Origin of the sequence: Streptomyces narbonensis (genome assembly GCF_014649015.1) — a bacterium.
Lineage (GTDB): Bacteria > Actinomycetota > Actinomycetes > Streptomycetales > Streptomycetaceae > Streptomyces > Streptomyces narbonensis.
On record NZ_BMSF01000009.1, the window covers coordinates 285,006 to 342,336 of the forward strand.

44 protein-coding genes and 1 pseudogene (1 of these 45 running past the window's edge) are annotated in these 57,331 nt (G+C 73.7%); 22 read left to right on the plus strand and 23 right to left on the minus strand.

What is annotated here, in order from left to right:
- Positions 1–344: 344 nt before the first annotated feature.
- From IE124_RS35390 to IE124_RS19540, 5 genes are all read left to right on the plus strand, one after another.
- Entirely contained in the window at positions 345–2,045 is a 1,701-nt protein-coding gene (locus IE124_RS35390; RefSeq protein WP_189509093.1) for an FAD-dependent monooxygenase, read from the plus strand.
- A gap of 83 nt (positions 2,046–2,128) precedes the next feature.
- Positions 2,129–3,760, plus strand: coding sequence for a flavin monoamine oxidase family protein (locus IE124_RS19525; protein WP_229832599.1), 1,632 nt, complete (start codon positions 2,129–2,131; stop codon positions 3,758–3,760).
- Entirely contained in the window at positions 3,757–7,065 is a 3,309-nt protein-coding gene (locus IE124_RS19530) for a ferritin-like domain-containing protein (protein ID WP_189509094.1), read from the plus strand. Before IE124_RS19525 ends, IE124_RS19530 begins: the two co-directional genes overlap by 4 nt.
- Positions 7,066–7,069: 4 nt before the next feature.
- The gene (locus tag IE124_RS19535; RefSeq protein WP_268246742.1) at positions 7,070–8,830 is read left to right on the plus strand and encodes an FAD-dependent monooxygenase; all 1,761 of its coding nucleotides are present in this window, start codon (positions 7,070–7,072) and stop codon (positions 8,828–8,830) included.
- Positions 8,827–10,119 carry a cytochrome P450 gene (locus tag IE124_RS19540; RefSeq protein ID WP_189509095.1) on the plus strand — a complete coding sequence of 431 codons (1,293 nt, stop codon included), beginning with the start codon at positions 8,827–8,829 and terminating at the stop codon, positions 10,117–10,119. The genes IE124_RS19535 and IE124_RS19540 overlap by 4 nt, the downstream gene beginning before the upstream one ends.
- Before the next feature lie 13 nt (positions 10,120–10,132).
- Here the strand turns inward: IE124_RS19540 and IE124_RS19545 are convergent, their stop codons facing one another.
- The 8 genes from IE124_RS19545 to IE124_RS19580 form a co-directional block, all read right to left on the minus strand.
- On the minus strand, positions 10,133–10,570 hold the full coding sequence (locus tag IE124_RS19545) for an ArsR/SmtB family transcription factor (protein WP_189509096.1): 438 nt from the start codon (positions 10,568–10,570) through the stop codon (positions 10,133–10,135).
- Between the two features lie 121 nt (positions 10,571–10,691).
- The gene (locus tag IE124_RS19550; RefSeq protein ID WP_189509097.1) at positions 10,692–11,078 is read right to left on the minus strand and encodes an STAS domain-containing protein; all 387 of its coding nucleotides are present in this window, start codon (positions 11,076–11,078) and stop codon (positions 10,692–10,694) included.
- 107 nt (positions 11,079–11,185) lie between these two features.
- Positions 11,186–11,767, minus strand: coding sequence for an isochorismatase family protein (locus tag IE124_RS19555; RefSeq protein ID WP_189509098.1), 582 nt, complete (start codon positions 11,765–11,767; stop codon positions 11,186–11,188).
- 51 nt (positions 11,768–11,818) lie between these two features.
- Positions 11,819–12,742 (minus strand): hypothetical protein, encoded by a 924-nt coding sequence (locus IE124_RS19560; protein WP_189509099.1) that lies wholly within the window; start codon positions 12,740–12,742, stop codon positions 11,819–11,821.
- Positions 12,742–13,956, minus strand: a complete 1,215-nt coding sequence (locus tag IE124_RS19565) for a DUF2306 domain-containing protein (protein ID WP_189509100.1) — start codon at positions 13,954–13,956, stop codon at positions 12,742–12,744. The genes IE124_RS19560 and IE124_RS19565 overlap by 1 nt, the downstream gene beginning before the upstream one ends.
- Positions 13,957–14,095: 139 nt before the next feature.
- Positions 14,096–14,611, minus strand: coding sequence for a PadR family transcriptional regulator (locus IE124_RS19570; protein WP_189509101.1), 516 nt, complete (start codon positions 14,609–14,611; stop codon positions 14,096–14,098).
- Between the two features lie 50 nt (positions 14,612–14,661).
- Positions 14,662–17,028 (minus strand): ABC transporter permease, encoded by a 2,367-nt coding sequence (locus IE124_RS19575; RefSeq protein ID WP_189509102.1) that lies wholly within the window; start codon positions 17,026–17,028, stop codon positions 14,662–14,664.
- Positions 17,025–17,729, minus strand: a complete 705-nt coding sequence (locus IE124_RS19580; RefSeq protein WP_189509103.1) for an ABC transporter ATP-binding protein — start codon at positions 17,727–17,729, stop codon at positions 17,025–17,027. Before IE124_RS19580 ends, IE124_RS19575 begins: the two co-directional genes overlap by 4 nt.
- A gap of 259 nt (positions 17,730–17,988) precedes the next feature.
- On the opposite strand from IE124_RS19580, the gene IE124_RS19585 reads away from it, so the two are divergent.
- Entirely contained in the window at positions 17,989–19,536 is a 1,548-nt protein-coding gene (locus IE124_RS19585) for a sensor histidine kinase (protein ID WP_229832601.1), read from the plus strand.
- Complete coding sequence (locus IE124_RS19590; RefSeq protein ID WP_189509105.1) at positions 19,533–20,222, plus strand: response regulator; 690 nt, start codon at positions 19,533–19,535, stop codon at positions 20,220–20,222. Before IE124_RS19585 ends, IE124_RS19590 begins: the two co-directional genes overlap by 4 nt.
- Here the strand turns inward: IE124_RS19590 and IE124_RS19595 are convergent.
- A complete protein-coding gene (locus tag IE124_RS19595) occupies positions 20,171–20,560 on the minus strand; it encodes an STAS domain-containing protein (protein WP_189509106.1) in 390 nt (129 codons plus the stop codon). The genes IE124_RS19590 and IE124_RS19595 overlap by 52 nt on opposite strands.
- Positions 20,561–20,766: 206 nt before the next feature.
- Between IE124_RS19595 and IE124_RS19600 the strand changes: the two genes are divergently transcribed.
- The gene (locus IE124_RS19600) at positions 20,767–21,387 is read left to right on the plus strand and encodes a GNAT family N-acetyltransferase (protein ID WP_189509107.1); all 621 of its coding nucleotides are present in this window, start codon (positions 20,767–20,769) and stop codon (positions 21,385–21,387) included.
- Positions 21,384–22,322 (plus strand): PaaX family transcriptional regulator C-terminal domain-containing protein, encoded by a 939-nt coding sequence (locus tag IE124_RS19605; RefSeq protein ID WP_189509108.1) that lies wholly within the window; start codon positions 21,384–21,386, stop codon positions 22,320–22,322. Before IE124_RS19600 ends, IE124_RS19605 begins: the two co-directional genes overlap by 4 nt.
- Positions 22,323–22,400: 78 nt before the next feature.
- Here IE124_RS19605 and IE124_RS19610 read toward each other — a convergent pair whose 3' ends face one another.
- Entirely contained in the window at positions 22,401–23,816 is a 1,416-nt protein-coding gene (locus tag IE124_RS19610; protein WP_189509109.1) for an aminopeptidase P family protein, read from the minus strand.
- Between the two features lie 182 nt (positions 23,817–23,998).
- Here IE124_RS19610 and IE124_RS19615 point away from each other — a divergent pair, with 182 nt between their 5' ends.
- Positions 23,999–24,982: a helix-turn-helix domain-containing protein gene (locus tag IE124_RS19615; protein ID WP_189509110.1), complete on the plus strand. Its 984-nt coding sequence runs from the start codon at positions 23,999–24,001 to the stop codon at positions 24,980–24,982.
- Between the two features lie 36 nt (positions 24,983–25,018).
- Here the strand turns inward: IE124_RS19615 and IE124_RS19620 are convergent, their stop codons facing one another.
- The 5 genes from IE124_RS19620 to IE124_RS19640 all read right to left on the minus strand — a co-directional run bounded on the left by IE124_RS19620 (position 25,019) and on the right by IE124_RS19640 (position 31,613).
- Positions 25,019–27,052 carry a prolyl oligopeptidase family serine peptidase gene (locus tag IE124_RS19620; protein ID WP_189509111.1) on the minus strand — a complete coding sequence of 678 codons (2,034 nt, stop codon included), beginning with the start codon at positions 27,050–27,052 and terminating at the stop codon, positions 25,019–25,021.
- A gap of 4 nt (positions 27,053–27,056) precedes the next feature.
- On the minus strand, positions 27,057–27,605 hold the full coding sequence (locus tag IE124_RS19625; protein ID WP_189509112.1) for a nitrobindin family protein: 549 nt from the start codon (positions 27,603–27,605) through the stop codon (positions 27,057–27,059).
- Positions 27,606–27,707: 102 nt separating this feature from the next.
- Positions 27,708–29,774 carry an iron ABC transporter permease gene (locus IE124_RS19630; RefSeq protein WP_189509113.1) on the minus strand — a complete coding sequence of 689 codons (2,067 nt, stop codon included), beginning with the start codon at positions 29,772–29,774 and terminating at the stop codon, positions 27,708–27,710.
- A gap of 4 nt (positions 29,775–29,778) precedes the next feature.
- On the minus strand, positions 29,779–30,756 hold the full coding sequence (locus tag IE124_RS19635; RefSeq protein ID WP_189509114.1) for an ABC transporter substrate-binding protein: 978 nt from the start codon (positions 30,754–30,756) through the stop codon (positions 29,779–29,781).
- Positions 30,753–31,613: an ABC transporter ATP-binding protein gene (locus tag IE124_RS19640; RefSeq protein WP_370468784.1), complete on the minus strand. Its 861-nt coding sequence runs from the start codon at positions 31,611–31,613 to the stop codon at positions 30,753–30,755. Before IE124_RS19640 ends, IE124_RS19635 begins: the two co-directional genes overlap by 4 nt.
- Before the next feature lie 345 nt (positions 31,614–31,958).
- Between IE124_RS19640 and IE124_RS34970 the strand changes: the two are divergent.
- Positions 31,959–32,078 (plus strand): annotated as a pseudogene (locus IE124_RS34970) (LLM class flavin-dependent oxidoreductase); the annotation flags it as partial.
- 50 nt (positions 32,079–32,128) lie between these two features.
- Positions 32,129–33,331, plus strand: coding sequence for an NAD(P)-binding domain-containing protein (locus IE124_RS19645; protein WP_229832603.1), 1,203 nt, complete (start codon positions 32,129–32,131; stop codon positions 33,329–33,331).
- Between the two features lie 77 nt (positions 33,332–33,408).
- Here the strand turns inward: IE124_RS19645 and mltG are convergent, their stop codons facing one another.
- Positions 33,409–34,323 carry an endolytic transglycosylase MltG gene (gene mltG, locus IE124_RS19650; protein ID WP_189509115.1) on the minus strand — a complete coding sequence of 305 codons (915 nt, stop codon included), beginning with the start codon at positions 34,321–34,323 and terminating at the stop codon, positions 33,409–33,411.
- Between the two features lie 287 nt (positions 34,324–34,610).
- A complete protein-coding gene (locus IE124_RS19655; RefSeq protein ID WP_189509116.1) occupies positions 34,611–36,503 on the minus strand; it encodes an ABC transporter ATP-binding protein in 1,893 nt (630 codons plus the stop codon).
- A 107-nt stretch (positions 36,504–36,610) separates the two neighbouring features.
- Between IE124_RS19655 and IE124_RS19660 the strand changes: the two genes are divergently transcribed.
- The 3 genes from IE124_RS19660 (at position 36,611) to IE124_RS19670 (ending at position 41,731) form a co-directional block, all read left to right on the plus strand.
- Positions 36,611–37,108 carry a MarR family winged helix-turn-helix transcriptional regulator gene (locus tag IE124_RS19660; RefSeq protein ID WP_229832605.1) on the plus strand — a complete coding sequence of 166 codons (498 nt, stop codon included), beginning with the start codon at positions 36,611–36,613 and terminating at the stop codon, positions 37,106–37,108.
- 33 nt (positions 37,109–37,141) lie between these two features.
- Positions 37,142–40,066: an FAD-binding and (Fe-S)-binding domain-containing protein gene (locus tag IE124_RS19665; protein ID WP_189509117.1), complete on the plus strand. Its 2,925-nt coding sequence runs from the start codon at positions 37,142–37,144 to the stop codon at positions 40,064–40,066.
- A gap of 231 nt (positions 40,067–40,297) precedes the next feature.
- Entirely contained in the window at positions 40,298–41,731 is a 1,434-nt protein-coding gene (locus IE124_RS19670; protein ID WP_189509118.1) for a Gfo/Idh/MocA family protein, read from the plus strand.
- 63 nt (positions 41,732–41,794) lie between these two features.
- On the opposite strand, the gene IE124_RS19675 is transcribed toward IE124_RS19670, so the two are convergent.
- Positions 41,795–43,411, minus strand: a complete 1,617-nt coding sequence (locus IE124_RS19675; protein WP_189509119.1) for a peptide-N4-asparagine amidase — start codon at positions 43,409–43,411, stop codon at positions 41,795–41,797.
- 197 nt (positions 43,412–43,608) lie between these two features.
- Here IE124_RS19675 and IE124_RS19680 point away from each other — a divergent pair, with 197 nt between their 5' ends.
- Complete coding sequence (locus IE124_RS19680; RefSeq protein WP_189509120.1) at positions 43,609–45,432, plus strand: ABC transporter transmembrane domain-containing protein; 1,824 nt, start codon at positions 43,609–43,611, stop codon at positions 45,430–45,432.
- Entirely contained in the window at positions 45,429–47,210 is a 1,782-nt protein-coding gene (locus IE124_RS19685; protein WP_189509121.1) for an ABC transporter ATP-binding protein, read from the plus strand. Before IE124_RS19680 ends, IE124_RS19685 begins: the two co-directional genes overlap by 4 nt.
- A gap of 227 nt (positions 47,211–47,437) precedes the next feature.
- Here the strand turns inward: IE124_RS19685 and IE124_RS19690 are convergent, their stop codons facing one another.
- The gene (locus tag IE124_RS19690) at positions 47,438–48,145 is read right to left on the minus strand and encodes an NAD(P)-dependent oxidoreductase (RefSeq protein ID WP_189509122.1); all 708 of its coding nucleotides are present in this window, start codon (positions 48,143–48,145) and stop codon (positions 47,438–47,440) included.
- 121 nt (positions 48,146–48,266) lie between these two features.
- On the opposite strand from IE124_RS19690, the gene IE124_RS19695 reads away from it, so the two are divergent.
- The gene (locus IE124_RS19695) at positions 48,267–49,019 is read left to right on the plus strand and encodes a TetR/AcrR family transcriptional regulator (protein WP_189509123.1); all 753 of its coding nucleotides are present in this window, start codon (positions 48,267–48,269) and stop codon (positions 49,017–49,019) included.
- Positions 49,020–49,073: 54 nt separating this feature from the next.
- On the opposite strand, the gene IE124_RS19700 is transcribed toward IE124_RS19695, so the two are convergent.
- On the minus strand, positions 49,074–49,865 hold the full coding sequence (locus IE124_RS19700; protein ID WP_189509124.1) for a metal-dependent hydrolase: 792 nt from the start codon (positions 49,863–49,865) through the stop codon (positions 49,074–49,076).
- Positions 49,866–49,998: 133 nt separating this feature from the next.
- Between IE124_RS19700 and IE124_RS19705 the strand changes: the two genes are divergently transcribed.
- Together IE124_RS19705 and IE124_RS19710 are read left to right on the plus strand one after the other, a co-directional pair.
- On the plus strand, positions 49,999–52,512 hold the full coding sequence (locus IE124_RS19705) for a DEAD/DEAH box helicase (protein WP_189509125.1): 2,514 nt from the start codon (positions 49,999–50,001) through the stop codon (positions 52,510–52,512).
- Between the two features lie 12 nt (positions 52,513–52,524).
- A complete protein-coding gene (locus IE124_RS19710; RefSeq protein ID WP_189509126.1) occupies positions 52,525–53,388 on the plus strand; it encodes an acyl-CoA thioesterase in 864 nt (287 codons plus the stop codon).
- Positions 53,389–53,404: 16 nt separating this feature from the next.
- Here IE124_RS19710 and IE124_RS19715 read toward each other — a convergent pair whose 3' ends face one another.
- Entirely contained in the window at positions 53,405–54,475 is a 1,071-nt protein-coding gene (locus IE124_RS19715) for an RNA ligase (ATP) (RefSeq protein WP_189509127.1), read from the minus strand.
- A 123-nt stretch (positions 54,476–54,598) separates the two neighbouring features.
- Complete coding sequence (locus tag IE124_RS19720; protein WP_189509128.1) at positions 54,599–54,823, minus strand: DUF6011 domain-containing protein; 225 nt, start codon at positions 54,821–54,823, stop codon at positions 54,599–54,601.
- Between the two features lie 36 nt (positions 54,824–54,859).
- Between IE124_RS19720 and IE124_RS19725 the strand changes: the two genes are divergently transcribed.
- Entirely contained in the window at positions 54,860–55,342 is a 483-nt protein-coding gene (locus IE124_RS19725; RefSeq protein WP_189509129.1) for a glutathione peroxidase, read from the plus strand.
- Between the two features lie 100 nt (positions 55,343–55,442).
- On the opposite strand, the gene IE124_RS19730 is transcribed toward IE124_RS19725, so the two are convergent.
- Positions 55,443–56,816, minus strand: a complete 1,374-nt coding sequence (locus IE124_RS19730) for a cytochrome P450 (RefSeq protein WP_189509130.1) — start codon at positions 56,814–56,816, stop codon at positions 55,443–55,445.
- A 144-nt stretch (positions 56,817–56,960) separates the two neighbouring features.
- On the opposite strand from IE124_RS19730, the gene IE124_RS19735 reads away from it, so the two are divergent.
- Positions 56,961–57,331, plus strand: partial view of a VOC family protein gene (locus IE124_RS19735; RefSeq protein ID WP_189509131.1) — the 5' portion only. 97 nt of this gene lie beyond the right edge of the window; only the first 371 of its 468 coding nucleotides appear in the window; its start codon is at positions 56,961–56,963; the stop codon falls past the right edge of the window.

Below are 57,331 nucleotides of genomic sequence, written 5' to 3' on the forward strand. Positions count from 1 at the left end.
CGGGCTGTCCAGAACTTGCCAGGCGTCTGCGCCGAGGAGCGCGGGTCGCGCGCCCGGTTCCCGTTCGACGTGGCGTTCCTCTGTCAACTCGGTAGCGGAGGAAGGGAGTCCGAAGGGCACGATCCGGCCAGGGGCCGACGCTTCGCGCAGGCGGGCCACGGCGGTGGATCTTCGCGTGCGGCTTGATTCCACTCTTCGTCCCTCAAACGGACCAGGCGATGCACAGGTCGTCATCCTCCCTGGTGGCAGTGATCCCCGCGCCCCTGTGCACGCCCTGTTGACGGTGATCTTCCGCAAGCACGCTGAACACCGGGAACGGCGAGCGGAGAGCGGGGGTGGCCCGGTTGGACACAGGCGACGGAGGCGTGGCGCCGACGGACGGCGGAGACGTGGACGTGGACGTGTGCGTGGACGTGTGCGTGGTCGGGGCGGGCCCGGTCGGGCTCACCCTCGCCATCGGCCTGCGCCGCCTCGGGATCCGCGTCCGGATCGTCGACAAGGCGCCCTCGACCAAGCGCGAGGCGCGGGCCCTGGTGCTGTGGGCGCGGGCCAGGGAGGCGCTCGACGCCCTGGGCGTCGGCGAGACGCTCCGGCGCCACGGGGTGGAGCTGGAGTCGGTGACCGTCCACGCCCGCGACCGGGCCCTCGGCGAACTCACCACCGGCTGGGCGCGATCGGCGCACGCCCGGCCGCTCAACATCGAGCAGCACGACATCGAGCGCCTCCTCTCGGAGGAGCTGGCCCGGCTCGGCACCCGGGTGGAGTGGAACACGGAGCTGACGGACGTCAAGGTCCACGACGACCGGGCCGAGTTCACCCTGCGCCACGAGGACGGCACGGTGGAGTCCGCGGTCGCCCCGTGGATCGTCGGCTGCGAGGGCACCGCCGGCGTGGTCAGGGACCGGCTGGGCATCCCCTTCGAGGGGCGCCGCCGCACGGGCCTCCAGGTCGTCCAGGGCAACGCCCGTCCGGCCTGGCGGCTGGGCCAGGATCCGGGCCGGGGCCACATCTTCCTGGCCCCGCACCGCTCCCTGCTCGTCTTCCCGCTGCCCGGCGGGGGCTTCCGGTTCTTCTGCTTCCGCGACGACCCCGACCCCACACTGACCGCCGCGCCCACCATCGGCGAACTCCGGGACCTGGTCGCGGAGACGGCCCTGATGCCCGAACTGCGCCTGGAGCCCACCGAGCACCTGTGGCTCAACCGGGCCCGCTTCAGTGACCGGGTCGCCGCCCGGCTCCGCTCGGGGCGCGGGCTGCTCGCCGGGGACGCGGCGCACGCCTGGGCGCCGGTCGGCGGGCACGGCATGAACGTCGGCATCCTCGGCGCCCACAACCTCGCCTGGAAGCTGGCCGCCGTGCACCACGGGCAGGCGGGCGAGCCGCTCCTCGACACCTACAGCGACGAGCAACGGCTCCTGGCCGTGCGGTACATCCGCGAGATGCGGTTCAACTTCATGGAGCTGCCGCTCCCGCCGCTCGGCTACCGGGCGTTCACGGCCACCGTGCCCGCGACCCTCGCCCGGCGCGGCGTCCAGCGCCGGCTGGACCTGCGGCTGAGCGACCTGGGCCGGAGCCACCGGGACAGCGCGCTGTCCCGGCACCGGCCCGGCCGCCGGCGCCCCGCCGGTCCGCGCGCGGGCGACCGGATGCCGGACGTCGCCCTCGCCGCCGGGGCCGACGCCCAAGGCGCCGCCGCCGTCCGGTTGCACACCCTTCTCGGGTACGAGCGGTGGACGCTGGTCCTGCACGCCGCCCGGGCCGGCGCCGGGGTCCTCGACGCCCTGCGGGAGGCCTGCGAGGGGTTCCCGGCCCCGGTCCGCGTCCTCCCGGTGACGCCCTGGGACGCCTCCGAGGCGAGACGGCTCGGGCACCCCGACGACCTGCGGCTCGTCCGGCCCGACGGATACGTCGGCCTGGTCGCCCCGCTGACCCGTACCGCCCTGCTCCGCTCCTATCTCGCGGCGCTCGCCGCAGGGGCACGGACACCGGTCCGGCCATCCCAGGAACACCACCCGCACGACTCACACCATCCGCACGACTCGTAGCAACCACACCACCCGCACTGATCCGCACTGATCCGCGTTGATCCGCGTTGATCCGCATCGATTCGAGGGGGAGTCGGACCGTCATGCAGACCGCAACCGTCACGCAGGCCACCGCCGTGACGCAGCCCGCCACCACGCCACAGACCGGCGCCGGCGCCGCGCCGGAACCCACCGCCGCCACCCGGCCCGGTCGCGTCCCGGCGCTCCTGCCCCGTGCCCGCCGCCGCACCCGCGCCAACAGCACGGTCAGCGTCGTGGGCGCGGGGATGGCCGGTCTGGTCGCCGCGTACGAGCTGGAGCGGCTCGGCTTCCGCGTCGAGATCATCGAGGGCAGTCGCAGACTGGGAGGCCGCGTCCACACGCACCGCTTCGGTCCGTCCGAGGGTGCCCCGTTCGTGGAGCTCGGCGCCATGCGCATCCCGACCGCGCACCACCGCACGATGCGGTACGTCGAGCGCCTCGGCCTCGCCGACCAGGTCCGCCCTTTCACGACCCTCCTGTCCGAGGAGAACGCCTTCCTCGCGACCAGCACCGGTCACGTCCGGCTGCGGGACGCGCCGGGCGCGCTGATCGCCGACGTCCGCGCCTCGCTGCCGGGCTCCGACTACCGCGAGGAGACCGTGGTGTTCGGTGCGTGGCTCGCGGCCGTGGTCGACGCGGTGGCCCCGCCGGCCCTGCGGGCGGGGCTGCGCGCCGATCTCGCCCGCAGGCTCCTCGACCTCGTCGAGGACGTCGACGTGACCCCGCACCTCCTCGGCAGCGCCAAGGACCGGGTCGACGTGCACGGCCTGTTCGCCGCTCACCCGGGGATCCGGGCCGGCTGCGGCACCCGGCTGAACGGCTTCCTCGACGACATCCTCACCGAGACCAGTCCCGAACTGGTGCGGCTGGCCTGCGGCATGGACCAGCTGGTGCAGCGGCTCGCCGCCCGTGTGCGCGGCCCCATCTGGTTCGGGCAGCGCGTGTCCGGCTTCGAGGTGGCCGCCGACCACGTCCTCGTACGGATCGGGCGCGGGCCGGGTGCGGGCGTACGGCGCTGCGACTACGTCCTGTGCACCGTGCCGTTCTCGGTGCTGCGGGGCCTCACGCTGACCGGCTTCGACGAGGACAAGCTCGCGGTCGTCGGGGAGGTCGACTACTGCCCGGCGACGAAGGTCGCGGTGCACTGCCGGGAGCCGTTCTGGGAGCGCGAGGGAATCCGGGGCGGCGCCTCCTTCAGCGGGGGCCGCATCCGGCAGACGTACTATCCGCCGGCCGCCGAGGAGGCCGGCGGGACCGTGGCGGCCGCGGCCACGGATTCGGCCCAGGGCGCGGCCCTCCTCGCCAGCTACACGATCGGCGAGGACGCCGACCACCTCGGCCGGATGCCGGCGCCTCTGCGGCACCGGACGGTCGTCGAGGAGCTGGGCCGGATGCATCCGCAGCTGCTGCGGCGCGGGATGGTGCGGGGCGTAGCGAGCGTCGCGTGGGGAGAGGATCCGTGGACGGAGGGCGGCTGCACCATCCGCTGGGGGCAGGACCCCGCCGCCTGTGAGGACCAGCGCAGGCGGGCTGTGCGGCCGCAGCGACGGATGTTCTTCGCCGGTGAGCACTGCGCGACCGAGCCCGCGTGGATCGAGGGGGCGGTCGAGTCGGCACTCGAGGCCGTGGACCTCATCGCGGACCACGCGCCGGGCCGGGGCGTGGTGCAGCGGGCCGGGCTGGAGGCGGCATGAGCGTGTTCGACCTGCCCCGGCTGTACTTCGGCGGCACCGCCGTGACCCGGCTGCCCACGGGGCCGCGCGGGGGACTCGTGGACCTGGCGCGCAACACCGCCCTCCGGGGTGCGGGTGCGGCGGGCAGGGGCGAACGGCCCTCGGCGGTGGGCCCGTTCGGGGAGGACGGGCCCGCCGAGGCCTACCACGCGCACCTGGCGGAGCACGGCGCGCGCGGCGGGCACTTCTCCGGGAACGGCCACCTGGTCCTTGACGCCCGCGTGACCGGGGTGGAGCGGGCGGACGGGACGGTCGGGACGGCCGATCCGGTCGTCGGGCGGTCCGTCGACCTGTGGGGCCACTACAACCCGTACCTGGGCACGACGGTGAACCGGTCGCGGGTCTTCGACGTCGATCCCGCCTCCGCCTGGACGACGACTCTGATGGGCGGTCGGTTCGCCTTCGGCCGGGAGGGTCGCTCGCACGACGCGGGCTACCTGTGCGTCGGAGACGTGACCGGGTTCATGCCGCCCCGGTGGCACGGCTTCGCGCCGGTGTGCCGGACGCTCCACCAGTTCGCGATCGCCGCCGGCGAGGGGCTCGACTGGCCGGCCGGGGCGGTGGACTCCCCCGCGGTCCGCGCGCTGCGGGCCGCCGTGGAGAAGTGCGAAGGCGGCGGGATCGTGGTCCAGTTCACCCTGGAACGCCCGGCCGCACCGGCCCCGTCTCCTGAGGGCGTACGGACGGACGGCCCTGGGTCCGGGGACGCACCCGGTGTGTGGCGGCTGCGGGGCACCGTCGCGCCCTGGCGGCCCGACGAGCCCCGCACGCACCCGGCGGGGCGCCTGCTCGTCCCGTCCGGGACGGATGGCCGCACCGGCGGAGGTCCGGGGCCGTGCACCGTGCGGGTCTCCCCGGACGCGGTGGCGTTCAACTGGCCCTTCGCACAAGGCCTCGACGCCACTGGCGCGGTAGGTCGGGGCGGGGGCCCGGCCCTTGAGCTGCGGACCGCCCGCTCGGACCTGCCGGTCGCCGTCCTGCCGGCCGGAGCGGCCGAGGGAGGCCGGGTGATGACCGTGCCGGCCGTGTCGGCGGAGGGGGTGCGACGGGCCGCGGAGGAAGGTCTCACCCTGGTGCGCGCCGCGACGGACGACGGGGACGGGGACGGGCTGGGCGAGTGGGACGGGCGCACGGTGCTGCTGAGGGAGCGCGAGGCCGTCGTCCTCACCGACGAGGCCTGCCTGATCCTGGAGCATCCCGATCCGGAGCGCGGCGACGAGTACGCGGTCGAGGTTCCGGTGCGGACCTTCCTGCGGGGTGTTCCGGCCGCGCTCGACGAGGTCGTCGTCCGGCAGTTCCCCAACCCCCGCGCGCTCCCGCTGGATCCGGTGGCCTCGGCCGCGACGGCCCGCTGTGGGGACGTCGAGATCGTCCGGCTCCGGGCCGGTCGCACCGCGGGCGAGAAGCCCGACGGCTCCGCGCCGGTCTCCTCGTGCGGCTTCGCCACCGACGCGCTCGGGCGGGGCTGGTTCACCGTCTCCGGCGCACGCGCCGGCACGGCACGGCTGCTGCTCGCGGCCGGTCCCGGGGAGCTGCCGCCGTACGACCCGGAGACCTCGGGCTCCGCCGAGGCCTGCTACGACCACGAGGACGCCCTCGACTTCTGGCCCTGGGCGGGCTCCGCCGCCGTGCGCGTCCTGCCCGACGACTGGCACCTGGACGCGGTCCTCCAGCAGGACGTGACCTTCGAGCTCCTGCACCGCGAGGTGTTCGCGTACTACGAGCAGCTGTTCCCGTTCATGCGCGACGAGGTGTTCAGCCTGGCCGACCGCTGCAAGGTGGAGACGTACGCGAAGCTCATCTGGCAGATGTGCGATCCCGCGAACAAGGACCGGACGTACTACATGCCGCCGACCCGCGACCTGTCCCTGCCCAAGGCGCGGCTGCTCCTGAAGTACCTGCGAGCGCAGAGCACGGCGGCCGCCGTGCCCCCGGCCGCCGTCCCGTCACCGGTCCGTTCCCATCCGCAGATCACCACCCGGGCCCAGCTGCGGTCGGCGCTCTGGCAGGCCGTCACGGTGGAGCTCGCCACCTCGCTCCAGTACCTCTACGCGGGGTACTCGGTGCCCACGCACGGCACCGGGTTCGAGTACGTCCGCAGCGGCGTGTGGACCCCGCGTCAGCTGCGGCTGGCCTGCGGGGACGGCGGGGAGACCCTGGCCAAGGGCGTCCGGGACAGCCTCTTCGACGTGGCCCGGGAGGAGATGATGCACTTCCTGGTCGTCAACAACATCCTGATGGCGATGGGCGAGCCGTTCCACGTGCCGGAGATCGACTTCGGCACTCCGGGCAGGCTTCCGCTGCCCCTGGACTTCGCGCTCGAACCGCTGCACCTGGGCAGCCTCCAGCGGTTCATCGCCATCGAGCGGCCCGAGCGGCTCGCGGGTGGCACCGGGGCGACGGACGGGGCCGGGGCCACGGACGGGGCCGGGGCGATCGGGGGAACCGGGGTGATCGGCGGGCCCGGGCCGTTCGGCTCGCCGAGCGAGCTGTACGCGGGCATCCGGGAGGGCCTGACCCGCGTCCCCGACCTGTTCCCGGTGGACCGGGGGCGCGGCGGGGGCGAGCACCACCTCTTCATCGGCGACACGGTCAACTCCGTCCATCCGGACTACCAGTTGGAGGTGGACGACCTGTCGAGCGCGCTCTTCGCCGTCGATTTCGTGACGGAGCAGGGCGAGGGCGGGGTCCTCGACACGGAGAAGGCCGGCTCCAAGTCCCATCACGAGACGTTCGTGCGCCTCGCCGAGCTGCTGATGACGGAGCGCGCCGACGGTCCGCAGGGCGAAGGAGCGCCGTGGCACCCGGCCTACCCGTCGCTGCGCAATCCGACGCTCGACCCCGGACACCCCGGGCGGGCGGCGGTGAGCGATCCGCACGCGCGGCAGGTGATGCGGCTCTTCAACCGCTGCTACTTCATGATGCTCCAGCTGATCGTGCAGCACTTCGGGGAGAGCCCGGACGCGAGCCTGCGCCGCTCGCACCTGATGAACGCCGCCATCGACGTGATGACGGGGATGATGCGCCCGCTGGCCGAGCAGCTGATGCCGCTGGAGTCGGGATGGCGGGGGCGGACGGCCGGCCCCTCCTTCGAGCTGGAGGAGCCGCCCGTGTGCATCGCGCGCCCCGACGTGGCCCGGCGCGGGTTCGCGATGCGCTTCCGGCATCTCGCGGCCATGGCCCGGGAGTGCGAGGGCGTGCCGGACAGGGTGCCGGAGCTGATGACCTGGTACGCGGAGCGCTTCGCGCGGGAAGGCAGGAGCTGACATCGTGGCGGAAAGCAGCGGCACGAGCAGGAGCGCGGGCGGCGGCGAGAGCACGCGCGGGAGTACGGGGGCGCCTCCGGCGGCGGGCCGGCCCGCGGTCGAGGAGACCGAGGTACTGATCGTGGGCGGCGGGCCCGTCGGACTCGCTCTCGCCCTCGACCTCACCCACCGGGGCGTGGACTTCGTCCTGGTGGAGGCCGGGGACGGGCCGGTCACCCATCCGAGGGTCTCCACCGTCGGCCCGCGCGCCATGGAGGCCTTCCGGCGCTGGGGCGTCGCGGACGCGATCCGGGGCGCGGGCTGGCCGTCGGACCACACCCTCGACATCGCGTGGGTCACCGCCGTCGGCGGGTACGAGCTGCACCGGCTGCGGCTCGGCACGGCCGGTGAGCGGCCCCCTCCCTCGTACACGCCGGAACCCGAGTCGATCTGCCCGCAGCACTGGCTGGCCCCCCTGCTCACCGCGCACCTGGGGGTCCGGCCGGCGGGACCGGTCCGGCTCGGCACGCGGCTGGTCGCGCTCGCCCCGAAGCCCGACCGGGTCAGCGCGGCGCTCGTGGACGGGGCGGGGATGCGGACGACGATGCACGCCCGGTACCTGGTGGGCTGCGACGGGGCCTCCTCCCCGGTGCGCAAGGCCTGCGGGATCGCCGCGCCCGAGCGGCACCGCACCCGCACCCTGCGCAACATCCTCTTCCGCAGCCCCGGACTCGGCGCCGCGCTCGGCCCGCGCGCGGCGCTCGTCCACTTCGTCACGGAGCCGGGCGGGCTGCGTTATCCGCTGCGTTCCATGGACGGAAGGGAGTTGTACCGCCTGACGTGTCCCGCCGGGCCCGCCGGGGCCGAGCGCGTCGTGCGGCGGGCGATCGCGCCGGACGTGCCGGTGGAGGTGCTCTCGGACACCACCTGGCACCTGACGCACCGGGTGGCGTCGGTGTACCGCGACGGACGGGTCTTCCTGGCCGGGGACGCGGCGCACACGCTGTCGCCGTCGGGCGGCTTCGGACTCGCGACGGGCGTGGGCGACGCGGCCGACCTCGGGTGGAAGCTGGCGGCTGAGCTGGCGGGCTGGGCAGGCTCCGGGCTGCTCGACACGTACGAGAGCGAAAGGCGGCCGGTCGCCGTCGGCAGCCTGGAGGAGAGCCACCGCAATCTGCGGCGGACCGTCGACCGACGGCTCTCCGCCGCGCTGTGCGACGCGACGGAGGACGGGGAGCGGGCACGCGCCGAACTGGCCCGGGAGATCGCGGAGTCGGATCCGCTCAGGGAGTTCCACGCACCGGACCTGCACTTCGCGCACCGGTACGCGTCGACGGCGATCGTGGTCGAGGAGGAGGGAACCGGATCCGCGGCGGACGAGGACGACGGGGCGAGCGGGAGGGACGGGGCGGACGGGCCGGTCTGGAACCGCACGACGCTGCCCGGGGTCCGGGCACCCCACGCGTGGCTCGGGCCCGGCCGGTCGACGCTCGACCTGTACGGCGGGGAGTTCGTCCTGCTCCGCTTCGACGCGGGAGGCGGAATCGGAGCGGGGACGAGCGGCCGCACCGGTGCCGCGGAGGTCTCTCCCGACGGTCTCGTCCGCGCCTTCGCCGACCGCCGGGTCCCGCTCCGCGTACGGCACTGTCACGACCCCCGGGTGGCGCGGCGGTACGAGCGGCCCCTCGTGCTGGTGCGGCCGGACGGACACGTGGCGTGGCGCGGGGTCGTCCCGCCGGCCGATCCGCTGCGGATCGCCGATCTGGTGCGCGGGGCCGGCGGATGAGCGGGCCCGGGCCGGCGGCGGGGAACGCCCCGGAGCCCTTCGACCCGGCTCGGCTCGACCTCGCCGACCCCTACCCCGTCTACCGGCGCTACCGCGAGACGGACCCGGTGCACGCCGTGCGGGGCGGGCGGGACGCGCATGGCCGCGCGGCGCCCACGACCTGGTACCTCTTCGGTCACGCGGAGGTGGCGCACGTCCTGGCGGGCCGGGGCTTCGGCCGGTCCTCCCCGCTGACGGCGCGGGCGGCGCCGGTCCCGGACGGGTACGTCACGCTGCGGCGGGTCGTCGAGAACTGGCTCGTCTTCCTCGACCCGCCCCGGCACACGCGGTTGCGCGCCCGGGTGACGCCGCCACTCGGGGCCGCCGCCGTGGCGGCGCTGCGTCCGCGCGTACGGGAGATCGCGGAGGAGCTCGTCGCGCCGCTCGCGCGGCGGCCGGTGGTGGAGCTCGTCGAGGGGTTCGCGGCCCCCTATCCGCTGCTGGTCATCGGCGGGCTGCTCGGGGTGGAGGCCGAGCGGTGGCCGTGGTTCCGTGCGCAGGCGCTGGCGCTCCAGCAGGCGGGCGGGACGCGGGGCGACCGGACGCAGACCGCGCTGGACGGGGCCGAGCGGGCGGCGGCGGAGCTGGACGGGTACTTCCACCGGGAGCTGGGGGCGCGGCGCACCGAGGATCGCGGGGACCTGCTCTCGGCGCTGGCCCGGGCCGGGGCGGAGGATCCGTCGCTGAGCGGCTCGGAGCTGGCGGCGACGTGCACGCATCTGCTGACCGCCGGGCACGAGACGACGACGGGGCTGATCGGCAAGGCGGTGCTCGCGCTGCTCGCGCGTCCGGACGTGGGAGCCGAACTCCGTGCCGATCCCGGGTTGTTGCCGAACGCCGTGGACGAGTTCCTGCGACACGACCCGCCCGTGCAGATGGTGACGAGGTGGGCTCAGCGGGACGTGGAGCTGGCGGGCCGGACCGTACGTCGCGGCGACCGCCTGCAGTTGGTCCTGGGCTCGGCGCACCGGGACCCGGACCGCTTCCCCGACCCCGACGTCCTCGACATCCACCGGGGCAGCGGCCGCCACTGCGCGTTCGGCCTGGGCATCCACTACTGCGCGGGGGCGGCGCTCGCGCGGGCGGAGGCGGAGATCGGGATCGGCGTCCTGCTCGACCGCCTGCCCGCGCTCGCCTCGGGCGCCCGGCCGGGGATCGAGGCGGAGTACGCCCCCGACTGGGTGTTCCACGGCCCGTCCCGCCTGACGCTGACCCTGGCTCGTCCCACGGGGACCCCGGAGGCGCCCTGACGCACCGGAGGCTTCACTCTCCTCGCGTAAATCCAGCCGGAGCCCGGTCCGAGGCGGCCCGGTCCGAGGTCCGGTCCGAGGTCCGGTCCGAGGTCCGGTCCGGGGCCCGGTCCGAGGCGGCCCGGTCCGAGGTCCGGTCCGGGGGCGTGACTGCCTGCCCCGCGACCGCGTCGCCGGTCAGGATCGAGCGGGCCACCAGGAGGAGCTCCGTGACCCGCGGGCCGGTCAGCGCGTAGTAGACGGCCACGCCCTCGCGCCGGGCGACCACGAGGTTCGCACGGCGCAGCACGGCCAACTGCTGGGAGAGGTACGCCGCTTCGACTCCGGTGTCGCGCAGCATCTCGGCGACCGCGTGCTCACGCTCGCCCAGCAGCTCCAGGACGCGGATCCGGACGGGGTGTCCCAGTGTCTTGAAGAACTCCGCCTTCGACTGGTAGAGAGGCGCGCTCATCGCACCCACTCCGCGCCTCGCGTCGAACCAGCACCGTGCACCATGCCCCCATCCTCGCGTCTTCCGGGGTGCGCGGCCTACCGGTCTCCGAAGTCGGGCCGTGCGGAACGCCGGGCCCGGCTCACTCGCTCGGCCACGCGTCGCTGCGCCAGGCACGCTGTTCGGCACCCGCGCCGCGGTGGGCGGCGAACGCCGCGTCGAGGTCGCAGTGGACGGGGATCGCCGGGCCGTCGCCCGCGGGGGCGAGGGAGCCGTCGGAGGGGATCGCGGCGAGTTCGAGGCTCCGGCCCGCGGCCCGGAGCCGGTGGGCCGCCTCGGTGACGGCGTGCTGTCCGCCCGTGGACCAGCCGCGCAGCCGGCTGAGGTCGAGGACGACGGGCCCCGTGCCGCGCGCGACCGCCCAGCCGACGGCTCCGGTGAACCGCCCGAGCGCGTCGGCGCCGAGGAACCCGGCCAGGGACAGCACGCCCAGCTCCTGCTGGACCGTGTAACGCCATTCGATCGTCATGCGCGTCGTCTTCCCTGTCGTTCGGCGGTGGCGCCGGGTGCGGCGGCGGGAGGGCGTGGGGGCCGGACCAGGATGGAACGAATTGCAGGATTGTGCAATATCCCATCTCACGGAGCGGATGGAGCCGCCGCGAAGGTGACCTCGGCGGCTGGAACGGTGACCTCCGCATCGCTCCCGAGGGCGTAGGCCGCGACGCGGGAGACCGTCGCGGCCGGGACGGCCTCGCAGACGCCCGGTACCGCCGGGCAGTCCTGGGTGGCATGGGCGTCGTACGGCACGACGACGCGGTAGCCGCGGTCCAGGGCCGTACGGGCCGTCGCCTGCACGCACATCTCGGACATCACACCGCATACGGCGACCGATCGGACCTCGGCGCCGGTGAGCACCTCGCCCAGCGGGGTCGCGTGGAAGCCGTCGTCCCGGGGCTTGCGGATCACCAGCTCCCGGGGGCCGGGCAGGACGGGGTGGTGGAGTTCCCAGCCCGGCGTGTGGGGCTCGTCCTCCGCTCCGGGCGGCCCGTCGTTCTGGAGGTGGACGACGAGCGCCCCGTCCCGCCGCGCCCGGGCGATCAGGTCCGTCGTCCGCTCGACGATCAGGTCGGCCGCGGGCACGGCCCCGTCACCGACGACGAAGGCGGACTGCACGTCCACGACGATCAGGGCGTCCACGGGCTGCGTGTGCTGGGTCATCCCGTCATCATCACTCCCGAGGACCCCGCGGCTCCACGGCATTTCGGCCGATCATCCGCTGTTCACGGCCTGACCGCGGGCATCGGCCCGGGTCAGGAGGAAGCGGCCCGCGACCCCGGTCGCGAGCAGGCCGGCGACGAGGGCGAGGAGCGAGACGCCCGGGCCGGACGTCCAGTCGACGGACCGGGCGTGGACGGCGAGCAGGACGGCGACGGCCAGTGCCACCGCCGGGACGGCCGTGAGGGCCGGGCGGATACGGGTCAGGTCGTCCTCGACGAGTGAGCCGAGGACGCCGGCGCCGAGCGCGAGCGCCCACACTCCGAGGCCCTGCGCGTCGGCGCGGTTCACCGTCCACGGCACGAGCGGGCCCCAGAAGGCGGGGAAGGTGAGGAGACCCGCGCCGATGCCGAGCCAGCCGGAGCCGAGGACCGCGAGGAGCGGTTTCGACCAGCCTGGCAGCGGGGCGGCGCGCGGGCGCTCGGCCGCCGGGGGCGGCGGGGCCGGCCTGCGGTACTGCGCGACGAGGCACACGACGGCGGCGAGCGCGAGCAGCCCGAGCGTGACGACCCAGCCGAGGCTGAAGAGGGCGAGGAACAGCGGGCCGCCGTGGACGGCCTGGAGGGCTCCGCCGTTCAGCAGGCTCACCGCGAAGAGGCCGACGAGGACGATCGCGAGCGGCAGGACGAGGCTGCGCGCCTCCTCCCAGACGCGGACCCGGCCGAGGGTGAACAGCGCGGGCGCGACCCCTGCCATCGCCGCCCCCAGAAGCCCGGGGCTGAGGGGCTCCGGTGACACCCAGGCACCCGCCGTGTATCCGGCGAGGCTCGTGACGGCGAGCAGCGCCCCGACGGTGAGACTGATGCCGCCCACCACGCCGCTCAGGATCACCACGGCGGGCGAGAGTTCCCTCCCGTCGACCGTGCCCGTGCCCGCGCCCGCACCCGTGCCGGCACCCGTACCTGCACCCGCACCCATCAGTGGTCGCCTTCCCGCGAGGCAGCCGCGGCGGGCACCCCGGCAGGGGCGGTCACCACCGCCTCCCGTCCGGCGGCCGACGCCCCCTGTCGCTTGAGGAGTTCGCGACCGTAGAGCACCCGCAGGCTCACCACGGTGACGGCCGCGTAGGCGAGCACGCCGCAGCCGATGCCCACGCCGGCGATCAGGGCCGTGAGCCGGTCGAGGCCCATGGTCCGCTCCAGTACGGGCGCGGCCACCGCCGAGAACGCGGGCGCCAGGCAGAGGGCCGCCAGGTGCAGTCGCCACTCCTCGCGCGCCCAGTCGGCGCCCCGCGCACGCGCGCGTGCCGCCCGCACCGCGATGACCCCGTACGTCACGGCGTACGGGACGACATAGGCGAGGAGCAGCCGGCGTCCGCCCGTCCCCTGGCCGAGGAAGGCGGCCGTGATCCAGGCCAGTCCGGCGGCTCCGGCGAGGTGGGCGGCCACCAGGACCGGTCCCGGGCACCAGCTGCCGGCCAGGCCGGGGACGGTGGTGCGCCGGTCGAGCGCGCGGGTGGCGAGCAGGGCGCCGAAGGAGACGAGGGAACCGAGGTGCATGATCGCGACGCGGTTGATGTCCTGGATCGAGAGCCCGGGGTAGAGCGAGGGCAGGAAGCCCCATTCGAGGCGGAGCAGCGGAGCGGTCATCAGGAAGCCGTAGCAGAGCAGCATCCAGCGCTGGTGCAGGTCCGGGAGGCCGCGGATGGCGGCCAGGACGCCGAGGGTCACGCTGCCCACGGTTCCGACCAGGATCGTGGCGAGGACGATCCAGAACGCGGCCCCGCTGAAGGCCTGCTCCGGCGGGGTGCGGACGAGGTAGAGGGCGGCGCCGGCCATCGACACGTAGACGGCGACGGCGAAGACGGTCCCGGCGATCCGGTGCAGCCGGATGCGCCGCCGTACGGCCGAGAGCAGCTGCACGGGGCCGAGCAGCATCAGCAGGCCGCCGAGGACGGAGTGCACGATGAGCGGGGCCAGGCTCCGGCTGTACGGGCCGATCCGGTCGCGCACGGCCTCGGCCACGAACTCCGGGGAGACGGACCGGCCGAGGAGCCACTCGCCGATGGCGGGTGCCCCGGGGCTCGCGTACGGCCAGAGTTCGGTCACCGCGATCGGCGCGTACGTCAGGCAGACCACCGTGACCGCGAGGGCGGCCGCCCTTCCTGCTCTCGTGCTTGTCGGACGCCCCACGGCGGATCCCCCTCCGAACGCGAACACGCGATAGTCCTTTCTGGACTATGGAGGAAGGTAGGGCGGGAGACGGCCGGGGTCAACCGGTCGGTAACAAAGTCGGTGACGGAGCCGCCGGCGGGGCCGGGCCGGTGGCCGCTCAGGGCTCGCGGGTCTCCACCCACTGCCAGAAGTCGACCATCATCCGCTCGTACCGGATGCCGAACTCCAGCGCCTCGCGCTGCCCGCGCGTCAGCAACTCGCCGACGCCCTCCGCCAGTTCCTCGTACTCTCCGAGGGTCCGCCGGTGCTCCTCGACCTGGACCGGGGCGTGGACGCGCGGACTGGCGCCGAACCACAGTTTGAGGATGCCGCGCTCGCGGGCCTCGACGGGGACGAAGGAGGAGTCGGCGAGCCAGCTCCGCAGGGCCGCCGCCCCCTCCTCCGTCAGCTTCATCAGGCGCCGATTCCGGCCACCGGACTGCCGCACCTCCGACAGGAGCCCCGCTTCCAGGAGCCGGTCGCACTGGGCGTAGACCTGCGCGTGGGGCATCGACCAGAAGGGGGCCACGGTTCGCGCGGCCTCGACCTTCACGTCGTACGGACTCGCCTCGCCCAGGTGGTCGATGATGCCGAGCACGAGGAAGGAAGGCGTGGTCAACCGGACTTCAGACATGCCGCGACGGTATCGCGGGGGCCGGACCGCCCCCGCGAGCCGCCGTCCGGTCACTCCGCCCGCAGGGCGCTCACCGTGCTCGTGCGGGCCGCCCGGCCCGCGGGGAGCAGCGCGCCCGCCGTCGCGATCACCACGCCCGCGACGGCGAGGAGCGCGAGCAGCGGCGCCCCGTACACGTCGATGTCGGCCGGCGGGATCGTGGTGCCGACCGCGCGGCCCATCGCGGGCATCACCCAGCGGTGCAGGGCCACGCCCAGCGGGACGCCGACCACGCCCGCCACGAGGCCGATGCCGGCGACCGAGGTGAGGACCTGGGCGACCGCCTGGCGCGGGGTCATGCCCAGGGCCTTGCAGACGCCGAGGTCACGGACCCGGTCGCGGGTGTCGAGGATTACCGTGTTGAACACCCCCAGGCAGGCCACCACGACCAGCATCACCGTGAGCATGACGATCAGCGCCTGCATGGCCCGGATGACGCTCGACCGGCCCGCCTCGGTCACGGCGGCCCGAGCGCCGAGCGGCGACACGGCGGCGTTCAGGCGCTCCGCGTACTCGCCGGGATCCGTGCCGGGGGCGACGGTGACGGAGAAGACGGCGGGCATGTAGCGGGGGTCGAGCGGGGCGACGGAGGCGGCGGCCGTCCGCAGGACCATGCCGTTGCCGCCCAGGTCGAAGACCTCGCCGACGAGCCGGACGCGGACCGTGCGCCCCTGTTCGGACAGGGTGACCGACTCCCCCACCCGCAGGTTCGTGGCGCGCAGGAACCGCGTCGGGGCGACCGCCTCCCCCGGGGCCTCGAACCATCGGCCGTCGACCATCGTGTGCCGGCTGCCCGCGGTGTCGCCCTCGTACGCGACGAGCGGTGCGCCGCCCTTGAGCCCTGCCACGCCGATGTGCATGCGGGAGGTGCGGTACACGGACCCGGTCCCGGGGAGCGCGGCGGTCGCCGCCGCCACGGCCGCCGGGTCGGCGGGCTTCCCGGGCATCTGCTCGCCCGGGCCCGGCGGCGCCACGGTCCGGACGGTCACGTCGCCCCCGCGGTTGGGATCCCCGTCGGTCTTCACGGCGACGAGGGTGCTGCCGAGTCCCACCGCGAAGGTCACGGCGAGGGCTCCGAACGTCACGGCCGCGGCGGTGGTCACCGAGCGGGCGGGCCGGGCGAAGGGCGCGGCGAGCCCCAGGGTGACCGGGCGGGGCAGCGGGAGCCGTCCGAGGAGGCCGCGGATCCGGCGGCCCCGGGCACCGCCGGCGGCCGGGCCGACGCGGAGGGCCGTCGCGGTCGGCAGCCGGGCCGCCCTCAGCGCGGGGCCGAAGGCGGTGACGGCCACCACGGCCAGCGCGGCGGCCGGCACCGCGAGGTCCACCCAGAGGGGGATCGGCTCGACGCCGGTCCCGTAGGCCGCGGCCACCTCCGCCATGAGGGGCACGGAGAGGGCGTTGCCGAGGCCGACTCCGAGGAGCGCCCCCACCGAGCCCGGCAGCAGCGCCTGGGCGACGTAGGCCCGGCCGATCTGCAGCGGGGTGAAGCCGACGGACTTCAGGATGCCGATCCGGCGGGTCGCGGCGCTCACGGCGCCGCTCACCACGACGGAGATGACGAGGACGGACATCGCGAGGCCGAGGACGGCGAAGGCGCCGACGAAGGGGACGAAGGCCCCCGTGTTCTCCTGCGCGGCCTCGCGGACGTCGAGGTACGACTGGGTACCGGCGACCGCGCCCGCCGGGACGGCGGCGGCGACGGCCCGCCTCCCCGCCTCGACCTCGGCGCGGGTGCCGGCCGCGGTCAGCCGGTAGAGCATCTGGAGCGCGGGCTGCCGCGCTCCGGGGAGGGCCGTGAGCCCGTCGGGTACGACCCAGGCGTCGGCGCTCGCGCCCGCGGTCGAGGCGATGCCGACCACGGTGAGTCCGGCCGTGCCGGCCGTCACCCGGTCGCCGAGCACGAGGCCCGGCGGCAGGGCCCCCGCCTCCAGGACGATCTCCCCGGCCGAGCGGGCCCACCGGCCCTCGTCCAGGCTCACCGCGTCCACCGGTCCGTCGGCGGGAGACCGGCCGGCCACGGTCAGGGGCGGCGGTTCGAAGCCGGGCGGCACGGGCCCCTCACCCCGCAGGCGTACGGAGACGAGGGCGAAGGGACCGGACGCCGAGGCCACGCCGGGTGCCCGCGCCGTGGCGGCCAGCCGGTCCCTGGTGACGGCGGAGGCATCGAACTCCACGGTCAGATGGGCCCCGTGCTGCCGGGCGAAGGCCCGGTCGAAGGGTGCGGCGGAGGCCACGAGGAGTCCGCCGGCCAGGACGGCCGCGGCGACCGAGAGCAGGGTCGTCAGGACCATCACGGCGGTCTGCGTCCGGCGCCGCCCGACCCCGGCCCGGACGACCCGGCCGAGGGCCCCGCCGCCGCGCCGCCGGTCCGCGCTCATCGGATCACCGCCGCCGTGACGTCCCGGGCGATCCGGCCGTCGACCAGCTCGATCGTGCGGGTGGCGCACGCCTCGGCGAGGGCCAGGTCGTGGGTGACGAGGACGATGGTCTGCCCTTCGGCGTTGAGCTCGCGCAGCAGCTCGCGGACGTCCGCGCCGGACGCGCTGTCCAGGGCGCCGGTCGGCTCGTCGGCGAGGAGCAGCGGCGGACGGTTCATCAGTGCCCGGGCGACGGCCACCCGTTGCCGTTCGCCTCCGGAGAGGCGGCCGGGGTGGGCGCGGGCGTGGCGGGCGATGCCCAGCCGGTCGAGGAGTTCGCCGGCCCGGGCCGCCGCCCCCGCCCGCTCGGTCCCGGCCAGTTGGGCAGGCAGCAGCACGTTGTCGAGGACGGTGAGGTCGTCGAGGAGGTTGAAGAACTGGAAGACCATGCCGACGTGGCTCCGCCGGTACTTGGCGCACGCGGCCTCGCTCAGCAGGTCGACGCGCAGCCCGTCCACGGTCACCTGGCCGGTACTGGGACGGTCGAGCCCGGCGAGGAGGTTGAGCAGGGTCGACTTGCCGCTGCCGGAGGGCCCGAGGACGGCGAGCGCCTCGCCGCGCCGCACCCGCAGGTTCAGTCCGCTCAGGGCGGCCGGGCCGTCGTCGTACGTCCTGCCGACGTCGCTCAGGTCGATCAGGTGGGCGGGGTCGGGCTCGTGCATGAGCGCTCCAGGGTTCGGTCGGGGACGGGATGCGGTGTACGGGGACGGGTTCGGCCGCCGGGGTCCGTACGGCCCGTCCGGCGGCGCGGCTCCGACGCTAGGAGCGGCCGCCCCGCCCGCGCGTCGGCCGCTGTGCGGAAGCTCCGTACCGTGTGCGGCGGAGGCCGGAGCGCGTCATCCCGGCGATGTACGCCTCCGGAGCGCGGTCCTGGGCCCACGGGCTGATTCGCCCTCCCGCCGCTGTTGCCACACTGTCCCGGTGATCAGGTACGAGACGTTGACCGCCCGGATACGCGGGCCGTGGGCCCCGGGAGCGCCGCCCCCGCTGTCCCGCTGGGCGTGGGCGGGCGACGCACTGCTCGCCGTGTCGCTCGCGATCGCGACGGCCATCGGCGACCTCAACCGCACGTACGTGGAGGTGCTGCCGAACCCGGCCGACCCCACGGCGCCTTTCCCTGCCCCGGATTCGTCGACCGGCGAGCCGTTCACGCCGGCGCCACCGGTGGCACCGGAAGCTCCGGTGCCACCGGTACCGCCCGAACCACCGGTACCGCCCGAACCACCGGTACCGCCCGAACCACCGGTACCGCCCGTACCGCCGGAAGCTCCGGTACCGCCCGTACCGCCGGTGGAGCCCGTATCGCCCGTGGAGCCCGTGCCGCCGGCATCTCCGGTACCGCCGGTGGAGTCCCTTCCGCCGTCCCCACCGACGCCCCCGGTCTCCGGGGAGACGCCGCCGCATCCCGTGTCCGCCGTCGAGCACGTCCTGCCGCCCGTCGACACCTGGGAGGTGCTGGCGGCCCTGCTCACGGCGCTGCCGCTGGTGCTCCGGCGCCGGTTCCCCCTCGGCGTCTACTGGGTGGTGACGGGAGCCGCCGTCCTGCTGCACCTCGGCGACGTCTCGCCCGACGCGACGAAGATCACCTTCGTGTCCGGGCTCGTGGCGGCGTACAGCGCGGCGATGTACAGCCCGCACCGGAAGGCCGTCCTGGCCTCCCTCGCGGTCGGGGCCGTCCTGTACGCGGTCGTACCCCTGGTCCCCGACGTGGACAACGGCCTCGTGCTGATCCTCGTCCTGCTTCCCCTGGCCCTGGCCACGAACGGCGTCCATCTGTGGCGGCAGAGGGCTAGCGCCCAGCGGGCGGAGCAGGAGGCGGCGCTGCGGCAGGCGGTGGAGGCCGAGCGGGCCCGGATCGCCCGGGAGCTGCACGACGTGGTCACCCACAACGTGAGCATGATGACCATCCAGGCCGGTGCCGCGCGCATGGTCCTCGACGGCTCTCCCGACCAGGCCCGGGAGGCGATCCGGGCGGTGGAGGAGGCCGGGCGGGCGGCGATGGCGGAACTGCGGCACGTGATGGGGCTGCTGACGATGGCCGCGGACGGTCCCGACCCGGCGATCGACGTGGACCTCGCCCCGCAGCCGGGTCTCGACCGGCTGACGGAGCTGACGGACCGGATGCGTTCCTCGGGGGTGCCGGTGGAGGTGGAGGTGCGGGGCGCGCCGGTCGCGCTGCCGGCGGGCGTGGACCTCGCGGCGTACCGCGTGGTGCAGGAGGCGCTGACGAACGTGGTCCGGCACGCGGTCGGCGCCCGGGTCTCCGTCCTCGTGGAGTACGGCTCCGGCCGGCTGGAGGTGGAGGTCACCGACACCGGCGGGCGGCCCGGGAAGTCGGATCCGGGCGGCGGCCACGGCCTGCTCGGCCTTCGCGAGCGGCTCGCGCTCTACGGCGGTAGCCTGCACGCGGGCGAACGCCCGGGCGGGGGCTACCGGGTCCGCGCGGTGATCCCTCTGGAGGCCCCGTGACCGCGACCGACGCACCGCGCGTCGTGATCGTCGACGACCAGGCCCTGGTGCGGACCGGCTTCCGGATGATCCTCGCCGCCGACGGCATCGAGGTGGTCGCGGAGGCCGCCGACGGCGACGAGGCGGTCTCCGCGGTCCGCAGGACCCGGCCCGACGTCGTCCTCATGGACATCCGGATGCCCGGCACCGACGGCCTGGAGGCCACCCGCCGCATCCTCGCGGAGCAGGCGGCGCCGCCGAGGATCGTCGTCCTCACCACGTACGACCTCGACCGGTACGTGTACGCGGCGCTCGCCGCCGGCGCGAGCGGCTTCCTGCTGAAGGACGTCACTCCCGAGCACCTCACCGCCGCCGTCCGCCTCGTCCGCTCCGGGGACGCCCTGCTGGCGCCGGCGATCACGCGCCGGCTCGTGGAGCGCTTCGCCGGGGCCGGAGAGCGCACGGCTCCCCTGCACCGCGACCTCGCCACGCTCACGCCGCGCGAGCTGGAGGTCCTCGAAGCCCTGGCGCGCGGCCACACGAACGCCGAACTGGCCGCGCGGTTCAGGCTGAGCGAGGCGACGGTGAAGACGCACGTCGCCCGCATCCTGTCGAAGCTCCGCCTTCGCGACCGGGCCCAGGCGGTCATCGCCGCCTACGAGACCGGGCTCGTCACCCCGGGCTCGGAGGGCCGGACGGCCGGCTGATCCCCCGCCGCCGCTGCCTCGGGGCTGAGCAGCTCGCCCAGCGCCGTCAGGCGGATGAGCCGGAGGATCCACGGTTGGTCGCAGATCAGCCGCCAGCGCGCGCCCCGCGTCCGGACGCGCCCGGCACAGTGGGCGAGCAGGCCGAGACCGGTGGCGTCGCAGAAGGTGAGACGGCGGATGTCTACGGTCAGGGCGTCGGACTCCCTGACGAGGGCGTCGAGCTCGGGCCTCAGATGCCGCACCAGGACGAGATCGAGCTCGCCGTGGAGCACGGCGACGGTGAGTCCGCCGGTCGAGCGGACGACGAGGTGCGGGTCGTGACGGGGAATCAACTGCATCGGACGCTCCACAGGGTGGGTCCATGTGTCCCGTCGAGCGTGGCCGCGTTCGTGCCGGGAGGGACGTTTCGCCTCGACCCCTGTCACCTGAACCGGTGAATTCGCGGGCCGCTAGGGGCCGTCCGGACGCCTTGATCCGTACGCACGATCGAATGCGATAATCTATCGCTTGACAAACGATCGTACCGAGAGCGAACGTTACTAGGGTGACGACTACTGTGGTGAGACGGGGCGCACCTGAGGGCAGCGCGGCGCGCGTCGCCGCGCTCTACTGGGAGGCCTTCGGACGGAAGCTCGGCGCCGCGCTCGACCCGCCCGACAAGGCCCGCGCCTTCCTCGCCGCTCATCTCCACCACGACCGCGCCGTCACCGCCCTCGTCGGCGGCGAGGTGGCCGGCGTGGCCGGCTACCGGCTCGACGGACGAGGCCTGTTGGGCGGCGGGGCGGGGGACGTCCTGTCGGCGTACGGCATGCTGCGCGGGCTCCACCGGGTGGCCCTGCTGGCGCTCCTCGAACGGAGGCCCGCCCGCGGCGAGCTGGTGATGGACGGTATCGCCGTCGACCCCGGACACCGCGGCGCGGGCATCGGCACGCTGCTGCTGCGCGAGATCGCGGCCGTGGCCGCGGAGTCCGGCTGCCGCCGGATCCGGCTCGACGTCATCGACGTGAACCCCCGGGCCCGTGCCCTCTACGAGCGGCACGGCTTCATCGCCGTCCACACCGAGCGGACGCCGTACCTGCGCGGGCTCATGGGCTTCGCCGCCGTCACCACCATGCACCGGCCCGTCACGGCGGCCGACGCGTCCCCCGGCCAGGAGACCCGATGACCGAGACCCACACCCACACCCACACCCACACCCACACCGGTACCGGCACCCACACCCGCACCGGCACCACCGGCGATGCCGGCGCCGTCAACGTCCCGACCCGCACCCTCGTCCACGCCCTCGTCCGCGAGGACGGCACCGTGGACGCCGGTGAGCTCTACACGGTGGCCGGCCTCCTCGGCATGACCGACCAGCAGGTGCGGCTCTGCGTGAAGCGGCTCGTCGCGGAGGGACGGTTCACCCACGAGGGCCGTGGCCGCAAGGCGGTCCTCCGCGCCGTCGCCGACTTCACCGGCGCGCTCGCCCCGGACGCCGCGCACGTCCGCCTCGCCTACCGGCAGGACCACGGGCTCGCCCCCTGGGACGGCGTGTGGCACCTCTTCGCCTTCGCGGTCCCCGAGGCCGAGCGGGCCGCCCGCGACGCGCTCCGCGACACCCTGCTGCACCTGGGCGCCGCGCCGCTCCAGGGCGGTCTGTACGTGTGCGCCCACGCGATCGGGCCGCTCATCGAGGCGCGGGCCGAACACCTCGGCATCGCCGCCTCGCTGACCTGTCTGACCAGCACCGACCTCCGCGTCGGCGGGGTCGCCGGAGCGCCGGCCCTCGCCGCCTCGCTCTGGCCCCTGGACGAGATCGCCGCCCGTCACGACGTCCTCGCCGCCTTCGCCCGGTCCTGTCTCGACCGCCTCGACCGCGCGGAACCCCTCGCGTCCGCCGAGCGGCTGAGCCTCGCGGTCCGGCTGGCCGCGGCCTTCTCGTACGCGATGACACCGGACCCGCTGCTGCCCGCCGAGCTCCTCCCCCGCGCCTGGCCGGGCACACGGGCCCGGCACCTCATGGCGACGTGCTGGACCGCGCTCGCGAACCACCCCGCACCGGAGGGCAGCACCCCCCTCCCGCGGCTCTTCGCCCTCTACGAGGACCCGGAGTCATAGCGGGAAGGGGGCGGGCGTCCGCCGACCGGGCCCGTCAGGCCTGTCAGCCCGTCAGGCCCGTCGGGCTTGCCAGGCCTGTCAGCCCGCGAACTCGGCCATCCACGCCTCGACCTCGTCCGAGGAGCGCGGCAGGCCGGCGGACAGGTTCTCGTTGCCGTTCTCGGTGACGACGAGGTCGTCCTCGATCCGGACGCCGATGCCGCGCCACTCCTCGGGCACGGTCAGGTCGTCCGGCTGGAAGTACAGGCCCGGCTCGACGGTGAGGACCATGCCCGGCTCCAGGAGGCCGTCGACGTACTCCTCGTTCCGCGCGTGGGCGCAGTCGTGGACGTCGAGGCCCAGCATGTGACCGGTGCCGGCCATCGTGAAGCGGCGCTGGAGGCCGAGCTCGTACGCCCGGTCGACGGGGCCCTCGATGAAGCCCCACTCGACCAGCTTCGCCGTCATGCTGCGCTGGGACGCCTCGTGGAAGTCGCGGTACCGGGCGCCCGGCTTGACGGCGGCGATGCCGGCCTCCTGGGCCTCGTAGACCGCGTCGTACACCTTGCGCTGCACGTCGTTGAAGGTGCCGCTGATCGGGAGGGTGCGGGTGACGTCGGCGGTGTAGAGGGAGTTGGTCTCCACGCCCGCGTCGAGCAGGAGCAGCTCGCCGGGGCGGACGGGTCCGTCGTTGTCCGTCCAGTGCATGATCGTCGCGTGCTCGCCTGCGGCGCAGATCGAGCCGTAGCCGAGGGCGTTTCCCTCCAGGCGCGCGCGGCGGAAGAACGTGCCCTCGATCCACCGCTCGGAGGTCGCGATCGCCCGGGACAGCTCGGAGACGCAGTCGGTGAATCCGCGCACGGTGGAGTCCACCGCCTTGCGCATCTCGCCGATCTCCCAGTCGTCCTTGACGAGCCGGAGGTCGCTGAGGGCCTCCTCCAGCTCGTAGTCGCGCTCCTCCTCGGTGGTGACGGCGGCCTCCAGGGCCGGGTCGTGACCGCGCACGATCCGGGTGGGGACCTCGGAGGAGGCGGCGGCCAGGTCCGCGGCGATCGTGCGGACGTCGCGACAGGGCAGCCCGAGGACGCTCTCGGCCTCGGCGAGGGAGCGACGGCGGCCCATCCACAGCTCGGCCGAGTAACCGATCCAGAACTCGTCGTTGTCGCGGCTGTCCCGGGGCAGCTGGTAGCAGTAGGCGTCGTGGCCGCCGTCCGCGCGGGGTTCGAGCACGAGGGCGCCGTCGCGGGCCTGGTCGCCGGTCATGTGCACGTAGCCGGTGTACGGGCGGAAGGGGTAGGTGTCGTCGTTCGAGCGGGTCTTGAGGTTGCCCGACGGGATCACCAGGCGCTCGCCCGGGAAGAGCGCCGAGAGGGCCGCGCGCCGGGCGGCCGCGTACGGAGCCTGCTCGTCGGCTTCCAGGCCGTGGCGCTCGGTGTCCGCCCAGCCCGTCCGCATCAGGGCGGAGAGCTCCGCGGAGACGCCGTCGTAGAGCCCGTTCTTTCGACGCTTCGCCATGCGATGCACCTTCTTCTCGGTTCTTTTCGGAGGGGGTCTCCGGCCACCGGTCACCGGCGGCTCACGGACAGTACTGCGCGCGGAGCCCGCTGGGTGCCCAGGACCGCCAGTGGCACAGATCGGCCATCAGGCGCCTGTCCCATGGGTGCGGGCGGGCGGGCGGGCCGTCGATAATGCGGCCCATGGCGAATGCGAAGCTCGGAGAGGCCCTGCGGCTCCTCGGGATCGGTGACGAAGCGGTCCGGGTCTATCTGGAGCTCCTGGAGCTGGCGCCCGCGCCGCTGAGCGCGGTCGGCTCGGCGGCCGGTGTGGAGGGCGCCGCGCTCTCGGAGGCGTACGGCGCCCTCGTCGACGCCGGTCTCGCGAGCGCCGCCGCGGAGGGCGGGGCCGTCGTGGCGCCCGTGCCGCCCGCCGCGGGTCTGGAGATCCTCGGCCGGCACCGGGCCGCCGAGCTCGACGAGTCCCGGATCACCGTCGGGAGCGCCTTCGAGTCGTTCCGGAGGCAGCGGCTCGCCGGTGACACCGACCATCTCGTGGAGGTCGTCACGGGCGACGCCATCGGCCTGCGGATGCGGCAGGCCTGGGCCAGTGCCCGCCGGCAGATCCGCCAGCTCGACTCCCCGCCGTACTTCCCGCTGCCCGAGGCCACCGAGGACGCGCTGGCGACCCTCGCCCGCGGGGTGACGCAGCGTGTCGTGTACTCGCGGGAGTCACTGGAGCTGCCGGGCAATCTGGAGTCGGCCATCGAGCCGTGCGTGGAGGCGGGCGAGCAGGCGCGGGTGCTGCCGTCGGTCCCGGTCAAGCTGGTCGTCATCGACGACGCGTACGCGCTGGTCTCCCTGTCGATCAGGGAGGCGGACGTCCACAACACGATGCTGGTCGTCCAGCCCTGCGGGCTGCTCTCCGCACTCGTGGCGCTCTTCGAGCAGGCCTGGCAGAACGCCCTGCCCTTTCACGGCCACACGGCCCGCCCGGGCGGGCTGCCGCCCGCCGACCGGCGTCTGCTGTGGCTGCTCGCGGGTGGTGCGAGCGACGAGGTGATCGCCCGCGAGCTCGGCGTCAGCCGCCGCACGCTGTTCCGCCGGATCCAGATCCTGATGGCCCGGCTCGGGGCCTCCAGCCGGTTCCAGATGGCCCTCCAGGCCCAGCGTCACGGCTGGCTGTGACGCCGGGCCCGGTGGGCCGTCCGGAAGAGGCGTCGGTCAGTCTGCGGCCGGGCCGGCCAGCCGCTGCCACAGGAAGGTGTGCACGAGGGCGCTGTTGTGCGCGGCCTGCTCGTTGTCCCCGGCGCCCGCGTGTCCGCCGCCGGTGTTCTCGTGGAACAGCACCCGGTGGCCGAGTTCCCGCAGCCGCGCCGCCGTCTTGCGGGCGTGGCCGGGGTGGACGCGGTCGTCGCGGGTCGAGGTCATCAGGAGCACCGGCGGGTAGGCCGCGTCCGCCGTGAGGCGGTGGTACGGGGAGATGTCGAGGAGGTGCGGCAGATCGGCCTCGTCGTCGGGGTCGCCGTACTCGGCGATCCAGGAGGCGCCCGCGAGGAGCTTGTGGAAGCGGGTCATGTCGAGCAGCGGCACCTGGGCGACGATCGCGCCGAAGAGCTCGGGGTGGCGGGTGAGCATCGCGCCCATGAGCAGGCCGCCGTTGCTGCCCCCGGAGGCGCCGAGCATGGCCGGGGTGGTGACGCCCCGCGTGACGAGGTCCCCGGCGACGGCCGCGAAGTCCTCGAAGGCGCGCGGCCGGTCGGCGCCCAGGGCGGCCTGGTGCCAGTCCGGTCCGTACTCGCCGCCGCCCCGGATGTTCGCGATGACGTACGTGCCGCCGCGCTCCAGCCACGCCCGGCCGGTCACGGAGGCGTAGGAGGGCGTGAGGGAGACCTCGAAGCCGCCGTAGCCGTAGAGCAGGGTGGGGCCGGGGCCGGTGGCGGCGTGGTCGGGGCCGATGACGAAGTACGGCACGCTCGTCCCGTCCGGGGAGGGCGCGAAGTGCTGCCGCACCGTGAGGCCCGACGCGTCGAAGCGTTCCGGGGCCTGCTTGAGGATCTCCGTGTCGCCGCCGATCACCCCGCGGTGGAGGGTCGAGGGCTGGAGGAAGCCCGAGACGTCGAGGAAGTACTCGTCGGAGACGTCGGGGTCGGTGTCGACGACGCTGACGGCGGACAGCTCTGGTACGCCGACGAGCGGTTCGCGGGTCCAGCCGCCCTCGGGGGTGGCGGTGAGCACCTCGATGCGGGTGCTCACGTCGCGCATCGTCTCCAGGATCAGGTGGTGGCGGGTCCACGCGTGCCCGGCCAGGGCCGTCCGCTCGTCCGGGGTGAACAGCACCTCGGGGGTGCGGTCGCCCGCGAGGAAGGCGTCGAAGTCGAAGGCGAGGAGGGAGCCGGTGGGCTGCCCGAGCCAGTCGGACTTCAGGGTGACGATCAGGTGCCGACGGTGGGCGTACGCGACGGCGTCCTCGGGGACGTCGATCCTGACGAGGGTGGAGTCGGTCCGCAGGAGGTACGTCTCGCTGCGGAAAAAGTCGAGGGCACGGCCGACGAAGTCGCGTTCGAAGCCGGGGGTGTCGTCCCGGTAGCCCCAGGCCGACACGTCGCCCTGCCCGGCCTCGAAGACGAGCTCGGCGTCCTCCACCGGTGTGCCCCGCCGCCACCTGCGGACCTGGCGCGGATAGCCGGAGTCGGTGAGCGAACCGGGCCCCGTGTCCGTACCGACGAAGACGGTGTCGCCGTCGATCCAGCCGGTCCGGGTCTTCGCCTCCGCGACCCGGAAGCCGTCGTCGACGAAGCGCCGGGTGCCGAGGTCGAACTCCCGGACCACCACGGCGTCCCCGCCGTCGCGCGAGAGCCGGACCAGCGCCCGGTCGTGCTCGGGGCGGCGGACGCGGGCCCCGTCCCAGACCCACTTCTCGCCCTCGGCCTCGGCGAGCGCGTCGACGTCGAGGAGGACCTCCCAATCGGGGGCGTCCTTGCGGTACTGCTCCAGGGTGGTGCGGCGCCACACGCCGCGCAGGTGCTCGGCGTCGCGCCAGAAGTTGTAGAGGTGGGCGCCGCGCCGGACGGTGTACGGGATGCGGTCGGCCGCGTCCATGACGTCGCGCACCCGCTCCTTGAGCGGCGCGAATCCGGGGTCGGCGGCCAGGGTGTCGGCCGTCTCGGCGTTCCGCTCGGCGACCCAGGCGAGCGCGCGCTCGCCGGACACCTCCTCCAGCCACAGGTACGGGTCGTCCTCGATCGCACGCCGCATGGATTCAGTTCCCGTTCTCGCGTCGGAGCTGTGCCGAAAGGTGGTACTGGAGAGGCTGTCCGACGGCCGCGAGGTCATGGCGGAAGTCGAGGGTGTCCCCGTCGGTGAGGGTGTAGCGGCGCCGGGTGGCGGTGACCTCCTTGGCCGCGGGGGTGAGCGCCACCTGGTGGGTGGTGAGGTCGATCCCTCCGTCGGCCGCGCCGCCGACGAGGATCTCCGCGATGCCGGTGGGCTGGGTGATCAGCGCCTCGACGCGCCCGTCGGGCTGCATGCGCCACCAGCCGCTCTCACGGGCGGCGGGCCGCAGCGGGGCGCCGTCGGCGTCGACGATCCAGGCGCGGGCCTCGTAGCGGAGGAAGGGGCGCCCGTCGTGGCTGAAGGTGACCTCCTGCTCGTACGCGAACTCCTCGGCGAGCGTCGGGTACGAGCCGCGGCCCCGGCCGGTCCAGGTGCCCAGGAGACCGGTGACCGGCGCGAGGAGCGCGTGCGGCGCGGGCGCCGCGTCCGCGCGCAGGGCGTCGGGGTAGGGGTGCTTCCGGTCGCGGTCGAACATGAGGTGCGCTCCTGGGTCGGGACCTGTGCCGGATGGCAGCTTAGGTCTTCGGCCCACCGCCGGTCGCGGTTCCTCAGCCGCGACCGGTGGAGTTCCCTGCCGCTATCCCCGGTTGCGTACCAGCAGGTAGAGGAAGTACGGGGTGCCGATCACGGCCGTCATGAGGCCGGCGCCGAGCTGGGCCGGGGCGATGACGGTGCGGCCCACCAGGTCCGCGGTGCAGACGAGGACGGCGCCGAGGAGGACGGCGACCGGGACGACGCGGGCGTGCTGCCGGCCGACGAGGGCGCGGGCCGCGTGCGGGGCCACGAGTCCCACGAAGCCGATCGTGCCCGCGGCGGCCACGGCGGTGGCGGTGAGCAGGACGGCGAGGGCCAGGAAGCCGAGGCGGGCGCGGCCCAGGCCGAGGCCGAGGAGGCGCGGGGTGTCCTCGTCGAGCGAGACGAGGTCGAGCTCGGTGCGCCGGGCGACCGCGACGGCCGTACCCACGGCAAGGACGGCGACGAGGGGGACCACGTCGGGCATGGACCGCCCGTAGGTGGAGCCCGAGAGCCAGGTGAGGGCCTTCGTCGCGTTGAAGGGGTCCGTGAGGATGATCATGAGGCTGATCAGGGCGGCCGCGGCCGTGGCGACGCCGAAGCCGACGAGGACGAGCCGGTTCTGCTGGAACCCGCCCCGGGCGGCGAGCCCGAAGACGAGGACCGAGCTCACGACGGCGCCCGCGAACGCGGCGCCGGCCATGCCCCACGAGCCTGCCAGGGGCACGGTCGTGACGAGGAGTACGGCGCCGAGCGCGGCGCCGCCGGAGATGCCCAGGATGCTCGGCTCGGCAAGGGGGTTGCGGGTGACGGCCTGGACGACGGTGCCGGCCAGGGCGAGCGCGGCGCCCGCGAAGAGGGCGGCGAGGACGCGGGGCACCCGGGTGTCGAGGACGAAGGTGACGGTCCGGCCGGCCTGGCCCTGGAGCCAGTTCACGACGTCACCCAGGAGCAGCTTGCTGTCGCCGAGGAGGACGCCCGCGACGGCGACGCCGATCGCGACGGCCACCAGGACGGCGGTGACGGTGAGGAAGCGGGCCCGGCTCCTGATGCGGAGTCGTTCGGAGGCGGTGGCTCCGGCGGTGTCCCGTACGCGGGTGGCCATGACGATCAGGAAGACGGCGCCGACGAGGCTGGTGACGACACCGGTCGGTACGGAGACCACGACGTCCGACGGTACGAGGACACGCAGCAGGACGTCGGAGCCGAGCACGAGGGCGGCGCCGGTGAGTCCGGCGGCGGGCAGGAAGCCGCGCGACTTGGTGAACCCGCGGAATCTGCGGGTGAGGGGCCGGACGAGCGCGGGGGCGCAGAGACCGACGTAACCGACGGGTCCGGCGAGGGTGACGGCCGCCGTGGAGAGCAGGGCGGCGAGGACGACGGCGGTGATCCGGGTGGCCCGGACGGGCACGCCGAGACCGCGGGCGGCGTCGTCGCCGAGGGCGAGGGCGTCGACCCGCCGCGCGAGGAGCAGCAGGCCGACGAGGCCGGCGACGGCGATCGGGGCCATCTGCAGGACGCCGTCGAAGCCGCTCTGGCTGATGCTGCCCTGGTTCCACTGGTAGAGGCCCTCGGTCTGCCGGGGGAACAGCAGGAGCAGGCCCTCGGTGACGGCGGTGAGGCCGAGGGTGAGGGCGCTTCCCGCGAGGACCAGGCGGACCGTTCCGGCGCCCAGGCCCGAGAGGACGAGGACGACGGCCGCCGCCGCGAGACCGCCGGCGAAGGCGAAGGCCGAGGAGGCGAAGAGCGGCAGCGAGAGGCCGAAGGCGGCGGTGAGACCGAGCGCGAAGTAGGAGCCCGCGTTGACGGCGAGGGTGTCGGGCGAGGCGAGGACGTTGCGGCTGACGGCCTGGAGGGCTGCGCCCGCCATGCCGAGGACGGCGCCGACCAGGAGGCCGGCGGTCATCCTCGGCAGACGGGAGGCGATGACGACGGACGCGTCGGCCGGATCGGCCTGGCCCGTGAACGCCTTCCACACCTCGGGCGCGCCGACCTCGGCTGTGCCCTGGGTGATGTCGACGAGCGCGAGGACGGCGACGAGGAGGACCAGGGCGGCCGTCACCGGGGCCGCGCCCGTCCGGGACGTGGCCGTCGGCGGACGGGTGGCGGGGGTGGTTGCGGTGACGGCCATGGTGTTACTTCGTCAGGGCGGTGACGACGGAGTCGACGTACTTGCTCATCGACTGGGGGCCGCCGAACATCCAGATGCCGTCGGGCAGTCGGTGCACGTCGCCCTTCTTGACGAACGGCAGGGACGTCCACACCTTGTCCTTGGCGAGGACGCCGGTGAAGGGCGTGCTGGAGGCGTCGCCGTCGTTGGCGACGTAGGCGAACTGGACGTCACCGAGCTTGGTGAGACCCTCGACGTCGGTGGCGCCGAGACCGTAGGCCGGGTCGCCCTTCACGGTCCAGGCGTTCTTCAGACCGATCTTCTCGTTGACCGCGCCGATCAGCGAACCGCTGGTGTAGGGGCGGATCGAGACCTGGTTGGACATCACGTAGCCGTCGGCGAAGGCGTACTTCGTGCCGGCGAGACCGGCGTCGGCGAGCTTCTTCTTGCCCTCGTCGAGCTTCGCCTGGAACTGCTTCTTCAGCTCCTCGGACTTCTGCGTGGTGCCGGTGGCCTTGGCGATGGCGTCGAGGTCGGCGTTCATGCGGCCGATCGGGTCGGCGGCGTCGGCGGCCTTCAGCGTCAGGACCGGGGCGACCTTGCGCAGCTGCTTCACGGCGGCCGGCGGCAGGTCGGTGGTGGCGACGATGAGGTCGGGCTTGAGGGAGGCGACGGTCTCGACGCTCGGCTCGCCGCGGGTGCCGATGTCCTTGGGCTCGTTCTTGAGCGGGACGGCGGTGTCCCAGGTCTTGTAGCCCTTGACGTCGGCGACGCCCACCGGGTCGACGCCCAGGGTGATGAGGTGCTCGACGACGTTCCACTCGGTCCCGACGACCTTCTTGGCGGGGCCGTCGAGCTCGACCTTCTCGCCCGTGGAGTCGGTGAGGGTGATGGGCTCGGCGGACTTCTTGGCGTCGTCGGCGGCGGGCTCGGTGGTGCCGCAGGCGGTGAGAGCGAGGGCCGCGGTGGTCGCGATCGCCGTGGTGAGGAGGAGGCGCTTCATGAGGTGCTGCTGAGCCTTTCGCTTCGCGAGTGGTGCCGACCGACGGCGCGCGTGCGCAGCCGTCCGGTCAGGGGGTCGGTGTCTACGTCGATGCGGATGCCGTACGTGGCGGTCAGCCGCTCGGGAGTCAGTACGTCCTCGGGGTCGCCGTCCGCGATGATCCGTCCCGCTTCGAGCAGGACGATCCGGTCGCCGACGGCCGCGGCCTGGTCGAGGTCGTGGAGGACGGCGCCGACGGCGATGCCGTGGTCGTCCGCCAGATCGCGCATGAGGTCGAGGAGTTCGACCTGGTAGCGCAGGTCGAGGTAGGTCGTGGGTTCGTCGAGCAGCAGCACGCCCGTCTGCTGCGCGAGGCAGCCGGCGAGCCAGACGCGCTGGAGCTGGCCGCCGGAGAGGTGCTCGGCTCCGCGCTCCGCGAGTTCCGTGACGCCCGTCATGGCGAGCGCGCGGTCCACCGCCTCCCGGCCGCCGGGGTCGGCCTTGCCCCAGCGTCCCCGGTAGGGGTAGCGGCCGAACTCGACCACGTCGCGCACGGTCAGGCCGCTGGGGGTGGGACGGCCCTGGGTGAGCAGGGCCACGTGGCGCGAGAACTCACGGGGGCTCAGGGCGAGCGCGTCGGTGTCGCCGTCGAGGACGAGGGTGGCGGTACGCGGCTGCTGGAGGCGCGCGATGGTGCGCAGCAGCGTCGACTTGCCGCTGCCGTTCGGGCCGACGAGGACGGTCACTTCGCCGGGGCGAAGCGTCATCGCCGCGTCGTGGACGACGTCGACGCCGTCGTACGCCACGGTGACACCCATGGCCGAGAGTTCATGACCGTGGGGGCCCGGGGCCGCGGAGGTCTGTTCGCCTGCTTGCACGCCCCGAAGGTTAGCCTAACCTTAGCTGACCGCAAAAGGGGGTCCAGCGGCCGGACACAAGGCGAATTCCGGCCAAGCCGTCCGGCCCACGCCCCGGCACCAACCCCGTTGCCCCCGCTCCGCCGTCGCGGCTACGTTCGCGCCATGGTGCGTACAGCCCTGCTCACGACGCGCGGTCACATCGACCTGCTGTGAGTGGCCTCCGCCGCGTATCGCCGCGGTCGCTGACGCCTCCTCACCCCCTCCCCGCTTCCCCATCTCCTCGCCTCGCCCGTCGTGCGCGCGTGCCCACTCCGCGCCCACGACCGCCGAGGCGCACCTTCGCGCTGACGGAAAGGCCTCCTGATGACCGTCCACCTGCACTGGTTCCTGCCGCCCGGCGGCGACGGCCGCACCCTCGTCGACCGGCACGCCGGAGGCGTACTGGTTCGGCGAGGGCGTGACGCCCGAGCTGGTGGCGCGCGGACTCGTGGCCCGCCGGGAAGATCCGGGGCTTTCGCGGAGTTAGTGGAACCGTGAACGAAATTGGTGCAGCAGCGGTCGCGGGAGCCGGGGCGGCGGACGCCCGGACGGTGGATGTCGTCGTCATCGGCGCCGGACAGGCGGGCCTCTCGGCCGCCTTCCACCTGCGGCGGGCCGGCCTGGAACCGGACCGGGACTTCGTCGTGCTCGACCACGCCCCGCACGCGGGCGGCGCCTGGCAGTTCCGGTGGCCGTCCCTCACGTACGGCAAGGTGCACGGGATGTACGCGTTGCCCGGCATGGAGCTGACCGGCGCCGACCCCGCGCGCCCCTCCTCGGAGGTGATCGGCGCGTACTTCGACACGTACGAGCGGACCTTCGATCTGCGCGTCCACCGGCCCGTCGACGTCACCGCCGTCCGCGACGGAGACGACGGAGACGACGGAGACGACGGAGACGGTAACGGCAGCGGCGACGGACGGGGGCACGGAAGCGACGGGCGGCTGCTGGTCGAGACCTCGGAGGGCGTGTACGCGACGCGTGCCCTGATCAACGCCACCGGCACCTGGGACCGCCCCTTCTGGCCCCGCTACCAGGGCCAGGAGACCTTCCGGGGGCGCCAGCTGCACACCTCCGGCTACCCGGGCCCGGAGGCGTTCGCCGGGCAGCGGGTGATCGTCGTGGGTGGCGGGGCCTCCGGGACCCAGCACCTCATGGAGATCGCCGAGGTAGCCGCGGAGACGACCTGGGTGACCCGGCGCGAACCCGTCTTCCGCGAGGGCCCCTTCGGGGAGGCCGAGGGCCGCGCCGCGGTGGCGCTCGTCGAGGAGCGCGTCCGGCTCGGACTGCCGCCGCAGAGCGTCGTCTCGGTCACCGGCCTCCCGCTCAACGACGCGATCCGAAAGGCCCGCGCGAGCGGTGTGATGGACCGGCTTCCGATGTTCGACCGGATCACGCCGACCGGGGTGGCCTGGGACGACGGGCGGACCGTGGACGCGGACGTGATCCTCTGGGCGACCGGCTTCCGTGCCGCGATCGACCATCTGACGCCGCTGCGCCTGCGGGAACCGGGTGGCGGCATACGCGTCGAGGGGACGCGCGCCGTCCGGGACGAGCGTGTCCACCTCGTCGGCTACGGCCCCTCGGCCTCGACCATCGGCGCCAACCGGGCCGGCCGCGCGGCCGTCACCGACATCCGCCGCCTGCTCACCCGCGAGACCACCGCCGCACCTGCCGTCGCCGTGCCGACGAGCTGACCCGCGGACCGGCCGGCGCGGACTGGCCGGCGCGGACCGGCCGACGCAATCGGGCGCATGTGCATACGGCGCGGCCCTCAGCCGGCGGGTGCCGCGCGCCGGTTCGCGTTGAACTCCGCCACGTTCTCCTGGTGGAGGGCGTAGTCGGCCGTGAAGCGGGTGTCCCCCGGGGCCACGGTGACGAAGTACAGCCAGTCCCCGTCCGCCGGGCGGATCACCGCGTCCACCGCCTGCTCCCCCGGGTTCCCGATGGGCGTCGGCGGGAGGCCCTTGCGCTCGTACGTGTTGTACGGGCTCGTGATCCGCGTGTCCGCGACGGTCGTGTCGACGGTGCTGCGGCCCAGCGCGTAGTTCAGGGTCGAGTCCATCTGCAGGGCCATGCCCTTGGCGAGCCGGTTGTGCACGACCCTGGCGACCTTGGCCATGTCCTCGGGACTGTCGGCCTCCGCCTGCACGATGCTGGCCGCGGTCACCGCCTGGTAGACGCTCATCCCGTACGCCCTGGCACCCTCGGCGATCCGCTCGGTGCCGAACCGTTCACCCGCGGTCTGCGCCATGTAGCGGAGGAGACCCTCCGGGGTGGAGGCGGCCACGACCGGGTACGTGGCGGGGAAGAGATAGCCCTCCGGGTTGCCCCCGGCCGCGGAGGGGAGCGGGAGGGCGGCGCCGGGCGCGGTCGCGGCCTTACGTGCCGTCCCCTCGGGAAGACCGAGCGCCCGGTCGACGGCCGTGTAGACCTGCGCCGACCGCCAGCCCTCCGGGACGAGGAGCGTACGGGGCTGCTCGACCGCCGGTTCCTCGCCCGGGAGCAGCAGGAGTGGGACGGTGATCGCCGCGGCCACGGCGACGACCGCGCCGAGCAGCAGCGCCAGGCGGCCCCGGCGGGTGAGACGGGAGCGGCGGGGCGGCCGGGGGGACCGCGGTGAACGGGGAAGTGAGGGGCGGCGGGGGCGGCGGGGCTGTGCGTACGGTGACGCCTGCCGGTACGTCATGGGCGCACGCTAACCCGCGTCGCACAGGATTCCGGGGAGCCCCGCACGCGGCGGCGCCGCCGGTCCCCTGGGACGGGGAACCGACGGCGCCGGGCACTGCGATCGTCAGACGAGCCAACCCAGGAAGTGGAAGACGCCGGCGAGCAGATCGGTGATGACGTTCATGGTGGTGCTTCTCCTCGTACAGGTACATCAGTGGGACTGCGCGGTCGCGGTCTGCAGCCCGTCGCTCGCACTCCGTAATCTTCCGATGCCGTACGGGAGCTGGGCAACGAATCCCGAGACGATCACACGTTCTGGGGAACAACCGCTCCCACGTTCGCTTGTTCGCTTCGGGTGCGGCCTTCGTCACGGCCCTCGGCGGCGCCGGTCACGGCGGCCCGGGCGTCCCTGCGCACCAGCGCCGCGTACCGCCCGTCCCGGGCGAGCAGTTCCTCGTGCGTCCCGCGCTCCGCGATGTGGCCCGCCTCCAGGACGACGATCTGGTCGGCGTCGCGGACGGTGGAGAGCCGGTGGGCGATGGTGATGGTGGTGCGGCCGGCCGAGAGGGCGTCGATCGCCTGCTGCACGGCGTGCTCGGTACGCGTGTCGAGGGCGCTGGTCGCCTCGTCGAGGATGAGCACCGGCGGGTCGCGCAGGATCGTGCGCGCGATGGCCAGGCGCTGCTTCTCGCCGCCCGAGAAGCGGTAGCCGCGCTCGCCGACGAGGGTGTCGTACCCCTCGGGGAGGGAAGCGATGTGGTCGTGGATCTGCGCGGCGCGCGCGGCGGCCTCGATCTCCTCGTCGGCGGCGTCCGGCTTGGCGAAGCGGAGGTTGTCGGCGACGGAGGCGTGGAAGAGATACGTCTCCTGGGAGACGACGCCGACGGCACGGGCCAGGGTGTCGAAGTCGAGGTCGCGCACGTCGACGCCGTCGAGGGTGACCCGGCCGCCGGTGACGTCGTACAGCCGGGGCACGAGGTAGCTGAGGGTGGACTTCCCGGAACCGGTGGGACCGACGACGGCCAGGCTGCCGCCGGCGGGGACCGTGACGTCGATCCCGTCGAGGGTCGGGCGGGCCTGGCCCTCGGGGTCGTAGCGGAACTCGACCTTCTCGAAGCCCACCTCGCCGCGGACCTTCGCGAGCCGGACGGGCTCGTCGGGCTCGGTGATGTCGACGGGCAGGTCCAGGTATTCGAAGATCCGCTGGAAGAGGGCGAGCGAGGTCTGCATCTGCACGCCGGTGGAGAGCAGGCTCACGGCGGGCCGGAAGAGGCCCTGCTGGAGCGAGACGAAGGCGACGAGCGTGCCGAGCGATATCGCGGGGCCGCCCGACTGGAGCGCGATGCCGGCGGCCCAGTAGATCAGGGCGGGCATGGCGGCCATGACGATGCCGATGGTGGACATGCGCCACCGTCCGGCCATGGAGGAGCGCACTTCGAGGTGGACGAGGCGCTCGGACTCCTCGGCGAAGGACTTGGCCAGGGAGTCGGCGCGGCCCATGGTGCGGCCGAGCAGGATGCCGCTCACCGAGAGGGACTCGGTGACCGTCGCGGCCATGGCGGCCATCTGCTTCTGGCGCTGGGTGGTGATCGCCTTGCGCTCACGGCCGACGCGGCGGCTGATCCAGACGAAGACGGGCAGCAGGAGCAGGGAGACGACGGTGAGCCGCCAGTCGAGGGCGAGCATGGCGACGACGGTCGCCACGACGGCCGTGAGGTTGGAGACGAGCGAGGTGGCGGTGGACGTCACGGTCGCCTGCATGCCGCCGATGTCGTTGGCGATGCGGGACTGGACCTCGCCCGTGCGCGTGCGCGTGAAGAAGGCGAGCGGCATGCGCTGGAGCTGCTCGTAGACCCCGGTGCGCAGGTCGTGCATGACGCGCTGGCCGACCGTGGTGGAGATGAGGGTCTGGAGCACGCCGAAGACGCTGGTCAGGACCGCGGTGGCGATCATGCCGAGGGCGAGGAGGCTGAGCAGCCCCGTCCGGCCCTGCGGGATCGCGGTGTCGAGGATCTCCTTGAGCAGGAACGGCGAGGCGACCGAGACCAGCGAGGCGGCGCCGACCAGGAGGCCGACGAGCGCGAGGCGGGCGCGGTAGGGACGGAAGAGCCGCAGGATCCGCCGCAGCTGTGCGGGCTCCTTGGGCTGAGCGGAGTCGCGGGGCGGGGGCGTCCAGTCGGACTGGTCGTGGGGGCGCATGGGCTCCTTCGGGAGGTGGGCGTACGTCCGTCGACGTCGGCCGACAGATACCTTAGCTCATTGTTACCTATACTCACAATGAACATGGTCCTGATATTGTTCCCGGCATGAGCACCTCCGACCGCCTGAGCGGGACCGAACGGCCGAGCGGGAGCCCTCGGCCGAGCGGGACCGATGCCGACGGCCTCCTCGCCGAGCAGCTGCTGCGGCTCACCCGGCGCCTGCACCGCATCCAGAAGCACCATCTGGAGCCGGTCGGCATCACCCCCGCGCAGTCCCGGCTCCTGCGCACGGTCGCGCACTTCGGGGAGCCTCCCCGGATGGCCGATCTCGCGGCCCGGCTGGAGGTCGTCCCGAGGGCCGTGACCAGTCTCGTCGACGGCCTGGAGGCGGGCGGACGGGTGCGCCGGGTCCCGGATCCGAGCAACCGCCGCGTGGTCCGGATCGAGCTCACCGACGAGGGGCGCGCCACGCTGCGGGAGCTGCGCAGCGCGCGCAGGGCGGCCGCAGAGGACATCCTTGCTCCATTGACCGTCGATCAGCGCGATGTGCTCGGAGGTCTGCTGTCCGCTCTGGTCGACCGGGTCCCGGAGAGCGGCTGCTGATCCCCAGGGGTCGCGCCGAAGGGGAGCCGTGACATGCCGCTGCTTGAGCCGAACCCGCAGGCCCTCCGCAAGGGTACGAAGCGGAGTCCGGCCCCGGACCGGGTCCCCGAGCTCCAGTCGCGGGGCACGCCGCGGCGGCTGCGCGAGGAGCTGTCCGAGCTCCTCGGCGCGGAGAAGGTCCTGTCGGGCCTCTCCGACCTGGTCCGATACGCCTCCGACGCCAGCCCGTACCGCTTCGTCCCGCAGGTCGTCGTGGTGGCGGAGGACATCGACGACATCTCCGCCGTCCTGTCGTACGCGCACGGCAAGGGCCGCGAGGTCGTCTTCCGGGCCGCCGGGACCAGCCTCAACGGGCAGGCGCAGGGCGAGGACATCCTCGTCGACGTCCGCCGCCACTGGGCGGGCGTCGAGGTCCTCGACGACGGCGCCCGCGCGCGGATCCGGCCCGGCACCACGGTCGTCCGGGCCAATGCGGCACTCGCGCCGCACGGGCGGGTCCTGGGGCCCGATCCGGCCAGCGCGATCGCCTGCACGCTCGGCGGGGTCGTCGCCAACAACGCCTCGGGGATGACCGCCGGGACGACCCGGAACTCGTACCGGACGCTGGCCTCGCTCACCTTCGTCCTGCCGTCCGGGACGGTGGTCGACACGGCGGACCCAACGGCGGACGAGGAGCTCGCGCGCGCCGAGCCCCGGCTGTGCGCCGGGCTCCTGGCGATCAAGGCCGAGATCGAGGCGGACGCCGAGCTGACGGCCCGGATCCGGGCCAAGTACGCCATCAAGAACACCAACGGCTACCGGCTCGACGCCTTCCTGGACGGCGCCACCCCGGTCCGGATCCTGCGGGGTCTGATGGTCGGCTCCGAGGGCACCTTCGGCTTCATCGCCGAGACCGTCTTCGACACCCTCCCGCTGGACCGCGAGGTCTCCACGGCCCTGCTCTTCTTCCCCTCCCTGCCGGCCGCCGCGGCGGCGGTGCCGCTGTTCAACGAGGCCGGGGCGCTCGCCGTCGAGCTGATGGACGGCAACACCCTGCGGGCCTCGGTCAGCGTGGCGGGCGTCCCCGCCGACTGGGCGGAGCTGCCGAAGGCGACGGCGGCGCTCCTGGTCGAGTTCCGGGCCCCGGACGCGGCGGCGCGGGAGGCGTACGAGCGGGCGGCGGACGAGGTCCTGGCCGGGCTCGACCTGGTCGCCCCGGTGCCGTCCGTGGAGAACGCCTTCACCCGGGACCCGAAGCGGATCGGCGGCTACTGGAAGGCCCGCAAGGCCTTCGTGACGGCCGTCGGCGGCTCACGGCCCTCGGGGACGACCCTGATCACCGAGGACTTCGCGGTGCCGCCGGCTCGGCTCGCGGAGGCCTGCGCCGAGCTGCTGGAGCTCCAGTCCCGGCACGGCTTCGACGCGGCGGTCGCCGGCCACGCGGCTCACGGGAACCTCCACTTCCTCCTCGCCTTCGACGCCGGCGACCCGGCCGACGTCGAGCGGTACGCGACCTTCATGGACGAGTTCTGCAAGCTGACCGTGGAGCGGTTCGACGGCTCCCTGAAGGCCGAGCACGCCACCGGACGCAACATCGCGCCGTTCCTGGAGCTGGAGTGGGGAACGAAGGCGACCGAGCTGATGTGGCGGGTCAAGGAGCTCATCGACCCCGACGGGGTCCTCGCCCCCAGGATCGTCCTCGACCGTGACCCGCAGGCCCATCTGCGCGGCCTGAAGACGATCCCGTCCGTGGAGCGGATCGCGGACCCGTGCATCGAGTGCGGCTTCTGCGAACCGACCTGCCCCAGCCACGACCTGACGACCACTCCGCGCCAGCGGATCGTGCTGCGCCGGGAGATGATGCGCCAGCCGGACGGCTCCTCCGTGGAAGCCCGCCTCCTGGAGGCCTACGGCTACGACGCCGTCGACACCTGCGCCGGCGACTCCACCTGCAAGCTGGCGTGCCCGGTCGGGATCGACACGGGCGCGCTCATGAAGGAGTTCCGGCACGAGCGGCACTCGCCGCGCGAGGAGCGGATCGCCGCCCTGGCCGCGCGGAACTTCCGCGCGGTGGAGGCCTCGGCGCGGCTCGCGGTGGCGGCCGCCGACCGGATCGGCGACCGGGTCCTGGAGCGAGTGACCGGCCTCGCCCGCAAGGCCGTCCGGCCCGATCTCGTACCGGAGTGGCTGCCCGAGATCCCCGGCGCCGCCGCGCGCCGGCTGCCCCGCACCCACCGCCCGGCGGCCGTCGCCGTCTACTACCCGGCCTGCGTGAACCGGATCTTCGGCGCGCCCGAGGGCCACCGCGGCCCCTCGCTGCCGGAGGCCGTCGTCGCCGTGTCGGCGCGGGCCGGGAAGCCGGTGTGGATCCCCGACGACGTGGCCGGAACCTGCTGCGCCACGATCTGGCACTCCAAGGGGTACGAGCGGGGCAACGAGGTGATGGCCAACCGGATCGTCGAGGCCGCCTGGGGATGGACGGCCGGCGGGAAGCTGCCCCTCGTCGTCGACGCCTCCTCGTGCACGCTCGGCATCGCGCACGAGGTCGTCCCGTACCTCACCCCGGACAACCGCGAGCTGCACGCCGAGCTCACCGTCCTCGACTCCCTCGTCTGGGCGGCGGACGAGCTCCTCCCCCGGCTCGACGTGCGCCGCCGGGTCGCCTCCGCGGTGGTCCATCCGACCTGCTCCATGCGGCACCTGGGCGACGCGGAGCAGCTGACCCGGCTCGCCGAGGCGTGCGCCGAGGAGGTCGTCGTCCCCACCGACGCGGGCTGCTGCGCCTTCGCGGGCGACCGCGGGATGCTGCATCCGGAGCTGACGGCCTCGGCGACGGCGCGCGAGGCGGCCGAGGTCACGGCCCGCTCCTTCGACGCGCACCTGTCGGCCAACCGGATGTGCGAGATCGGGATGGACCGAGCCACCGGCCGCACGTACCAGTCGGTGCTGCTCGCCCTTGAGCGCGCGACCCGTCCCTGACCCTTCGTCAGTCCGTTCCCCCAGGACCCCTCACCCCGGCCGGTGAGGGGTCCTTCGTATGTTCGGGTGATCGCACGGTGTCGGGTACGAGTCCGTGCGATATCCGGAACAGTAAAGTCCAACTACCCGTCGCAAGAGTCCTATCCGCGCCCTTGCGCACCATCGGTCACCGGGGCCAGGGTCCTGTGCGGGATTCATGAAACAGCCGTGCACACAGCTCCTGGAGGTTCCATGAACGAGCAGGTACCGCCCAGCCCGAGCCGTCGCAAGGTCCTCAGGACCACCGCGGGCGCGGCCGGCGCAGGCCTCGGCATCGCCGCGGCCGGCGCCCCGGCAGCGCAGGCCGCCACCGAGTCCGCCGCCACCGCGACCACGGCGGCGGCGAAGACGGAGACCGCCGCCGAGGCCGCGCCCCGGCGTCGCGGACAGACCATGGCCGGGGTCCCCTTCGAGGGCCGTTCCACGGTCCGTGTCGGGATCGTCGGCCTCGGCAACCGGGGCAACGGCATGATCGGCCTCTTCCTCGCGCTCCCCTGGGTGCGGGTGGTGGCCGTCTGCGACCCGGTGCGGGAGAAGGCCGAGCGGGCCGCCGCCAAGGTGGTCGCCGCCGGTCAGCCCGCCCCCGCCGTCTACACCAAGGGCGAGGACGACTACGAGAACCTCTGCGCCCGCTCCGACCTCGACTTCGTGTACGTGGCCACCCCCTGGGACCAGCACTTCCCGATGGCCAAGGCGGCGATGCTGAACGGCAAGCACGTCGGCGTCGAGTGTCCGATCGCGATGACGATCGCCGAGCTCTGGGAGCTGGTCGACCTCTCGGAGAAGACCCGCCGCCACTGCATGCAGCTGGAGAACTGCTGCTACGGGCGGAACGAGATGCGGGTCCTGCGCATGGCGCACGCCGGCAAGTTCGGCCAACTCCTGCACGGCGCGGGGGCGTACAACCACGACCTGCGCGGCCTGATGTTCTCGCCGACCTACTACGAGGGGCCCTGGCGCCGGCTGTGGCACACACGGCTGCGCGGCGACCTCTACCCCAACCACGGCTTCGGGCCCGTCGCCAACTACATGGACGTCAACCGGGGCGACCGGGTGGTGAGCATCAGCAGCTTCGGCACCCCGGCGCTCGGTCTCGCCGAGTACCGCGCGGAGCACATGCCGCCCGGCGACCCGAGCTGGAAGGAGACGTACATCGAGAGCGACCGGACGATCAGCATGGTCCAGACGGCCAAGGGGCGGCTCATCCGGCTGGAGCACGACGTCTCCACGCCGCACCCGTACAGCCGCATCAACAGCCTGGGCGGCACGAAGGGCGTCTTCGAGGACTACCCGGCCCGGATCTACCTGGAGCCGGACCACACGAACGACCAGTGGGCCGACTTCTCGTCGTACGCGGCCGAGTTCGACCACTGGCTGTGGAAGGAGCACGCCAACCCGCCCGGCGGCCACGGCGGCATGGACTACATCATGATCTACCGGCTGATGCAGTGCGTGCAGCTGGGCCTCGTCCCGGACTTCGACGTGTACGACGCCGCCACGTGGACGGCTCCGGTGCCGTTGAGCCACGCCTCGATCAAGGCGAAGGGCGCGCCGCAGGCGATCCCCGACTTCACGCGCGGCGAGTGGCAGAAGGCCCGCCCGGGCGTGGACTCGGCCAGGCCCTGACCCGGGCCCTGCCGATCCGCGCGGTGCCCGGTCCCCGAGTGCGGGGGCCGGGCACCGCCGTGTTCAGCAGCGCCGCCGGTCCTCGGTGAGCGTCCCCTGAACCGTCGTCAGGCTCCGGTCCCAGCAGCCCCCGGAGCCGTACAGCCGGTACCGCTCGGTGCCGGTGCCGACCGCGTGCCGCTGGTCTCGCGGCACGCCGGTGGTGTAGGTCGCGTCCCCGGTGTAGGTGTCGTCCAGGCGCGACCAGGAGTGGCGCCGCCCGTCGCGCAGGACGACGGTGTCGGCGCGGTCCCCGAGAGTGAGGACCGTCCGCAGCCGGTCGCCCGCGCCGATCGTCGTCTCGCCGTCCATGGTGTAGGCGCGCCGGACGTGGGTGGCGGTGCGACCGATGGTGACGGTCTCGTCGTCGGTCCAGCGTCCGGTGAACGCGTCCGGGTTCTCGCCCTCGCCCCAGCGGTGGACCGAGGTGTGGCCGACGGTCCGGTCGACGGTGGTGGCGATCCTGCCGTGCGAGGTGTTCAGGTGCCCGGCGACGGTGAGCCGGTGCCCAGCCCCGGTGTCGACGGTGTGCGGGGCGGTCCCGGAGGCCGCCGTGTATACGGAGGAGTTGCGCGGGACGCTCTCCTCGTGCCGGTCGAGTCCGCCGGTGACGACCCTGCTGCCCTCGTCCTGCCAGAGCAGCAGGTTGGTGGGGACGGACCAGCCGCCCAGACCGGCCGGGACGCCGGCGACGGAGACCTCCACGCGGTGGGCGCGGCCGTCGTTGAGGAGGGCGGCGAAAGGCGTGAGGTCGTAGACGACCGGCTGGACGTCGAAGGCACGCGGGCCGGGGGTGACGTACCAGAGGAAGGGGTTGGACCAGCCGCCGGTCCAGACCGTGGGGAAGGGCGCCGCGATGCCGGCGAGCCGGCCGTCGACGGCGATCCGGACCTCGCGGTGCGGGCCGTCGGTCGCCCGGCAGGAGTAGGGGGCGGTGTCGGGGACGGAGAGGTACCAGTACTCCTCGCAGCCGCCGCCGGAGCCGGTGGCGTACACCTCGGCGAGGAGCCGTTCGGTGTTGCGCGGGGTGGTGAGGGTGGGGCCGGTGAGGGGGATGACCCGGTCGGGGGTGCCGGAGGCGGGTTTCACACGGCCCTCGGCGGTGTGGAAGGTGAGGGTGACCCGGACGTCGAGGACGCCGGTGTACGTCTCGTTCACGACATTGCCGATGAGCATCTCGACGGGCTGGGGGCGGCTGAGGATGTCGCGGTAGCGGGTGACGTCCTTCTCGACGGACCAGGTGATGCCCTCGGGCGAGGGCTGGGGGGTGGAGGTGCGGAGGATCTCCACACCGCCGACGGAGACGTGACCGAGGCGGTCGTACTGGCGGCCCTTGACGCTTCCTTCGAGCCGCAGGACGACCTTGTTCCAGCGGGTGCCGCACTCCTTCGGCGGGGTGTATCGGCCCTGGTACGGCGTGAAGTCGCGGAACTGCGCGGCGGCGAGGGTGACCTCGCAGCTGCGGGTGCCGGGGGTCTCGACGGGCGGGCCGGCGGTCACCGGGTCGTGCCAGTCGCCGGTGAACTCGGCCGGGGGCGTCGGGCCGTTCGGGCCTTCGGCGGCGGCCGGGTGGGCGGTGAGCAGCGCCCCGGCGGCCAGGACCAGACCGCTGAGCATGCTCATGATCTTGAGTGATCTCATGGGGCGGAAGTGAAGCGCGGTCACCACGGGGCGGTCCAGAGGGCGATGAGCGGACATGGCGCGATCTGTTCCCTCCTGGGGAAAATCGATTGCCGCTCCCTGGGGAAAAAGCGAACCTTGCACGGTTTCCACTCCGCCGTCGCACCCCCGGCGCGCGCGATCCCCCACCCAGACAGACCCGGAGACCCTGGGACGCCATGCAGATTCGAGATCTTCCCTACGCCGACCCAGGGGTCCCCGACGTCCGCTCGGGCTCCCGGTTCCTCCTCTGGCTCGGCCGCAACCAGCTCGGCGGGCAGGTGAAGGCCCTCCTCTGGGGCCTGCTCCTCCAGCTCGGCATCGCCGGGCTGCCGCTCGGCGTCGGCGTCGCCGTGCAGGCGGTCGTGGACCGCGACGGCGGACGGCTCGGCCTCGCCGCGGGCCTGCTCGTGGGCTGCGGCCTCGCCATCGCGGTGGGCGACACGATGCTCCACCGCGTCGCCGTCACCAACTGGATCACCGCCGCCGCGCGGGTCCAGCAGCTCCTGTCCCGCAAGACCGCCGAGCTGGGTTCGGTCCTGACCCGGCGGGTCGCCGCGGGCGAGGTCGTCTCCGTCTCCACGGGCGACGTCGAGAAGATCGGCTGGTTCGTCGAGGCGCTGTCCCGGTTCGCCGCCGCCGCGCTCTCCCTGCTGATCGTCTGCGTCGCCCTCGTCGTCTACCAGCCGGCCCTGGGCGTCGTCGTCGCGATCGGCGTCCCCGTCCTCGCCCTCGCGGTGCTGCCGCTCCTCCCCCGCGCCACGCGCCGGGCGGACGTCCAGCGCGAGAAGGCGGGCAGGGCGACGGAACTCGCCTCCGACACCGTCGCCGGGCTCCGCGTCCTGCGCGGCATCGGCGGCGAGGAGCTGTTCCTCGGCCGCTACCGCGCCGCCTCCCAGGAGGTCCGCAGGGCCGCCGTGCACAGCGCGCGAATGTGGGCGCTGATCGCCGCGATCCAGGTCCTCCTGCCCGGCGTCCTGCTCATCGTCGTCGTGGCGTACGGCGCGCGGCTCGCGCTCGACGGCCGGATCACGGTCGGCGAACTCGTCACCGTCTACGGCGCCGTGGCCCTCACCCACCATCCGATGCGGAACTTCGAGGAGATCGCCATGGCCTTCTCCTTCTCCCGGCCGTCGGCGAAGCGGGCCGCCCGGGTCCTCGCCCTGACCCGCACAACGACCACGACCGGTGCCGCGGGCGAGGAGCGGGAGGCGACCGGCGATCTGTATGACCCGATGACCGGTCTCGTCGCGCCGGCCGGCCGGTTCACCGCCGTCGTCTGCGGCGACCCGGACGTGGCCGGACGGCTCGCGGACCGGCTCGGCGGACACCCGGCCGACCAGGACGAGGGGCACACCTCGGTCCTGCTCGGCGGCGTCCCGCTGGACGAACTGCCGCTGGCGGCCGCCCGTACGGCCATCCTCGTCCAGGACAAGGACCCGGTCCTGCTCTCGGGCACGCTCCGGGAGCTCCTCGACGTGCCTTCCTCAGGCGCGGTCCGGGCCGAGGACGCGCTGGCCGCCGCCCAGTGCGGAGACGTCCTCGACGCGCTCGGCCAGGCCTCCGTCGACACCGACGGAGACCCTATGCGGACGCGGATCACCGAGCGGGGCCGGTCGCTCTCCGGCGGCCAGCGCCAGCGGCTCGCCCTCGCCCGCTCCCTGGTGACCGACCCGGAGGTGCTCGTCCTGGACGAGCCGACCTCGGCGGTCGATTCACACACCGAGTCCCGGGTGGCGGACGGGATCGCCCGGCTGCGCGAGGGAGGGACCACCGTGGTCCTGGCCTCCTCGCCGCTGCTCCTGGACCGCGCCGACCGCGTGGTCCTGGTCCACGACGGGCAGGCGGTCGCCGTCGGCACCCACCGTGAACTGCTCGCGAAGGAGCCCCGCTACCGCGCGGTCGTCACCCGCGAGACGGACGAGGAGCTCGCCGCGGCGGACGGCCGCCTCCCCGACATCGACACCGACGAACTCGAAGCACTGGAAGGGGAAACGGCATGATCGGCCTGGCGCCGCCGGAGTACGACCCGGCGGCCCCCACGACGGCGACGACGCTGCCCGTCGCGGCCGGCCCGACCGTACGGATCTACGTACGGGAACTGCTGCGCCGTCACCGCAGGGCGTTCGCGCTGCTCATCGGGGTGAACGCGGTCGCCGTGATCGCCTCGATGGCCGGCCCGTACCTCCTCGGTTCGGTGGTCGACGAGCTGAGCGCCGGTGCCCGCGACCTCCATCTGGAGCGGACGGCCGCGCTCTTCGCGGTCGCGCTGCTCGTCCAGACGGTCTTCGTGCGGCTCGTCCGGCTGCGCGGGGCGATGCTCGGCGAGGAGATGCTCGCGGATCTGCGCGAGGACTTCCTCGTCCGCTCCGTGGGGCTGCCGCCCGGCGTCCTCGAACGGGCCGGGACGGGCGACCTGCTCTCGCGCATCACCACAGACATCGACCGGCTCGCCAACGCGATGCGCGAGGCCGTGCCCCAGCTGGCCATCGGCGTCGTGTGGGTGGTGCTGCTGCTCGGCGGGCTCGCCGTGACCGCGCCCCCGCTCGCGCTCGCCGCGCTGCTCGCGGCGCCGGTGCTCGTCGTCGGCTGCCGCTGGTACTTCAAGCGGGCGCCGTCCGCCTACCGCTCGGAGTCCGCGGGGTACGCGGCGGTGGCCGCCGCGCTGGCCGAGACGGTCGACGCGGGCCGCACCGTGGAGTCCCACCGGCTCGGCGCGCGGCGGATCGCCCTCTCCGACAAACGCATCACCGAGTGGGTCGCATGGGAGAGGTACACCCTCTTCCTGCGGTCGGTGCTCTTCCCCGTCGTGACACTCACGCACACGACGGTGCTGTGCGGTGTCCTCCTCCTCGGCGGGGTCTTCGTCTTCCAGGGCTGGATCGACGTGGGCCAGCTGACGACGGGCGCGCTGCTCGCCCAGATGCTGGTGGACCCGATCGGCATCGTGCTCCGCTGGTACGACGAGCTCCAGGTCGCGCAGGTCTCGCTGGGCCGGCTGGTCGGCGTCAGGGACATCGAACCGGCCGCGGGCGACCACGAGGTGCGCCCGGACGGGCGGGCCGTGCGGGCGGACGAGGTCCGGTTCGGCTACCGCGAGGGCGTCGACGTGCTGCACGAGGTGTCCCTGAAGGTGGCGCCGGGCACCCGCCTCGCGCTCGTGGGACCGTCGGGCGCGGGCAAGTCCACGCTCGGCCGGCTCCTCGCGGGCATCTACGCCCCGAGGGCGGGCTCGGTCACCCTCGGCGCCGCCGAGCTGGCGCGGATGCCCGCCGAGCGGGTCCGGGAGCACGTGGCCCTGGTCAATCAGGAGCACCACGTCTTCGTCGGCTCGCTCCGGGACAATCTGCTGCTCGCCCGGACCGGCGCCGCCGACGCCGACCTGTGGGAGGCCCTGGCCGCGGTGGACGCGGACGGCTGGGCCCGGGGCCTCGACGAGGGCCTGGACACGGAGGTCGGCTCGGGCGGCCGTTCGCTCACCCCGGCGCAGGCCCAGCAGGTGGCGCTGGCCCGGCTCGTCCTCGCGGACCCGCACACGCTGGTCCTGGACGAGGCGACCTCGCTGCTCGACCCGAGGGCGGCCCGGCACTTGGAGCGGTCCCTCGCCCGGGTCCTCGACGGGCGGACGGTCGTGGCCATCGCGCACCGGCTGCACACCGCGCACGACGCCGACCTGATCGCGGTGGTCGAGGCGGGCCGGATCAGCGAGCTGGGCAGCCACGACGAACTGGTGGCGGCGGACGGCGCCTACGCGGCGCTGTGGCGGTCCTGGCACGGCTGACCGACGGCCGGGAACCCCGACCGGCCGGACCCCGGAACCCCCGGCCGGCCGGACCCCGGCAGCCCGGCCGACCCGACCCCGGAAGCCCGGCCGACCCGCCCCCGGGAACCCCGCCGACCCGACCCCGGAATCCCCGGCCGACCGGCCCCCGGAAGCCCGACCGGCCGGCCACCGGCACCCACCACCGACCTGACCCCGGCGCTGTCCGAGCGCCGGGGTCAGGCGCCTCAGTACCCGATGGTGAACCGGCGCTGGACGTGGCGCGGCAGTTCCGCCTCGTCGACCAGCGCCACGGCGGCGTCCTCCGCCGAGACGCGGCTGCGTCCCTCGGCGTCCCGGACCGGCTGGTCCTCGCCGAGGCGGAAGCGGCCGGTGCGCTCGCCGGGCGCGATGTCCTCGGCGGGGCTGAAGTAGGTCCAGCGGCGGTTGGAGGTGCGCAGCACGTCCAGGGCGTCCCGGTGGCCGCGTACCGCCGCCGCGTAGGCGCGGGGCAGACCGACGGAGTCGAGGGTCTCGTGGAGCCGGTCCTCGGCGTCGGCGAGCACCAGTCCGGGCTCGATCTCCAGGCTGCCGGCGCCGCCGACGACGATGAGCCGGGTCCTCGGGTGGCTCTCCAGGGCCTTGAGCAGGGCGCGGGCCGCGGCGGCGTAGACGCCGGCGTCGGCGACGGAGCGCCGCACGGTGTCGGCGAGGTCGCGGGCGGCGTTGCCGGGCTGGAAGGCGCTGATGAGGACGTCGAGCCCCGGCAGGACGGCCGCGATGCCCGCGGGGTCGAGGACGTCGAGGCTCGCCCAGGTGATGTTCTCGCGGGTCTCGCCGGCCGCCGCCTCGGTGGTGTCGCGGCCGAAGGCACTGATGTGGTGCCCGCGTTCGAGGGCCTCCGTGACGACGCGGCTGCCGATGGTGCCGGTGGCTCCGATCACTCCGATGCGCATGACTCTCCCCTGTGTTCGCATCCACGACACCACTGACGTGACGCCGTGCGAAAACTATACGCCGTGAAGTTCACGGCGTGCAGTTTCCCTACGGCACTCACTCGGACGGTAGGGTTGCCGGATGACCGGGACATCGGAAGCACGGACAGGGGCGCGGCCGGCCGCGCGCGGACGCCGTGAGCGGCTACGGGCCGAGACGACGGCCGAGATCAAGGACACGGCCCTGCGGCTGATGGCCTCCGGCGGGCCCGACGCGATCACGCTGCGGGCCATCGCCCGCGAGATGGGCATGACGGCCAACGCGATCTACGGATACTTCCCCACGCGCGACGACCTGGTCACCACGCTCATCGACGACGTGTACTCGGCCCTGGCCGACGCCGTGGACGCGGCCTGGGCGAACGCCCCCGCCGACGACCCGGCCGCCCGGATCCTGGCCTGGTCCCGCGCCTTCCGCGCCTGGGCCCTGGCCAACCCCGAGGGCTTCCGGCTCATCTACGGCGACCCCGTCCCCGGCTACGTGGCACCGGAGGGCGGACCCGCCCCGGACGCGGCCCGCCGGGTGTGCACCGGCCTCACGGGGCTCGCCGCGGCGGCCTGGCCGTACGCCGAACCCCTCTACCGGGACTCCGCCTTCACCTGGTCCGACTTCGACGCCGGGCTCCTCGACAAGGTGCGCCCGGCCTTCCCCGAGCTGCCGCCGGCCGCCGTCGCGCTGGCCCTGCGCGTCTGGGGGCATCTGCACGGCCTGGCGACCCTGGAGGTGTACGGGCACCTGCGGCGCCAGACCGCGAGCCCGGACAAGCTCTTCCAGGAGGAACTGACCCAGCTCGTCCGGACGCTGGGCGTCCCGGTCCCCCCGACGGGCTCCTGACGGAATCCTGCCCGGCGTCCCAGGAGGCGTCTTGCCTGATCGGCAGGAATCCCCCTAGAGGAAGCCGAGCGCCGAGGCCCCGCCGACGCCGCCGAGCAGCATGAAGGCGGGCATCAGGACCTTGAGCTCGACCCAGCTGCCGGCCCGGAATCGCATCCCCTTCGGCGGACCGATCGGGTACCAGCGCTTGCGGCCCACCGGGATGGGCCAGAGGATCGGGCAGCCGGAGACCGTCAGGGCGTCGCCGATGTCGTGGACGAGGGCACCGAGGACGATCGGCAGGCCGAGCCAGAGGTACTCCTGGCCGGGGCCCGTGAAGAACCAGTCCGAGCCGTTCCCGGGCTTGTCGAGAACGCCTGCGAGGATCCAGGCGCTGGTGGCGCCGAGCAGCCAGACCAGGACGTCGCTGGACATCCGGGCGGCCCGCCACAGCAGCCCTTCCACGGCCAGGACCAGGTGGACGAAGAGGATGGCCAGGACCGCCCACCGGCCGCCGGTGACCGCCGCGGCGGAGGCTCCGGCGCCGATCAGGACGGCCCAGAGCCAGGTGTGGGTGAGCGTCCGGTGGCCGCCGGACCTGCGGGGGTCGGCGGAGGAGCGGGTGGCCTTGTAGACGGCGTACGAGAGCTTGTCGACGATCTCGCAGAGGAGCTTGGAGACCGGCCCGAAGGCACGGGAGATCGTCGCCGACTTGTGGTCGAGGTCGGGGGCGAGGGCGGCGCCCGCGCAGATGAGCGCGCCGACCAGGAGGACGGGCCACGGCATCGGGTGGTCGAAGGCGGCGGCGGCCGCTCCGACACCCAGCCAGGCCGCTGCTCCGGACAGTGAGTGCGCCGGTCCCATCATGGTCGCTGCCGCCCCCGTTTCTCGTGCGCCGGCGCTCAGTTGACGACCGGTCGACGGACGAGCCTACCGTCCGTGATCAAGAAGGCCTCCGGCCGGTTCCCTCATCCGAACGGAATCCAGGCAAGATGGGGGCGTGACCCTTATCGATCGCCTTCCGCCGACCGCCGACCCCGACGCCCTCTTCGAGGCCTTCTCCTCATGGGCCGAGGACCGGGGCATCACGCTCTACCCGGCCCAGGAGGAGGCGCTGATCGAGGTGGTGTCCGGGGCGAACGTGATCCTGTCCACCCCGACCGGCTCGGGCAAGTCGCTGGTCGCGGCGGGCGCGCACTTCACGGCCCTGGCGAACGACCAGGTCACCTTCTACACGGCGCCGATCAAGGCGCTGGTGTCGGAGAAGTTCTTCGACCTGTGCAAGATCTTCGGCACGGAGAACGTCGGCATGCTCACCGGCGACGCGTCCGTGAACGCGGACGCGCCGGTCATCTGCTGCACCGCCGAGGTCCTCGCCTCGATCGCGCTGCGGGACGGCAAGTACGCCGACATCGGCCAGGTCGTCATGGACGAGTTCCACTTCTACGCCGAGGCGGACCGCGGCTGGGCCTGGCAGATCCCGATCCTCGAACTGCCGCAGGCACAGTTCGTCCTGATGTCGGCGACGCTCGGCGACGTGTCGATGTTCGAGAAGGACCTGACGCGGCGGACCGGGCGGCCGACCTCCGTGGTCCGCTCGGCGACGCGGCCGGTACCGCTGTCGTACGAGTACGAGCTGACGCCGATCACGGACACCCTGACGGAGCTCCTGGAGACGAAGCAGGCCCCGGTCTACATCGTCCACTTCACGCAGGCGCAGGCCGTCGAGCGGGCGCAGTCGCTCATGAGCATCAACATGTGCACGCGCGAGGAGAAGGACAGGATCGCCGAGCTGATCGGCAACTTCCGCTTCACCACCAAGTTCGGGCAGAACCTCTCGCGGTACGTGCGCCACGGCATCGGCGTGCACCACGCGGGCATGCTGCCCAAGTACCGGCGGCTCGTCGAGAAGCTGGCCCAGGCCGGTCTGCTGAAGGTGATCTGCGGGACGGACACACTGGGCGTCGGCGTCAACGTGCCCATCCGTACGGTGCTGTTCACGGCGCTGACGAAGTACGACGGCAGCCGGGTGCGCACCCTGCGGGCCCGCGAGTTCCACCAGATCGCGGGCCGGGCCGGGCGGGCCGGCTTCGACACCGCGGGTTACGTGGTCGCGCAGGCGCCCGAGCACGTCATCGAGAACGAGAAGGCGCTCGCGAAGGCCGGCGACGACCCGAAGAAGCGTCGCAAAGTGGTCCGCAAGAAGGCTCCGGAGGGTTTCGTCGCCTGGAGCGACACCACCTTCGAGAAGCTGATCGGCTCCGAGCCGGAGCCGCTGACCTCGCGCTTCAAGGTCACCAACATCATGCTGCTCTCGGTGATCGCCCGGCCGGGCAACGCCTTCGACGCGATGCGCAAGCTCCTGGAGGACAACCACGAGCCGCGCAAGGCGCAGCTGCGGCACATCCGCCGGGCCATCGCGATCTACCGCTCGCTGCTCGACGGCGGAGTGGTGGAACAGCTGGACACACCGGACGCCGAGGGCCGCACGATCCGGCTGACGGTCGACCTCCAGCAGGACTTCGCGCTGAACCAGCCGCTGTCGACGTTCGCGCTCGCCGCCTTCGACCTGCTGGACCCGGAGTCCCCTTCGTACGCCCTCGACATGGTGTCGGTGGTCGAGTCGACGCTCGACGACCCGCGCCAGATCCTCGCGGCGATGCAGAACAAGGCGCGTGGCGAGGCCGTCGGGCAGATGAAGCGCGACGGCGTCGAGTACGAGGAGCGGATGGAGCGGCTCCAGGAGATCTCGTACCCGAAGCCGCTGGAGGAGCTGCTCTGGCACGCGTACGACGTCTACCGGAAGTCCCACCCGTGGGTCGGTGACCACCCGGTCTCGCCGAAGTCGGTCATCCGTGACATGTACGAACGGGCCATGACCTTCACGGAGTTCACGTCCTGGTACGAGCTGGCGCGGACCGAGGGCATCGTGCTGCGCTACCTCGCGAGCGCGTACAAGGCGCTCGACCACACCATCCCGGACGACTTGAAGACCGAGGACCTGGAGGACCTGATCGCCTGGCTGGGCGAGATGGTGCGGCAGGTGGACTCGTCCCTGCTCGACGAGTGGGAGCAGCTGGCGAACCCGGAGGTCCAGACGGCCGAGGAGGCCCAGGAGAAGGCCGACCAGGTCAAGCCGGTCACGGCGAACGCGCGTGCCTTCCGGGTCCTCGTGCGCAACGCGATGTTCCGCCGGGTGGAGCTGGCGGCGCTGGACAACGTGGACGCGCTGGGCGAGCTGGACGCGGAGGCCGGCTGGGACGCGGACGCGTGGGGCGAGGCGATGGACGCGTACTGGGACGAGTACGACGACCTCGGTACGGGCCCGGACGCGCGCGGCCCGAAGCTGCTCGCCATCGAGGAGGACGCGGCCCACGGTCTGTGGCGCGTCCGGCAGACCTTCGCCGACCCGAACGGCGACCATGACTGGGGCGTCAGCGCGGAGGTGGATCTCGCGGCCTCCGACGAGGAGGGCCGTGCGGTCGTGCGCGTGACGTCCGTCGGACAGCTCTAAGGAGAAGTGACGGTGACCAGTCCCGCCGAGAGGCTCGTCGATCTGCTCGACCTGGAGCGGATCGAGGTCGACATCTTCCGTGGGCGCAGCCCGCAGGAGTCGCTGCAACGGGTCTTCGGCGGGCAGGTCGCCGGGCAGGCCCTCGTCGCGGCCGGCCGCACCACCGAGGGCGACCGGCCGGTGCACTCGCTGCACGCCTACTTCCTGCGGCCGGGCCGGCCCGGGGTGCCGATCGTGTACCAGGTGGAGCGGGTGCGGGACGGCCGGTCGTTCACGACCCGCCGGGTCACGGCGATCCAGGAGGGGCGGACGATCTTCAATCTGACGGCCTCCTTCCACAAACCGGAGGAGGCGGGCTTCGAGCACCAGCTGCCGCCGCGGCACCTGACCGACCCGGAGAGCCTGCCGAACCTCGCGGACGAGATCCGCGAGCACCTGGGCGCGCTCCCGGAGGCGCTGGAGCGGATGGCCCGCCGCCAGCCCTTCGACATCCGCTACGTGGACCGGCTGCGCTGGACCCAGGACGAGGTCAAGGGCGCGGACCCGCGCTCGGCGGTGTGGATGCGGGCCGTGGGGCCGCTGGGCGACGACCCGCTGGTCCACACCTGCGCCCTGACGTACGCCTCGGACATGACGCTCCTGGACGCCGTCCGGATCCCCGTGGAGCCGCTGTGGGGTCCGCGCGGGTTCGACATGGCGTCCCTGGACCACGCGATGTGGTTCCACCGGCCGTTCCGCGCCGACGAGTGGTTCCTGTACGACCAGGAGTCCCCGATCGCGACGGGCGGCCGGGGGCTCGCGCGCGGCCGCATCTACGACCTGGAGGGGCGCCTCCTCGTGTCGGTGGTCCAGGAGGGCCTGTTCCGCAAACTGTGAGGGGCGCCCCGGGCGGTCACTCGTACTCCGTGCCGCCCTTGCGGGTCAGGTAGGCCGGGCTGACCGCCTTGGCGATGGCCCGGCCGCCGACGACCGGGCTGTAGCGCTCGGTGGCCGGGCGGATGACGACGCCCTCCCGCAGGTGCGCGTCCCGACCGGAGACGGTCTCCCGGCCGCTGGCGTGCGCGAGGACCGTGTCCAGGTCGTACGGGCCGGTGTAGAGGCTCGGGACGAGCGGCACCTCGCCGGGTGCGAGGACCTCGGCGGGGTTCAGCCAGCGGACCTCGCCGTCGATCTCGGCCGATACGTCGAAGAGGGCGTATCCGACGGTCTGGGAGCGGCCGTCGGCGCCGTACGTGAGGTCCTGCACCCCGGCTCCGTAGACCTCGCCGAAGAAGCCGATCCGGCGGGCGCCGAGGCGTCCGGCGAGCCGCTCCGCGACGGCGGGCAGTCCGTGCGCGTGGACGGCGCGCCAGTACAGGTTGCGCGGGTCCTCCTGGAGGGCGAGTCCCTTCGCCCCGTACCCCTTGGAGGAGACCTGGACGCGCCCGTCCTCGGCGTGCCAGGTCAGCAGGCAGGCCGTGCCGTGGAGCTTCTCCGTCAGGACGACGGGCTCGCCGGGCTCGAAGATGTCGGGGTAGCGCTGGAGGTTCTCGATGTCGACCCAGGGCAGCAGGTCGGGGGCATGCTCCACGTCGCCGTTCATGGTGGTCGGGATCGGTGGGACCCATTTGGTGATGCCGAGGGTCTCCGCGAAGTCCGTGCGCTCGGCCGCGGCGCGCTCCAGGTCGGTGCCGGCGAGCGCGCCGGGGCGGCAGACGATGCCCTGCGACAGCTCTCCGCGCAGTCGTACGGCCCTGACCCGGTCGGAGTCCTTCCCTGCCAGGCGGCCGGTCAGCCCGAGCTCGTCGACGAGGGCGGCGGGCAGGACGGCCTGCTCCGGTATGTAGAGGGCCGCGTCGCCGGTGCGGTAGGCGCCCTTGGCGACGACTGCGCGGTAGAGGCCGACCTGGGCGAGTTCCAGGGCGTCGGCGTTGGGGTGGGGGTGGACGGTCAGGACTTCGGCGGTGACGCGCAGGGTCGACATGTCAGGACTCCGGTGGCTCGGGTTTCGATCTCATCGGTGATCACTGTGCCGACGCGAATTTGCCTGGGCCATCGTTTTGTCGCCTGGTACCGTCACCGGGTTCCCGTGGCCGCAGGCCCTGGGCTACGGTCCGTCGTCGATGCCCGGGAGGGTGTCCTGGACGACCTCGTGGCGGCGGGAGCGGATGTCGGGGCCCGGCGGATGGAGTTTGGCGTCGCAGGTCGGGCCGAGGCCGGTGCGGCGGGAGTCCGCGCCGGTGAGGGGCCGGCCGCAGAGCCGACAGCACACGCGGCGGGGCTCTTCCTCCGTCGTGGAATCGATCGCGATCGCCAGTCGTTCTTCACCCATGCCGAGATCAAACCCCATTTCGACCAGGAGCGGTCCATGAGCCTGTACGACATCCCCCTGAAGACCCTGACCGGGGAGGCCGTCTCCCTCGCCGACTACCGGGACCGCGCGGTCCTCGTCGTGAACGTGGCCTCGAAGTGCGGTCTGACCCCGCAGTACGCGGGTCTGGAGCGGCTGCAGAAGGAGTACGGGGAGCGCGGCTTCACCGTGCTCGGCGTGCCCTGCAACCAGTTCGCGGGCCAGGAGCCGGGCAGTGCGGACGAGATCCAGACCTTCTGCTCGGCGACGTACGGGGTGTCCTTCCCGCTCCTGGAGAAGACGGACGTCAACGGCGAGGGCCGGCACCCGCTGTACACGGAGCTGACCAAGGTCGCGGACGCCGAGGGCGAGGCCGGCGACGTGCAGTGGAACTTCGAGAAGTTCCTCGTCGGCAAGGACGGCGGGGTCACCCGCTTCCGTCCGCGCACCGAGCCGGAGGCCGCGGAGGTCGTCTCGGCGATCGAGGCGCAGCTCGCCTGAGGCACAGCTCGTCCGAGGCGCCGCTCGTCCGAGGCGGGCCGCCGTGGCCCCCGGTGCCGTCGAGAGACGGTGGCCGGGGGCTCTCCCGTTCCCGGGCCGGTCAGGTGGTGCGGGGGCGGAGCCGGCAGCGGGCCGGGCCCGCCGCCTGGAGGGTGATGGCGGGGACGACCGGGACCTCGGTGTCGACGGCCTCGAACTCGTACTTCTGGAGGAGCATCGCCAGGGCGATCACCGACTCCAGCATCGAGAAGTGCTGGCCGATGCAGGCGCGCGGGCCGCCGCCGAAGGGGAACCAGGCGTACCGGGGGCGGGCGGCCTCCGCCTCGGGCGTGAAGCGGTCGGGGTCGAAGCGCTCCGGGTCCTCCCAGTAGGCGGGGTGGCGGTGGGTGACCCAGGAGGCCACGATGACGTCCGCGCCGGCCGGGACGGTGACGCCGTCGATCTCGGTGGCGGCCACGGCGCGGCGGCCGATGGCGGGCGCGGCCGGGAAGAGCCGCATGGCCTCCTTGAGGACCTGCGTGACGTACGGCAGGGAGTCCAGGTCGGCGGCGCCGGGGGTACGGCCCGCGAGCACCCGGTCGACCTCCTCGTGGGCCCTCTTCTGGAACTCCGGGTGCAGGCCGAGCAGGTGGAGGGCGAAGCCGAGGGAGGTCGCGGTCGTCTCGTGGCCGGCGACGAGGAAGACGAGGACCTGCTCGCGCAGCTCGGTGGCGCTGAAGCTGCCGTCCTCGGCGCTCTCGGCCTCGGCGAGGAGCGTGAGGAGGTCCTGCCCGTCGCCGGGGGCTTGGCCGGACTCCCGGCGGTCGGCGATGATCCGGTCGCAGACCTCGTACAGCGCCTGGTGGACGGCGGCGGCCCGGCGGTTGCCGGGGGTGGGCCAGTCGCGTGGGGTCTTGAGCGGCGAGTAGCCGCGGCGCGAGACGTAGGCACCGACCTCGGGGAAGCAGCGCTCGACGACCTCGACGGCCGTGTCGACGTCGGTGCCGAAGAGGACGCGGGCGACGGCGCGGAGCGCCAGCCGGGTCATCCCCTCCAGGACGTCGACGGTGAAGGGCCCGTCCTCCTGCCACTCCTCGGTGAGGGCGGTGACCTCGGCGGCGATGGCCGCGGCGTAGCCGTCGACGCGGCGCTTGGTGAAGAGGGGCTGGACGAGCCGGCGCTGGCGCAGGTAGTCCTCGTCCTGGCTGGTGAGCAGGCCGTTGCCGAAGGACTCCCGGATCTCCTGGTAGAAGGCGTTGTCCTTGCGGAAGTTGGCCGACTGGCCGGCGAGGACCTGCTGGACGCCCTCGGCGGAGAAGACGCAGTAGACGGTGGCGCGCAGCCCGGGCGGCCCTGCGGTGATCCGGACGACGTCGCCCTGTTCGCGCTGCGCGCGCAGGAAGGTGCCCAGCGAGTCGCTCTTGAGGTCGAGCAGGGAGCCGAGCAGCGGATTTCCCGCGAGTGCGGGCGCTTCGGCCCGTGTGGTGGTGGCCATGATCGGTTCCCCCTCGATTCGTCACCGGCGGGGCGATTCTCCCCCAGTCGGTGACCCACGAGAAGACCGGTCTGAACACCCGTCCGAATAGGGCTGGTTGGACCGGCCCGGGCGGCTGTCGGTGGCGTCTGCGAGGCTCGTGCCATGGACCGCCCCGAGCTCACCCTGCAACTGACGATCGACTGCGCGGACCCCCAGCGGCTCGTGCCCTTCTGGCTGGACGCCCTGCGGTACGTCCCCGACCCGCCGCCCGCCGGACACGCCTCCTGGCGGGAGTACTGGCGGGCGATCGGCGTGCCCGAGGACGAGCTGGGCGAGGACGCGGGCGAGCTGCCCGAGTCCATCGTGGACCCGGAGGGCGTGGGCCCCCGCATCTGGTTCCAGCGGGTCCCGGAGCCCAAGACCGTCAAGAACCGCGTCCATCTCGACCTCAAGGTCGGCGGCGGCCGTGAGGTCCCGCTCGCGGTGCGCCGGAAGCGGGTGGACGGCGAGGTGGCCCGCCTGACGGCGCTGGG

Bases quoted from the DNA above. Each gene is read 5' to 3' on its own strand.
- IE124_RS19525 (WP_229832599.1), top strand. From the start codon at position 2,129: ATGCAGACCGCAACCGTCACGCAGGCCACCGCCGTGACGCAGCCCGCC.
- IE124_RS19530 (WP_189509094.1), top strand. From the start codon at position 3,757: ATGAGCGTGTTCGACCTGCCCCGGCTGTACTTCGGCGGCACCGCCGTG.
- IE124_RS19540 (WP_189509095.1), top strand. From the start codon at position 8,827: ATGAGCGGGCCCGGGCCGGCGGCGGGGAACGCCCCGGAGCCCTTCGAC.
- IE124_RS19545 (WP_189509096.1), bottom strand. From the start codon at position 10,570: ATGAGCGCGCCTCTCTACCAGTCGAAGGCGGAGTTCTTCAAGACACTG.
- IE124_RS19550 (WP_189509097.1), bottom strand. From the start codon at position 11,078: ATGACGATCGAATGGCGTTACACGGTCCAGCAGGAGCTGGGCGTGCTG.
- IE124_RS19555 (WP_189509098.1), bottom strand. From the start codon at position 11,767: ATGACCCAGCACACGCAGCCCGTGGACGCCCTGATCGTCGTGGACGTG.
- IE124_RS19560 (WP_189509099.1), bottom strand. From the start codon at position 12,742: ATGGGTGCGGGTGCAGGTACGGGTGCCGGCACGGGTGCGGGCGCGGGC.
- IE124_RS19570 (WP_189509101.1), bottom strand. From the start codon at position 14,611: ATGTCTGAAGTCCGGTTGACCACGCCTTCCTTCCTCGTGCTCGGCATC.
- IE124_RS19575 (WP_189509102.1), bottom strand. From the start codon at position 17,028: ATGAGCGCGGACCGGCGGCGCGGCGGCGGGGCCCTCGGCCGGGTCGTC.
- IE124_RS19580 (WP_189509103.1), bottom strand. From the start codon at position 17,729: ATGCACGAGCCCGACCCCGCCCACCTGATCGACCTGAGCGACGTCGGC.
- IE124_RS19595 (WP_189509106.1), bottom strand. From the start codon at position 20,560: ATGCAGTTGATTCCCCGTCACGACCCGCACCTCGTCGTCCGCTCGACC.
- IE124_RS19605 (WP_189509108.1), top strand. From the start codon at position 21,384: ATGACCGAGACCCACACCCACACCCACACCCACACCCACACCGGTACC.
- IE124_RS19610 (WP_189509109.1), bottom strand. From the start codon at position 23,816: ATGGCGAAGCGTCGAAAGAACGGGCTCTACGACGGCGTCTCCGCGGAG.
- IE124_RS19615 (WP_189509110.1), top strand. From the start codon at position 23,999: ATGGCGAATGCGAAGCTCGGAGAGGCCCTGCGGCTCCTCGGGATCGGT.
- IE124_RS19620 (WP_189509111.1), bottom strand. From the start codon at position 27,052: ATGCGGCGTGCGATCGAGGACGACCCGTACCTGTGGCTGGAGGAGGTG.
- IE124_RS19625 (WP_189509112.1), bottom strand. From the start codon at position 27,605: ATGTTCGACCGCGACCGGAAGCACCCCTACCCCGACGCCCTGCGCGCG.
- IE124_RS19630 (WP_189509113.1), bottom strand. From the start codon at position 29,774: ATGGCCGTCACCGCAACCACCCCCGCCACCCGTCCGCCGACGGCCACG.
- IE124_RS19635 (WP_189509114.1), bottom strand. From the start codon at position 30,756: ATGAAGCGCCTCCTCCTCACCACGGCGATCGCGACCACCGCGGCCCTC.
- mltG (WP_189509115.1), bottom strand. From the start codon at position 34,323: ATGACGTACCGGCAGGCGTCACCGTACGCACAGCCCCGCCGCCCCCGC.
- IE124_RS19655 (WP_189509116.1), bottom strand. From the start codon at position 36,503: ATGCGCCCCCACGACCAGTCCGACTGGACGCCCCCGCCCCGCGACTCC.
- IE124_RS19660 (WP_229832605.1), top strand. From the start codon at position 36,611: ATGAGCACCTCCGACCGCCTGAGCGGGACCGAACGGCCGAGCGGGAGC.
- IE124_RS19665 (WP_189509117.1), top strand. From the start codon at position 37,142: ATGCCGCTGCTTGAGCCGAACCCGCAGGCCCTCCGCAAGGGTACGAAG.
- IE124_RS19670 (WP_189509118.1), top strand. From the start codon at position 40,298: ATGAACGAGCAGGTACCGCCCAGCCCGAGCCGTCGCAAGGTCCTCAGG.
- IE124_RS19675 (WP_189509119.1), bottom strand. From the start codon at position 43,411: ATGAGATCACTCAAGATCATGAGCATGCTCAGCGGTCTGGTCCTGGCC.
- IE124_RS19680 (WP_189509120.1), top strand. From the start codon at position 43,609: ATGCAGATTCGAGATCTTCCCTACGCCGACCCAGGGGTCCCCGACGTC.
- IE124_RS19685 (WP_189509121.1), top strand. From the start codon at position 45,429: ATGATCGGCCTGGCGCCGCCGGAGTACGACCCGGCGGCCCCCACGACG.
- IE124_RS19690 (WP_189509122.1), bottom strand. From the start codon at position 48,145: ATGCGCATCGGAGTGATCGGAGCCACCGGCACCATCGGCAGCCGCGTC.
- IE124_RS19695 (WP_189509123.1), top strand. From the start codon at position 48,267: ATGACCGGGACATCGGAAGCACGGACAGGGGCGCGGCCGGCCGCGCGC.
- IE124_RS19700 (WP_189509124.1), bottom strand. From the start codon at position 49,865: ATGATGGGACCGGCGCACTCACTGTCCGGAGCAGCGGCCTGGCTGGGT.
- IE124_RS19715 (WP_189509127.1), bottom strand. From the start codon at position 54,475: ATGTCGACCCTGCGCGTCACCGCCGAAGTCCTGACCGTCCACCCCCAC.
- IE124_RS19720 (WP_189509128.1), bottom strand. From the start codon at position 54,823: ATGGGTGAAGAACGACTGGCGATCGCGATCGATTCCACGACGGAGGAA.
- IE124_RS19725 (WP_189509129.1), top strand. From the start codon at position 54,860: ATGAGCCTGTACGACATCCCCCTGAAGACCCTGACCGGGGAGGCCGTC.
- IE124_RS19730 (WP_189509130.1), bottom strand. From the start codon at position 56,816: ATGGCCACCACCACACGGGCCGAAGCGCCCGCACTCGCGGGAAATCCG.